The following is a 56,856-nucleotide window of genomic DNA, read 5'->3' as shown; positions in this document are numbered from 1 at the left end:
GGCTAAAAGGCGGGGCCACTGGAAAGCGTGGCCTTCCCCGCCTGCCGGCTTAGGCCACCGCTCCCCCCAAACAAAACAACTTCACCACAACGGGCGGTTGGTGTCGGCGGGTCCCGAGGCGCGTGGGGTGGGTTGGCGGCCTTCGTCGATTTAGGGCGGGTCCCGAGGCGCGCGAGGTGGGTTGGCGGGCTTCGTCGATGTGGGGCGGGTTTGAGGCGCGGGGTGCTGGTTGGTCGTGGTGCTTTGTCGATGGGGGGGTGGGGTTTGGCTGGTGGTTGGTTAGGTGAGTTCGGCGATCAAGGTTTCGACGAGGGTTTTGATGTGGTCGCGGAGTGGGCGGATGGATTCGATCCCCTGACCGGCGGGGTCGGGGAGGGGCCAGTCCAGGTGGCGTTTGCCGGGGAAGACCGGGCAGGTGTCGCCGCAGCCCATGGTGATGCAGACGTCTGAGGCTTCGATGGCTTCGGGGGTGAGTATTTTGGGGACCTGGGTTGAGATGTCGATGCCGACCTCTTGCATGGCCGCTGCCACTGCGGGGTTGACCTGGTTGGCGGGGGTGGATCCGGCTGAGCGGACCTCGATGCGGTCGCCTGCCAGGTGGGATAGCCATGCGGCGGCTATTTGGGAGCGTCCGGCGTTGTGTGTGCAGATGAACAGGACCGAAGGGGTGGGGGCGGTGGTCATGGGCTCTCCGGGGCCTGGGCTTGGGGTATCGAGGGGGTCGGGTAGAGGAGCCGTAGCAGTGGCAGGGCGATGGCGGGGGCGGCGAGTTGGGCCATTAGGTAGGGCGGGACTGAGGAAGGGGCGATACCTGCGAAGGTGTTGCTGAGCATTCGGGCGAGGGTGATGGCGGGGTTGGCGAAGCTGGTGGAGGAGGTGAACCAGTAGGCCGCGCCGATGTAGGCGCCTACTGCGGCGGCGGCTCTGTCGTCGCGTTTGGTGCGGGTCAGGGAGAAGATCACCAGGAGCAGGCCGAGGGTTGCCACCAGCTCGGACACGCTGTGTGGCCAGGTGGCGCGGTTGGTGGTGGAGATGCTGATCGGGGCGGTGTCGAACAGAACGTTCGCGATCACTGCTCCCGCTCCGCAGCCGAGGACCTGGGCGGGCAGGTAGCACGCGAGCCTTCGCCGTGACAGGCCGCCGAGTGCTGCGTCCACCAGTGACACCACGGGGTTGAAATGTGCGCCGCTCACTGGTCCGAAGACCAGGATCAAGGCGAAGAGGCCGGTGGCGGTGGCGGCGGCGTTTTCCAGCAACTGGATACCGACATCGCCGGGTGAGAGTCGTTGGGCGGCGATGCCTGAACCGATCACCACGGCGGCGAGGAACAGGCTGCCGAGGAACTCGGCGACCAAGGCCCGCTTCATCCGAGTGCGCGCACGGCGGGGACCAGGCGGTTGACGCGGTCGGCGAGGTCTTGGTAGGCGGTGGTGAAGGCCGCGTTGGTGCCGGTTGTGGCCGGGTCGGAGACTGACCAGTGCAGTCGGTCGCCTGGTGGAAGTTCCTCGTGGGCGTTGTCGCAGACGGCGACCACCAGGTCGTCGGGGTGGACGACCTCGTTGACGTGTCGGGTGCGGGCATGCGCCAGCGACAATCCGTGCGCCTTGGCCGTGGCCACTGCCAAGGGGTGGATCTCTTCGGCCGGACGGGTTCCCGCCGACGCGGATGGCACGCCACCGCGTTCGGTCCACAACGCTGCGGCCAACTGCGACCGAGCTGAGTTTCGTGAACACACGAACACCACTCGCTGTGCCTGTCGCGATCCTGACGGCACCAACCCGGTCAACGCGTCCGGCCGCAACCGCAGGTAGGTGCGCCGCGCGTCGCCCTCTGACCGTGATCGCTCGATCAAGCCTGCCTGGTTGAGCAGCTTGAGGTGGTGGGTCAGCAAGTTGCTGGACAATCCCAGCTCCCGCCCGACCTCTCCTGGTGAAACGTCTCCGAGCAGCAACCGATCGACGATCGCCAACCGCACAGGCTCACCCAACGCGGCGTGCAACCGCGCCCGAGCCAGCAACTCCGACGACCACTCAGTGTCCATTGAGTCAATTATTGTTGACTCAAGCCGTCGAGGTCAAGCGGCGAGGGGGGCGTCGGTGGCGCCGTAGAGGGTGGTGAGGCCGTGGTCGGTCAGGCGGACGAGGTCGTCGCCGGATTCGATGGTGACGAGGCCGTCGTGCAGGAGGGTGTTGAGGGCGTGGGACTGCCAGGGGGCCAGCGGGCCGCCTGGGGTGCCGTCGAGGGCGGCCCAGTGGAAGCCCGCCGGGGTGTCCCATTCGCCCGCGTGGAACAGGACCGCGTTGTCGTGCACGTCGAACAGGGTTGCCGCGAGGTCCTCGTCGATCATCGTGCTCGTCGTCATGGAGCCATCGTCGGACGTGGGGGCGGTGGTGTCTCGGCGTGCACCCGCACCGCACCTGGCTTGCTACTCCTTGCCACCGAAGCGGCGGCGGTAAGCGGAGGGGGTGAGCCCGGTGTGGCGGCGGAGTTGGGTGCGCAGGTTGGCGGCGGTGCCCAGGCCAGCGGTGGTGGCGATGCGGTCGAGGGTGAGGCTGCCGCGTTCGAGCAGGCGGCAGGCGAGGGTGACCCGTTCGGTGGTGAGCCAGGCCAGCGGGGTGGTGCCGAGCTCGGCCTGGAAGCGGCGGTGCAGGGTGGCGGGGCTGGTGGTGGCGGTGGCGGCCAGGTCGGCGATGGTCAGCGGGCGGTCCAGCCGGGTGCGGGCCCAGGCGAGGACCGGGGCCAGGGACGTGTCGACGGTGGCGGGCAGGGGGCGGTCGACGAACTGGCGTTGGCCGCCGTCGCGGTGCCCGGCGAAGATCAACCGGCGGCCGACGGCGTTGGCGGTCTCGGCGCCGTGGTCGCGGCGGATGATGTGCAGGCCGAGGTCGAGGGCGGCGGCGCTGCCCGCGGCGGTGAGGACGTCGCCGTCGTCGACGAACAGGACGTCGGGTTCGAGGTGGACGGTGGGGTGGCGGCGGGCGAACTCGGCGACCCAGCGCCAGTGCGTGGTGACCCGCCGCCCGTCGAGCACGCCCGCGTCGGCCAGGGTGAACGCGCCGGTGCAGAAGCTCACCAGCCGGGCGCCCCGGGCGGCGGCGCGGGCGATCGCGGCCAGCACCTCGGGTCGGGCGGGGCTGACCGGGTCGGGGCGGTTCGGCACGATGACCGTGTCCGCGGTGTCGACGGCCGCCAGCGGGGCGACGTCGGTGATGGTGAACATGCCCAGGTGCATCCGGACCTCGGGGGCGGCCGCGGCCAGGGCGAAGTCGTACCACGTGCGGTCCAGCTCCGGCCTGCGCAGGCCGAACAGCTCGGTGGCCACACCCAGCTCGAACGGGTTCGACCCGTCCTCGACCAACGCCACCACCCGGTGCGAGGATCCATTCGACATATGCGATTCCTAACACTCGCGAGCCGGTCCCGGGCCGTCCAGAGTGGTGGTGTGACGACCCCCATCGACCTGGCGCAGGCGTTCGCCTCCTTCACCCAGACCTGGAGCCCGCGGCTGGCCGCCCAGGTCAACGACTACGACATCCGGCTGGCCAAGTTCGCGGGCGAGCACGTCTGGCACGTGCACAACGACACCGACGAGCTGTTCCTGGTGATCGACGGCGACATGCACATCGAGCTGCGCGAGGACGGCACCGAGCGCACCGTCGCCCTCCGGCAGGGCTCGTTGTTCGTCGTCCCGCGCGGCACCTACCACAAACCGTCATCGCACGACGGCGCCCACGTACTGCTCGTCGAGCCCACCGGCACCCTGTCGGTCGGCGACGACCACGACGAGGTACCCGCCCACGTCGACATCACGACGGGACACGCGCTGTGAGCGACCTGGTGGCCCGGTTCGCCGACCTGACCACGGCGCACCTGACGGATGCCTGCGTCCGGGCCGGGGTGGAGGTGCGACCGGTGTCGTTGCGAGCCGTCTCGCCCGGTGCGCGAGTGGTCGGCCGGGTGCTGCCCGCGCGGCACGCCGGGAGCGTCGACGTGTTCCTGGAGGCGTTCGAGTCCGCACGCCCCGGCGACGTTTTGGTGGTCGACAACGGCGGCCGGGTGGACCAGGCTTGCGTGGGTGACCTGGTGGTGCTGGAGGCCGCGGGAGCGGGGGTGGCGGGCGTGGTGATCTGGGGACTGCACCGCGACACGGCCGACATCCGCGCCATCGGCCTACCGGTGTTCAGCCTCGGCGCGATCCCAACCGGACCGTTGCAAGTGGATGAACGCCCACCTGGTGCGCTCGACTCGGCCACCGTCGCACAGTGGACAGTCGACCGGAACGACCTCGTCCTGGCCGACGACGACGGCATCCTGTTCATCCCCGCCAACCGCGCCGACGAGCTGTTCGACATCGCCGAGGGCATCCGCGACACCGAACGCACCCAGGCCGACCAGATCAAGAACGGTCGACCCCTGCGCACCCAGGTCGCGTTCGAGCGCTTCATCGCAGCCCGGTTGGCGGACCCCGCCCTCACCTTCCGGGACCACCTGCGCACCGTCGGCGGGGCGATCGAGGAGTGAACACCACCGTGAGCAAGGAAGCGTTCCTGTCCGCCGCCACCACAGCCCTGACCCTCCTGCGCGACCCAGCCGTCGCCGCCGAATGGGAGAAACCCAGCGCCCTGGCCGAATTCCGGGTCGCGGGCCTCGCCGGTCACCTGGCGTACCAGGTCCTGGTCGTCCCGGAAGTGCTGGCCCTCCCACCCGCCACCGAGGAACGCATCCCGCTGTCCGAGCACTACGCCCGCGCCGCCTGGATCGACAGCGGCCTCGACAGCGAAATCAACTCCGGCATCCGCGCAGGCGGCGACCAAATCGCCGCCGACGGCCCTTCGGCTCTGGCAGATCAGGTGGAGGCCGCCATCGCCACCATCACACCCCAACTGGCCGACCCCACCCCCCGCAACGTCCGCATGCGACTGTGGGGCCCATGGTCACTGTCGATTGAGGACTTGCTGACAACCCGCACCATGGAACTCGTCGTCCACTCCGACGACCTCGCCGTCAGCGTCGGTGTCCCCACACCGGAGTTCACCCCGGAAACCACCCAGCTCGTCCTCAACCTCCTGATCCCCCTCGCCACCCGCCGCCACGGCCCCCTCCCCATCATCCGCGCCCTCACCCGCACCGAACGCACCCCCACCACCATCGCCGCGTTCTGACCCCAGCCAGGAAGCCTGGTTGGGCGATTCGCGGGGCGTGGGGAGTCTGCCAGGGTGGGGGGCGTACCGCGAACGGGAATGGAGCGTTGTTGTGGCTTATCTGCCGTCGTTGCCGGAGAATGCTGTTTTGCTGGACATTTTCCGGCGGTACCCGGAGACGTCGGCGCCGTTGTTGTCGTTGCATGAGGTGGTGATGCGGGGGGCGTCGCCGTTGACGGTGGGGGAGCGGGAGCTCATTGCCGCCTATGTCTCCGGGGTCAATGCTTGTGGGTACTGCCACGGTATCCACTCGGCGACGGCTGAGGCGTTCGGGATTTCGGCTGGGGAGGTGGATGTCCGGATGCGGCCTGTTCTCGCTTATGTCGAAAAGCTCACCCGTACGCCCGCCGCGATCACCCGTGTGGATGTCGACGCGGTTTATGCTGCGGGGTGGTCCGAACAAGCCCTGCACGACGCCATTATGGTGTGCGCGGTGTTCAACTTCATGAACCGCGTGGTCGACGGCCATGGGATCGCAGCGACCCCCGACACCTACGCCGAGTCCGGACAGCGGCTGCACGACATCGGTTACGCGGGACTGCTGCGGTTGATCCAGCAGGGGTAGCCGATCAGGTGGTGAGGCCCCGCGCCAGCACGCGCAGTGCGGCGGTGATCCGGTCGACGGGGAGGGCGCGTTCCTCGCGTTGGTGGCGGAACACCTCCGGGGCCAGTGGCGCGAGGGCGACGTCGACCAGGGCGTCCGGGTCGGGGGTTCCGGCGTCGACGAGCAGTGCTCGCACGTGGGCGCGCCAGAAGCCGTAGGCGCCGGTGGTGAAGCGGGAGTGGCCGACCTCGGCGGCGAGCGCGAGGTGGCTGTGCCGGTCGAGCAGGTCGACCATCGCGGTGTAGAAGGCGGCCAGGCGTTCGGCCGGTGGGGCGCCGGGGCCGAGTGGGGGGTCGCCGCCCATCAACTTCTCCTGCAGGACCCGTTCGTGGTCGTCGAGCAGGGCCAGGGCGATGGCGGCGCGGTCGGGGTAGCGGCGGTAGAGCGTGCCGCGGCCGACGCCCGCGGCCTTGGCGATGTCGTCCATGGTGACGTTGCGCGCGCCCCGTTCGGCGAACAGGTCCTCGGCGGCGGTCAGCACACGAGCCCGGTTGCGGGCGGCGTCGGCGCGTTCGGGCATGGGCCCAATCTAGTGGCTCGATCCGGGCCGCCCACGTCTCTACCTGCCACGACGTCCTGCCCTATGGCAACCGCGGCCGGAAACATGTGGACAACGCGTCCAGTTCGCAGCTATAAGTGGACGCAGTGTCCAGTTATTTCGGAGGCTCGCATGCCACACCTGCTCCACCTCGACGCCAGCGCCCGCAGTCGATCGTTCTCGCGCGACCTGACCGCCCGGTTCGCCCGCGCCTGGCGCACCGTCGACCCCGACGGCGACTACACCCACCGCGACCTCGCGGTCGATCCCCCGCCGCCGATCAACCAGGCGTGGACCGAGATCTGCGACGACCTGCTCAGACGCGGGATCACCGACCCCGCGCGCTACGTCGAGGCGGTCACCACCCCCGAGCGGGAGGCCGCGTGGGCGGTGGTCGAACCACTGCTCGACGAGGTCCTGACCGCCGACGTGATCCTGATCGGCAGCCCGATGTACAACTACTCGGTCCCCGGCGCCCTCAAGACCTGGATCGACCAGATCACCTTCCCCCGGATGTCGCTGGCGGGCCGGGTGTTCGTCGTGCTCAGCGCCCGCGGCGGCGCATACGGCCCCGGCACGCCGAAGGCCGCGTTCGACCACCAGGAGCGGTACCTGCGCGACTTCTTGGCCGGCCACTTCGCAGTCGACGACCCAGTCTTCCTGAGCGTCGAGCTGAGCAACACGCTGGTAGACCCGGTCCTCGGACACTTGACGGCCAAGCACCACGACTCGGTGGCGCGGGCCGAGGTGGCGGTGGACGAGTTGGTCGCGGACCTGTGGGCACGGCGATGGGCTGGCTGACGCTGGTCGCGGCCGGACTGGTCGAGATCGCGTGGGCGTTGAGCATCCGGCCCACCGAGAACTTCACCCGCCCCGTGCCAACACTTCTGTGCCTGGCGTTGTGCGTTGGCGCGGTATACCTGTTGTCCCGCGCGATGACGACAGTGCCGGTCGGGACGGCCTACGCGGTGTTCACCGGCATCGGTGCGATCGGGACGATCACCGTGGGCATGGCCATCGGCCGGGAACCGGTGACATGCGGTCGAATCGCCGCGCTGACCCTGATCGTCAGCGGTGTCGTGCTGGCCCGGGTGACGGCGTGACGGGCCCCGTGGACGACCGCGAGTGGTTCGCGACCTTCCGAGGTCAGACGCGGCTTGGCTGAGTGGCGGGTGGACGTGGGGCCGGCATGCGGGCGGTCCCACGTCCACCCTGTTCCCCCGCGGCATCGGAGGAGGGGGCCGCGAGGAGTCGTTGTTGGAAGGTGATGGGGCCGATTCCGTTGAGCCACAGCAGGATCTTGTTGATAATCGCATGAGAGTTCGCCGGTAGGGACGCTGATCGCCGTTGTTACCGGATGAGGCTAATCCGGGAGACCGGGACGGATCTCAACTCGGTAAACGGCGGCGGTCGGGTGAAATCGACTAACTCGTTCGATGGGCGGAAGCAAGGTCCACACTCTGCGTGATCAAAAAGCTGACCCGGAAATAGGCTGTGCGCGTTGATAACACACCGGTGCGACGATGGGTCGGGTGTGGACACATGCTTGCCGTCCACATGGGTCGCACTGGTTTCGTTGCGGACTACCGGCGCCGATCCTCGAACTCGGTCCAGTCCCGGAGGTAGGCGTCGGCGCCGCCGGGGTCGGCGGACAGGGAGACCCGGGCGAGGGCGAGGTAGTCGATCGGTTCGGCCGGGGTGTTCCGGAGTTCGCCGATGACCGTGTCCGCGTTGTCCCCGAACGCCCGCAGCAGCGCCGCCGCGTAGGTCAGGTACGACTGGAGTTGGGCGAGCACCGTGTTGAGCTCGTCCCCGGCGGTGCGCGGGTCGTTCGGCGCCTGGTGGTTGAGCAGCGCCAGGCTGGTGACGTCGAGCCTGCTGGCCTCGGCGATGTGCCGCCGCGTGGTCACCGCGAAGTGGTCGAACCGGTCGGCGACCCGGGCGGCGAGGCCGTCGGTCACGACGCGCAGGTCGGCGGCCACCAGTTCGCGCGACAACGTGGCCAGGTCGTCCACCCGCAGCTTCGTGTGGATGTAGTAGAGGTCCCGGACGATCCGGTTCAGGTCCCTGGGCAGCCCACTGGACAACGCGTGGCAAAGCCAGACGAACGGCTCCGGCAACCGCGATACCCGCTGCACCAACAACCGCCGCGTGTCGGACAGCTCGAACCGGCCGACCGTCACCACGTCGTCGAACGCCGAGTCGAACGCGGTCCGCACGGCCAGCGACCGCGCCGAGAACGACGCCAGCGCGTCACTGGAGACCGCCACCAGAAAGAAGCAGCCCTCGACGCCGAAGATGGCCTTGATGTCGTTGAGGAACCGCTCGGCCTCGGCCGCCGTGCCGATCTTGTCCAGTTCGTCCACGCACAACACGACCCGCGTGCCGGGCTTGTCCCTGGTCAACAACCGGAGAAAGTCCCGCAAATCGTCGACCAGTTCCGGCAGTGTCTTTACTTGCCCCGTCTTGGCTTTCGCTTGTGATCCACCGAACTCCGCGACCGCAGGCGGCTTCACCGTCACCGATGTCGTGACCGTCGTGGTCTCGACGAACCGCAGCCCGTCCAGTCGCTGTTTCGCTGCTGCCACAAGGGGGTCGCCGGTGCGGCGCCGCGCCCGACGCTGCTGCCACCACGCGAAGCCCAGCGCACCCGCCGTGACCGCCAGACCCGCCCCGACGGTCACCCGCTGCCAGTTGGGCGGAACCAACCGCGCCACCGTCGTCAACCAGTCCCACCGCCATGCGACCAGCGCCGTCACCACACCGCCGAGTGCCACGAACCACCACACCCGCACCCGCCGCGACGAAACCTCTTCCGAGCCAATCACCTTCCGACAAAGCGTGGCGTAAAGGTGAACGAGGAAATCCCGCGACCCGTAGTTGGTCGGCGCGGGCACAACCAGGGTGACGTCGTTTGGTCTCGCACCGAACCGGAGTTCGCCGAACATCTTCAGCAGCGTGCTTTTCCCGGCCCCGCGGGAACCGCTGATCCCGATGGCGCCCCCGGACCGCGTGTCGATGATCTGCCGCAGCCGTTCACTGGTCTCGGTCGGCACGTACTCGGTCACATCGGTGATGTCACCGAGCCGCCGGACATCCGCCGTGGGCAACACTTTCTCGTACGACCACACTGCGGCGTCCACCAGTCGCACCCGCACCAGCGGCATGATCCCGCGTTCCACAATCGCGTCGTACCAGTCCCGCAAAGCGTCCTGAGCCGCCTTGCGCGCGTCGTCCTCGGCTGTAGAGCGACCGCGAGGCGGCCACCGATCGGGATCGTCGAACTTCAACGCCCCGGTCCGAATCCGGAATCGTTTCGCGAGCCGCCATCCCGCGAAGCACAACAACGCGCCACAGGCACCGGCCAACAACCAGCCCCGGTTCAGGAAAGGGATCTGACGCGGTAGCAAGACGCCCGCGGCGGTCATCGCGATCACCAAGCCGAGCCCGGCCGAGGTCGACCGGATCGCACGGGTCTTGATGTACCAGGCCGCCCAACCTGCCACGATGACACTGGAGATGGTCAAGGACAGCCAGAGGACGCCGTGCCAGAGTGCGACAGCGATCAGGTAGCTGAACACCGACAACAGCGCGCCGGGCACGACAAGCGCGCGAGACAGGAAGGCCAGCCCCACCGCCTGGCTCAGGGAGCTGCCGAGCGCAGCGGCGACGTAGTTGGCCTTTGCGGTGAAGTAACGCTCGCGCGCGGCCGCCGTGGTGATCCGGATCGCCGGATTGGCTTTGTCCACATCGGACACGACGTCCGCCTTGAAGGCGGGCAGCGCGTCGGGCTCGATCATCCCGGCGACGTCAGCGCGCAGGCACGCTTGTTCGACTAACCGTCCGCGCAGCACGGCGAGGTGTCCACCGCGCGCGCCGACCTCGTCGAACTCGACCCAGTCGAGGCGCAGCCCGGCCAGCCGCTGCTGGATGGACTCGTCGCGGAAGTAGAGCCTCCCCCCGGTTCGGGTCAACAGTTCGGCGGGTGGTTCCTCGACGAACTCCCACGCGTACCTGCTCGCGCTCGACGACAGGTAGGCGATCCCAAGCCGGAAACTGGCCGATCCGGAGAACCCGGCGACGCCCACCGCGAGAGCCAGGACCTTCAGCGCGTCGCTGGCGATGGGTATCCGGAGAAAGAGCAGGAGGAACAGGGCCGGGATCCCCGCGAAGGCGAACCGCATGATTGCCACGACGAGGTCGCTGACAAGGACGTCCTTGGGATCGAGCATGGTGTTCTCGTCCTGCGCCGCCGTCCACCGGCCGAGTCGGAACTCGGTGCGGAGCATCCTGGGCGACCGCGGTCGCCGGGCTTGCCAGGTGAACGCGAACAGCGCCAGTCCGATGACGATCCCGACGACAACCCGCGCCAGCGTGGTCATGGTCCACGACAGGGCCGTGTGACCCGCGATGATCTCCGCCGCGACTCCGCCGAGCGCACCGGTGATCGCGGCGACGGTGGTGAATGCCGCCCGGGGTGCCTGGTTCGGCAGGGTCCACCAGGCGATCCCCTCGGTTCCACTCGTCTGCGCGAAGGCGCTGAGCGCACGAAGTCGGTCAAGCGGGCCGCGGCGTGCGTTGTCGGAGAGGTGCCGTTCGATCGCCGCCGCGTCCGGGAACACCGTGCGGTCGACCAGTTCGGCCGCTGCCCCGGGCTTTTCCGCGTAGTTCTTGGTGAGCAGGTATCGGTTGACCGGATCGGCCAACGCCAGTGCGGGCGGGCCGGTCGGATCGTCGTGCACGTCCTGGGCGATCTCGGGCCAGGCGCCGAGCGTGGCGTGCAGTGGCGGGGGCTGTGCCTGGATGATCGGGAACCGGTCGTCGATGTCCATCGGTCGACCGGTGAGCAGGACGGGGAACGGCAGGTCCCGCACCTGGTCGAGGAACCCGGCCCGCAGCCCGGGGGCGAGCCGATCCACCCCGTCGATGACGGGGTGGATCTTCCCCGCGTCGAGCAGTTCCGCTGTCCGTGGGCCGGTCTTGAGCCAGGTGCCGACTGCGCTGTGGCCATCCCACTTGTCCACGTCAAACCACTTGCCCGCGGTGCGCGAGGTCTGCGTTCGGAGCACGAACTGCGTGGCCAGCCAGGTCTTACCGGTGCCGTGGCCGCCCATGAGGAAGATCGACTCGTCGGAGCGGGCGAGTAGTTCGCGCAGTGCCGGGTTGGGCTCGACGCAAGTGTTCGGGTAGCTGATCGTCGTGTCCGGATCGTCGGGGGTCGGGGACCGCCATTGTGCCGGTGATCAAGCCGAGCCACCAGCGGCGACGGGCAGTGACACGACGATGGTCAACCCGCCGCCCGGGGTGTCCTCCGCGGTGATCGTTCCGCCCATGGCCTCGGTGAAGCCCTTGGCGACGCTCAGGCCAAGGCCGACACCGGGGATGTTGTCGCGGTCGCCGAGGCGTTGGAAGGGGGCGAACACGGCGTCGGCGGCGTCGCGGGGGAGGCCGGGGCCGTGGTCGACGACGCGCAGTTCGACGGCGTTGGCGTGGGCGCTGCCGCGCACGGCGACCTGGGGGCCGCCGTGGCGCAGGGCGTTGTCGATGACGTTGGCCACCACCCGTTCCAGCAGACCGACGTCGGCCAGGACCCCGGGGAGGTCTTCGGCGACCTCGACGACCACCGCGTCCCGGCTGTCGATCCCGGCGAGGGCGCGGGCCACCGCCTCGTCGTAGCCGACCGGGCGCAGTTGGGGGGCGACGGCGCCGGTGGCCAGCCGGGACGAGTCGAGCAGGTTGTCGACCAGGCCCGCCAGCCGGTCCACCGAGACCTCGGCGGTCTCCAGCAGCTCCGCCGTGTCCTCTTCGGACAGTTGGAGGTCGGTGGCGCGCAGGCTGCCCACGGCGGCCTTGATCGACGTCAACGGGGTGCGCAGGTCGTGGCCGACGGCCGAGAGCAGGGCGGTGCGCAGCTCGGTGGTCTCCGCGCGGCGTTGGGCGTCGGCCGTCTCGGCGGCCATCCGCTGCTGCCGCAACGCCAGCAGGGCCTGACCGGCGGCGGCCTCCAGTGCCCGCTGGTCACCGGCGGGCAGCGTCCGGCCGCGCAGGGCAAGGTGGACCTCGGCGGTGACCGGGACGTCCACATCGGCCTCGTCCGGCTCGGCGCACGGCCGGGGACCGGAGCAGGCGACCCGGTGCCAACCGCCGCCTTGCTGTTCGAGCAGGGCGACCGAGTCGAGGCCGAAGTTCTCCCGGACCTTCTCCAGCAGCCGCTCCAGCGGCCGGGGGCTGGTCAGCACGGTGCGTGCGTAGGACGCCAGCAGCGCCGCCTCCGTCCGCGCCTGCGCCGCCTGGATGGCCAGCCGGGCGGCGCGGTCGACGACGAGCGCGACGAGCACCGCCACCAGCACCATCGCGACGAGGCTGACCAGGTTGTCCGGGTTGTTCACCGACAGGCTGTAGAGCGGCTCGGTGAAGAAGTAGTTCAGCAGCCCGGCGCCGAACACGGCGGCCACCACCGCCGGACCCAGCCCGCCGACCAGGGCGACCACGACCGTGGCCAGGAAGAACCCGATCTCGTCGGTGGAGAACGTCAGGTTCGGCGCCGCCCGGCCCAGCCAGGTCACCGCGACCGGCAGGACCACTGCCAGCGCCCAGCCGACCACCATCCGCACCGGGCTCAGCGCGGTGCGGCTCAGCGACCACCGCTGCGCCCTGCGGGCCGCCTCGTGGGTGACCATGTGCACGTCGATCTGCCCGGACGACCGGGTCACGGCCGCGCCGATGCCCTCGTCGAACGCCCTGGCCAGCCGGGTCCGCCGGGACGTGCCGAGCACCAGTTGGGTCGCGTTGACCCCCCGGGCGAACTCCAGCAACGCGGTCGGCACATCGTCGCCCACGACACTGTGGAAACTCGCGCCGACGTCCTCGGTGAGCTTCCGCGACCTGGCCACCTGCTCCGGCGGCGCCCCGGCGAGCCCGTCGCCGCGCATGACGTGCACGACCATCAAGTCCGCCCCGGCCCGCGCGGCGATGCGTCGACCACGCCGGATCAGCGTCTCGCTCTCCGGGCCGCCGGTGATGGCGACCACGAGCCGTTCGCGGGTCTCCCAGGTGTCGGTGATCCGCTGCTCGGTCCGGTACCGCTGCAAGGCCACGTCGACCTGGTCGGCGACCCACAGCAGAGCCAGCTCGCGCAGGGCGGTCAGGTTGCCGATCCGGAAGTAGTTGCCGAGCGCGGCATCGATCTTGTGAGCGGCATAGACGTTCCCGTGGGCGAGCCGCCTGCGCAACGCCTCCGGCGTGATGTCGACCAACTCGACCTGCTCAGCACGCCGGACCACCTCGTCCGGCACGGTCTCCCGCTGCCGAGCCCCGGTGATCCGCCACACCACGTCGTTGAGCGACTCCAAGTGCTGCACGTTGACGGTGGACAGCACATCGATCCCCGCCGCGAGCAGTTCCTCCACATCTTCCCAGCGCTTGGCGTTCCGCGAACCGGGTGCGTTGGTGTGGGCGAGCTCGTCGACCACGGCGACCTCGGGGGAGCGGGCGAGCATCCCGGGAACGTCCAACTCGGTGAACTCGACGCCCCGGTGGACGAGCACCCGGCGGGGGAGTACTTCCAGCCCGTCGAGCAACTCCGCCGTCTTCGCCCGCCCGTGCGTCTCGACCAGGCCAACAACGACATCGGTATCGCGTTCGCGCCGACGGTGGGCCTCGCCGAGCATGGCGAATGTCTTGCCGACTCCGGGGGCCGCGCCGAGGTAGATCCGCAGTTCGCCGCGTTTGGGATCGCCGTTCACGTGGTCAGTGTGGTGGGTGGGTGCGGGATCGTCCTTTTGTGTGGGGGTGTTCGGTGCTGCGGTTGAGTTGTCCACATCGTTCTCGCGTGTCCACAGGCTGGGTCGCCGGCGCCTGTTGATCTTGCTGGTTGGGTAGGCTGGGTCCGGGGTCGCCCCCCGGGACGGGTGGGGGCTGGGTTGCGGCGGCGGGCGTGGTTCGTGGGTTTGTGTCCTTGAGCTTGCCTGTCGGGCTTGACTCCACGGCTTTCGTCCCGTGTGACTTCCGGCAGTTCCAGTCCAACCTGCGGGGGCGCTTGTCCCGCTCGGGTTGTCTTTCAGTGTGCCCACAGGCTGGCGGCTCGCTCCTGTTGACCTCACGGGTCTTCTGGCGTGCCCGCTGAGCCAACTCTTTTCGCCTTCGTTCGTGATCTCCCGCGACTTCGGCCCGCTCTACCGGGTACGCACTCCGCTGCCGGTTCCCGGTCGAGTTGTCCACATACTCGTCGCTCGTCCCCAGCCTGGTCCGCCGGCTCCTGTTGACCTTGCTGTGTCGGTAGACTGGCCTCGGGGACGCCCCCCGGGAGGGTGGGGGCCGGGCTGCGCCCGGGTGGGGTGCGGTAAGAGGTGGCGGTAGGGCTACCGCAGAGCGTCGAGACCTCGATTCACGCCTTACGGGCTGAGGCAATGCCACTGACTCGACGATTGTTGTCGCAGTTCAGAGCGCGTTGCGAGTGTCGACGGCAAGGCTGCCGTCACAGGGTGGGTGACCGGATGCGCCGACGTGATTAACGGCTGCTGGGCTAGCGTGCCTGATTGTCCTGTTTGGATGGTCGAGCAGTGGGCGATCTGGACTCAGCACCGGTCGCGACCAGGGAAAACGTTGAGTTGGTGGCATTGGGGCTTGGGTAGGTGCCTGACTCCTCGTTGGCTTTGGTTTTGTGTGATCTCGGGCAACTCCAGCCCTGCGCGGATGCTCATCCCGCCTGTCCGCCCGGGGCGAGTTGTCCACATCCCGTTCGCTCGTCCCCAGCTTGGTTCGCCGGCTCCTGTTGACCTTGCCGTGTCGGTAGACTGGCCTCGGGGACGCCCCCCGGGAAGGGTGGGGGCTGGGGTGCGCCCGGAGGGGGCAGGGCGAGAGGGGGTGGCTCATCGTGAGGTGGTTAGCAGGTGGTTGAGGTGGGTGGTGTTGACGAGGGGTTCGCCGATGAAGCCGAGGGGGCGGGGGGTGGTGGCTTCGGATACGAGGGACCGCACCTGGGCCAGGGGGAGTCCGGTTTCGCGGGCGACGCGGGGGATTTGGATGGCGGCGTAGGCGGGGGAGATGTCCGGGTCCAGGCCGGATGCCGAGGCTGTCACCGCGTCCTCCGGCACCTGGTCCTCCGCCACCCCCTCGCGGTGGGCGATTTCGGTGCGGCGTTGGGCGATTGTTGCCGTGTAGTCGGTGTTGACCTCGGACTTGTTTGATCCGCCGGATGCGGGGAGGGTTGCGGCCGAGGGGCGTGGGAAGAACCAGCCGGTGCCGTCGCGGGGGACGGCGACGAGGGTGGTGTTGGTGGCTTCGGCGTTGGGGTGGAGGCCGGGGAGGCGGGAGACCGCCCAGACGGCGGTGGGGTAGAGGATGCCGGTGATCACGGTCAGCACCAGCAGGATTCGCAGGCCGGCCAGGGTTTGTTTGAGCACGGTGTTCACCCGATTCCGGGGATGAGTCGGACTACCAGGTCGATCAGCCAGATGCCGGCGAACGGGGCCAGCACGCCGCCGAGGCCGTAGATCAGGAGGTTGCGGCGGAGCAGCGCGGAGGCGTTGGACGGTCGGTATCGCACGCCGCGCAGGGCGAGGGGGACCAGGGCGATGATCACCAGGGCGTTGAACACCACGGCCGACAGGATCGCGGAGTTCGACGAGTGCAGGTGCATGATGTTCAGCCCACCCAGTTGCGGGTAGATCGAGGCGAACATCGCGGGCAGGATCGCGAAGTACTTGGCCAGGTCGTTGGCCACGCTGAAGGTGGTCAGCGCGCCCCGGGTGATCAGCAGTTGCTTGCCGATCTCGACGATCTCGATCAGTTTGGTCGGGTCGGAGTCCAGGTCCACCATGTTCCCGGCCTCCTTGGCGGCCGAGGTGCCGGTGTTCATCGCGACGCCGACGTCGGACTGGGCCAGGGCGGGGGCGTCGTTGGTGCCGTCGCCGGTCATGGCGACGAGTTTGCCGCCCTCCTGCTCGGCCCGGATCAGCGCCATCTTGTCCTCGGGTTTGGCCTCGGCGAGGAAGTCGTCCACTCCGGACTCGGCCGCGATCGCCTTGGCGGTCAACGGGTTGTCGCCGGTGACCATGACCGTGCGGATGCCCATGGCGCGCAGTTCGGCGAACCGCGCCGCCATCCCCGGTTTGACCACATCGGACAGCCGGATCACACCGAGCACGGCGTCGTTGTCCGCCACGACAAGGGGTGTGCCGCCCTGGGCGCTGATCTCGTCGACGACCCGCCGGGTCTCCGCGGTCAGTACGAAGCCGCTCGCGGCGCCCTTGCGGACCCTGCGGCCGCCGAGGTCGATGCCGCTCATCCGGGTTTGCGCGGTGAACGGCACGAACTCGCCGGTCTTCTCGTGGTCGGTCGGCTCCGCCGAGCGGCCGTGCTCGGTGACGCACAGTTCGACGATGCTGCGGCCCTCGGGTGTGCCGTCGGCGAGGCTGGACAAGCGGGCCGCGTCGACGAGGGTGTCGAGCGGGGTACCGCCGACCGGGATGAACTCGGTGGCCCACCGGTTGCCGTAGGTGATCGTGCCGGTCTTGTCCAGCAGCAACGTGTCGATGTCGCCCGCCGCCTCGACGGCCTTGCCGGAGGTGGCGAGCACGTTGCGCTGCACGAGCCGGTCCATGCCCGCGATGCCGATGGCCGAGAGCAGCGCGCCGATCGTGGTCGGGATCAGGCACACGAGCAGCGCGGTCAACACGATCACCGACTGGGTGCCGCCCGAGTACGCCGCGAACGGCTGCAGCGCGACGACGGCGAGCAGGAAGATGATGGTCAATGTGGACAGCAGGATGGTCAGCGCGATCTCGTTCGGCGTCTTCTGCCGCCGCGCACCCTCGACCAACGCGATCATCCGGTCTACAAAGGATTCTCCGGGTTTGGTGGTGATCCGCACGGTGACCCGGTCGGACAGCACGGTCGTGCCGCCGGTCACCGCGGACCGATCGCCACCGGACTCCCGGATGACCGGGGCCGACTCGCCGGTGATGGCCGACTCGTCGACCGTGGCGATGCCCTCGACCACGTCGCCGTCGCCGGGGATCACCTCGCCCGCCTCGACCACGACCAGGTCGTCGATCCGCAGCTCGGTGCCGGGGACCAACTCTTCCCCGGCCTCGGTGACGCGACGGGCGATGGTGTCCTTTTTGGTCTTGCGCAGCGACTCCGCCTGCGCCTTGCCCCTGCCCTCGGCGACGGCCTCGGCCAGGTTGGCGAACAGCACGGTGAACCACAGCCAGATCGCCACGGCGATGGTGAACACGCTGGGCTCGCCGATCGCGAACACGGTGACCAGCAGCGACCCGATCCAGACGACGAACATGACCGGGTTGCGCGACTGGTGGCGCGGGTCGAGCTTGCGCAGTGCGTCCGGAATGGACGTGAGCAGTTGCCGCGGGTTGAACACGCCCGCCTTCACCGCGTGCTGTCGCAACGGTTTCGGCTCTTGAACGGGCGCTAACGGGGTCATGGTGGTCACTGGAGTGCCTCCGCGATGGGGCCGAGGGCGAGGGCGGGGACGAAGGTGAGCGCGGCGACCAGCACGACGCTGCCGCCGAGCATGCTCGCGAACACCGGCCCGGTGGTGGGTAGCGTGCCCGCCGACACCGGGACTTTCCGTTGCGCGGCAAGGGAACCGGCCAGAGCGAGCACCGCGATGATCGGGATGAACCGGCCGAGCGCCATGCACACGCCCAGCGACGCCTGGAACCAGTCGCTGGTGACGGTGATACCGCCGAACGCGCTGCCGTTGTTGTTCGACGCGGATGCGTAGGCGTAGAGGATTTCAGACAGGCCGTGCGCGCCCGGGTTGTTCAAGGCGCTGGTCGTGCCGGGCAGCACCGCCGCGACACCGGAGCCGATGAGCATGACCGTGGGCATGGCCAGGATGGCGATCGCGGCGGCGGTGACCTCCCGCTTCCCGAGCTTCTTGCCCAGGTACTCCGGGGTGCGGCCAACCATCAACCCGGCCAGGAACATCGCGATGACCGCCATCACCAGGATGCTGTACAGGCCCGTGCCGACCCCGCCCGGGGTCATCTCCCCGAACAACATGTTGAGCAGCGTCCCACCGCCACCGAGCCCGGTGAGGCTGTCGTGCTGGGCGTTGATCGCACCCGTCGACGTCGCCGTGGTCGTGTTGGCGAATAACGCCGAACCGGGGATGCCGAACCGGAGTTCCTTGCCCTCCAACGGTCGGAGCCCGTGCGCCTCCGCGGCCCAGATGACCGCGAGCACCGCCGCCCACAGCGCGCCCATCACGCCGAGCAGCACGTGCCCCTGCTTGCGGTTGCCGACCATGGTGCCGAACGTGCGGGTCAGGCACACCGGGATGACCAGGATCAGGAAGATCTCGACCAGGTTCGTCCAGGCGTTCGGGTTCTCGAACGGGTGCGCGGAGTTGGCGTTGAGCACGCCACCGCCGTTGGTGCCGAGTTCCTTGATGGCTTCCTGACTGGCCACCGGCGCCGTGGCGACCGTCTGCCCGTCCACGCTGACGCCGGACTTGAAGCTCATCACCACGCCGAGCGCGACCAGCACGATCGCGAACAGGAACGCCACCGGCAGCAGGATGCGGATCGTGCCGCGGGTCAGGTCCACCCAGAAGTTGCCCAGCCGGTCGGTGCGCTGCCGGACGAACCCGCGCACCAACGCCATCGCGACCGCCATGCCCACCGCGCCGGACAGGAAGTTCTGCACGGTGAGGCCCAGCAACTGGACGGAGTGGCCCATGGTGGTCTCGGGCACGTACGACTGCCAGTTCGTGTTGGTCACGAAGCTGATCGCCGTGTTGAACGCCACCCCCGGCGCGACCGCGCCCCTGCCGTAATTGAACGGGAGCAGTGTCTGCAGCCGCTGCAACAGATACAGCAACACCACGCCGACCACCGAGAACCCGAGCACCCCGAGCGCGTAGTTCCCCCACCGCTGCTCGGAATCCGGGTCGACCCTGGTGAAGCGGTAAACCGCCCGCTCGACCCGGGAATGCTTGCTCCCGGTGTAAACGCGGGCCATGTAGTCACCGAACGGCCGGTACACCACGGCCAAGGCGACAACGAGCAGGCCGACCTGTAACAGGCCCGCCATGGTGTCGGACATCAGAACTTCTCCGGCTTGATCAGCGCGATGAACAGGTAGACGATGAGCGCCAGCGCCAGCACCCCGCCGACGGTGTTGGCCACCACCCCGGTGCCGCTCACAGCCTGTCCAGCCCGCGCACACACAGCGCCAACACCGAGAACACCGCGATCACCAGCACCGCGTAGGCCAGGTCGGCCATGGCCGCGCCCCTTCTCTCCCAGCGGTCCGGAGTGGACCGCCCAGAGAGCGTTGCCCGCCTCACCGCGGCCTTGACCAGCCGCTAACGCGCCCTTGACGCCCCTGACCACCGTCTTTACGCCGCTCTGACACCCCGGAGACCCCGGTCACCCGCGCGGCCCGTAGGTGGGTCTGCCCGCGGGCAGACCCACCGCAGCCGGTCAGTAGGCGAAGGCCTGGATCTCGTTCACGCGGGCGATGGCGGGGGCGGTGGTGGTGCCCACCTTGACCAGCACGCGCACGCCCCGGGTGGTGTGCGGGGCGAACCAGGACTTGACCACGGTGTTCGTGTTGTTGTTGTAGGTGGCGACGGTGTCCCACCAGGCTCCGGTGTCGCTGAGCAGTTGGATGTCGAAGTCGCGGTTCTCCAGGCCGAGGCTGTGGTAGATGACGACGTGGCTGACGCCGCGGGCTTCCGGCCAGGTGACCGACACCCATTCCGGGTTGTCCACCGAGCGGTTGGCGCTGACCCAGGCGTACTGGCAGTTGGTGGCGGTGCCGATGTTGCCGTCGTTGACCTTCGCCGCGAGGTAGTAGGAGGTCAGCGTCGAAGACGCCCTGGCCACTCCGGAGAGGGCGAAGTTCTCGTCCGGGACCGACGGCCGCGTCGTGGTGGTGCTCGACGCGGGTGCGTTGAGGTAGGTCGTGCCGGGGGGCGGGCTGGACGGGGGCCCCTGGTAGCAGGGGTCCCACGTGGCCGTGGTGGGGGGCGAGCTGGGTGGGGTGGTGGTGGCCGTGACGGTCGGGGCGGCACTGGTGCCCGGACTGGCGTCGGCGACGGGGATGAGAATCCCCAGCACGGTGACACTCGCCAGCGCCGCGGCGGCTGGGAGGAGATGCGCCCTTGCAGGTAGACGCACGTGTTGCTCCTTTCGGATCACTGGCTGGTCCAGGCCCGCGATGACACCGGGGCGGTTCGGGTCCAACTCCACCAACTCGCCACCGGTCGCGCGTCCGGAAACCGCGACAGATCGGTCTTCGGGGCCGAATCGTAAACGCGCTGTTGATCACCGGCAATCAGGTTGCTCCGGATGCAGGCTGGTGATTTCGCCGTCCCGTTAATGGGAGCGGGTACTTCTCACTCCCCGACGAATCCCCGCGTTCGTCCGACCGCCCGTCCGGTGGCGGAGCGGGTGGCGGGGGTGGGCCACTCCCCGTGGTGGGTGGTCGGCGGGTCACCCGTTGGTGAGTTCGGTTGCGCCTCGATTGCGTGGTCGGTGCCCGTCAGGTGCGAAGCCCCCGGGTGAACCGGGTATGGGCGATGCTCGTGTCTGTCGGGAAACGCCGTGAGGAGTCGAGATGACCGAGAACGAGATGACCGCCCTGCGTGACGTGGCCGACCAGTCCGTCCTGTTCCACCGCGGCTGGTTCGGCGGGCCCGAGGGTTTCCGCTGGTCGTCCAACGGCGCGCCCGCGGGCTACGTGCCGGAGTGGGAGTGCGAGGCCATCGCCCGCCTGGTCCGCCGCGGCTACGTCGTCATCGAGCCCGCGCTGGGTGTGCGTGAGTCCCGGGTCCGCGTGTCCGACGCCGGTGCAGGCCTGATCGACCTCCCGACCGCCGCCTGAGCCACCCCTGAGCCACAGGCCGGGGGAGTGGTCACAAAGGCGACAGTGCCACGCCAGTAAGCGCGCGAGAACTGTTCCGCGGGGTAGTAGGCGTGGTGGGCTGACCGGGAACTCGATCAGCCCGATCGAAAGCACACGCGATGGTGGTCAGAACTCCTGCTTGTTCTCCCGCGCCTTTCGGCGCTGTTCTTCCGCGCGTTCCCGGCACCGGCGGAGGAATTCCTCGTCGGATTCCGCGTCGGTGGCGGCGAAACGGCCGGGACGGTCGTATTCGGGGAACCGGGGCGCGGAGCGCTCGTGGGCGCCGGGGCGGTAGCCGCCCGGTTGTTGTGGGCGCCCGGCGACCAGCCACAGCAGCGAGCCGATGTCGGCCAGCAGCAGCACGATCAGCAGCCAGCCGGACTTGGGCAGGTTGCGGGTCGCGCCCTCCGGCGTGGTGATCACGTCCACCAGGCAGAAGATCCACAGGCCGAGCAGCAGCAGGCCGAACGCGCCACCGAAGTACAAGATCACGACAAACCCCCAGGTCGATTGCGACGCGCACAGAGTAGAGCACCCCGCCGACCGCCCGCCGCCGCCCCCGCCCGCCGAAGGACTCGACCGAACCGAGCGGAAGACCGCCTCGGTGGCCGTCCATTCGGGCAGGACGGCGCCGGGTCGACGGGGTGATCCTTCTGGCGCGACGAGCAAGGGAGCGGAGCCCATGGCAGGAGACATCAACCTCAACGAGCAACTGGTCACGCGCGGACAGGCGCACCGCGTCGCGCACGAGTACGGGCCGCACGTGACGATCGCGGCGGTGCAGCCGGGAACCGTTGCGGCACAAGACATCAACACCGAGGACTTGGACGAGGTCGGCGCGCTGGGGCTGGCCGCGCTGCGCCTGCGGGAGTCCGCGGAGTACGCGGCGGCCAAGGCGGAGCGGCCGCTGGACGGGGCCAACTGGGGCGACGCGGACGCCCCCGCCGTGCCCGAGGCGGCCACCGGGGCCACTGAGTCCACTGAGGAGGGTGCGCCGCTGTCGGCGCGGCTGACCGGACGGGTCGCCGTCGGCATCGTGGTCGTGAACGGGCCGGACCTGGCGTTCACCGACGCCGAGCGGGTCAAGGTGGTCGCCGAGGTGCAGAACGGGTTGGGCTGGCTGGGCGCGCAGAGCAGCCCGGGTGGGGTCACCTGGGTCTACGACATCCACTCGGTCACCATCGACGTGCACCCGGACCCGGCGGCGACCGACGACCAGAAGGAACCGCTGTGGCGGGATCCCGCGCTGCACGCGCTCGGCCACGACACGGCCGCCGCGTACGCGAGTTCCTTACGGGCGAGCCTGAACACCGACTGGGCCTACGTCGCGTTCTTCACGAAGTACCCGGTGCGGCACTTCGCGTACGCCTCGATCGGCGGTCCGCGGCTGGTGCTGCAGTACAGCAACAACGGCTGGGGACCGGACAACATCGACCGCGTGTTCGCGCACGAGACCGGGCACATCTTCGGTGCCCCGGACGAGTACTCGGCCAGCGGCTGCGACTGCGGTGGGTCGTGGGGGCCGTGGGGCAAGCCGAACGCCAACTGCGAGACCTGTGCCCCCGGTGGCGGCGAGCCGTGTCTGATGAAGGCCAACACGTGGGCGCTGTGCCCGCACACCCCGTACCACCTCGGTTTCCCGCAGGGGCAACGGTATTCCGGTGTGTTCACCGCCGGATCGGGCGGCCACGGGTTGTGGGTCAACGCGGACTGGTCGCACTTCGTGGCGAAGTGGCAGGAGTGGAGCGCCGCCGGGCTGCGCCTGGACGAGCTGGAGGTCAGCGAGCCGGGTGGGCAGCTCCGCTACTCCGGCGTGTTCACCCAGGGCGCGGGCGGGTACGGCCTGTGGGCGTTGGCGGACTGGGACAGCTTTGTCGGCAAGTGGAAGGAGTGGAGCGGCCAGGGGCTGCGGCTGGTCGACCTGGACATCACCGAGGTCAACGGCCAGCCGCGGTACTCGGGCGTGTTCCGGGCCGGTAGCGGCGGATACGGGCTGTGGGTGAACGCCGAGTGGTCCAACTTCGTGGCCAAGTGGCAGGAGTGGAGCGCCGCCGGGCTGCGCCTGGACGACCTGACGGTGGCCTCGATCAACGGCCAGTTGCGGTACTCCGGTGTGTTCAACGCGGGCTCCGGCGGCTACGGCCTGTGGGCGTTGGCCGACTGGGACAGCTTCGTCGGCAAGTGGAAGGAGTGGAGCGGCCAGGGGCTGCGGCTGGTCGACCTGGACATCACCCAGGTCAACGGCTCCCCCCGGTACTCCGGCGTGTTCCGCGCGGGCGCGGGCGGTTACGGGCTGTGGGTCAACTCCGACTGGACCGGCTTCCTGGAGAAGTGGCAGGAGTGGAGCGGCAACGGCCTGCGGCTGGTCGACTTCGACATCACACTGACCGGGATCGAGAGCCTGGCCAGCGTCGGCGCCCTGGTCGAGGCCGAGGTGGAGCCGCACCAGCCCGTCCCGAGCGGGATCGGCTTCAACTCGGTGTCCCTGCAGTCGGTCCCCGGCGACCTCGTGCACAACGCCCTCGACGACGGCACCGACACCGACGCCCCCGGCACCGGCTACCTGATCACCCCGACCGGCGCCGGTCAGGGCGAGCGTTCGGTGGTGGACGACCTGGTCCTGCCCGTGTCGACCGGGTTCGGGTCGATGTCCGCGCAGTGACCGCCCTCCGCCGTGCCCGTCACCCCCGACGGGCACGGCGGAGGCCCGGGGTCAGCGGCTGACGAGCAGGTCGTAACCGGCGACGCCAGAGCGGTTGCGGTAAGAGGTCCACGCGCCGCCAGAGACCCCGTTGGTGCCCGCGGTGTCGGACTCGGCGAGCGTGAGGAAGGTGGCGATGTAGACGTCGGTGAAGTGGTTGGTGGTGGGGATGACGCTGAGGCTGTAGCCGGTCACGCCGTTCTGGCAGTGGAAGCTGGAGAACACGCTGCCCGCCGTACCGTTGTTCCCAGCCTGCGTACACGCGGTCAGCGTCGGGGCGGTGTACAGGTAGACGCTGGGCAGAGCCTGTGCGGGGAGGGCGAGCCCGAGCACCGCCGCGCCCGTCGCGACAGCCGCGATCGCGGTCCGAATAGACATGCAGACCTCCTTGACCTCGAAAACCGGAATACCGATTTCGACGCTACTCGCGGCGCACAGACCCAAATGGATTCTTTGGGTGTTGGTGATATCCACGCACGGTGAGAATGCGCGAACGGTCCGATTCCATCGCGCCACGTCGAACCCCGGATCGCTGGTTCGGCGTGGGACGAACAGCGGTATCGCGTTGATTACCGAACGTGGTCCGGGGTGTCTCCCGTCACGGCGTCCCGTGTTGCCGCGGCGGTGGCCGGGTGTCCGCCCGAATGGACGATGACACCACATGGTCCGGTCCGGACCATGTGGGTGTGGATCACGAGGACTTCGTTGTCTCGACCGCGCGCGCCGTGGTCACCGCGGTCGCGCCCGATGAGCTCGCCCTGTTCGGGCCGATCAGCGCCGCCTATTCGCGCGCTCCGGAGAAGGTGGCCGCCCGTCGCGGCAGGCCGGGTGAGGTGCTCGGATCGGGAATCGACGTGGTGGTGGCGCTCGTGTCACCGGTGGCGCTCGCCGTCGCGACCGCCACCTACAACCGGCTGGTCGACCGGGCGGGCGACGCCGTTGTCGACGCGGGCGGGAAGCTGTGGAAACGGGCCCGCGACCGCGCCCGACCGGCGGTCGAGATCACCGACGGGCAACTGGCGGAATTGCACCGGATGGCCCACGAAAAGGCGCTGGAACTCGGTTTGTCCGAGGAACAGGCGACCCGGGTGGCGGACGCGCTGAAAGACGAACTCAGACGTGTCGAGTAACCCGGCGGCCCCGCCGTCGGGCACCACGCTGCGATTCGTCTCGCTGATCGCGGTCGCGGTCACCCTGCAGGTCTTCGGCCTTTACGCCTCGGCGTGGCCCGCCGCAACGGTGCTCGACGACGCCACCTGCCAGGTCCGTTCGGGGCTCTACTTCACCCCCGCCCACGTCATCGACCCCGACGAGCACCGGTGGAGCGCCTACCGCGACTGCATGTCGGGATTCCTGTGGACCCGGGCGATCTGGTTGGCGGTCGGGCTGGTCCTGCTGTTCGGCGTGGCCGTGGTGATCTACCTGGTCCGCCCCGGCTGGCGGGTCCGCCGGTCCCGGCTCGTCCCGCTGGACGGTCCGCTCGCCGCCGAACTGCGCGACCGCTCGACGAGCTGGTTCGCCGCGCCGGACTGCGCAAGGCCCCCGAGTTCGTCATCGACGCCACCAGCACGCGCGCGGGCGGTGTCGCGTTCGGACACCACCGACGCAAGATCGTCTGCCTCGACGCGGGCTTGGTCGCGTTGCACCGGCGCGACCCGCGCTCGTTCGAGGCCATCGTCCTGCATGAACTCGCGCACGTGCGGTCAGACGTGACCACCACGTACGCGACGTTGGCGGTGTGGCGGTCGTTCGTGTTCGTGGTCCTGTTGCCGTACCTGCTCAACCTCGTCGACCCGATGCTGCTCAGCCGCACACCGTGGGTGTTCCGGTGGGCGAACCCGGGCAACATCCAGTGGGAGGTCATCTGGCGGCTCGTGGCCATGGCGGCGCTGGTGTACCTGGCCCGGGTGGCCGTGCTGCGCTCCCGCGAGCGCTACGCGGACGCGCAAGTGGTGCGCTGGACCGGCGAACCGGACCCGTACGACGGTCTCACCCCCACCCGGACCATTCGGCGCTGGCTGGCGATCCACCCCACCCACGCGGCCCGCCACGCTGCCATGCGCGATCCGGATTCGTTGTCGCGGCCTGGTTTCTGGGAGGTCCTGGCCTGCGCGCTGGCGCTGCAACTGGCCTGGCGCAACACTGTCGCCGGTCTCGGCGACCTGACCTGGTACCACGCGGACAACATCTCCTACCCGGTCATGCGGATCGTGTGGGCCGTCGTGATCGCGGTGTTGGTGTTCACCACCGCTCGTCGCGGCGCGGCCTACTTGCGCACGTCCGGGCCGAAGCGGGGCGTGTTCGCGCGGGCGGGTCTGGCGGTCGGCCTCGGCGTTGTCCTCGGTGACGTGCTCGATCCGCGCGGCGGCCTCCTGATCACGTGGTGGGAGCCGGTGATCTGGGTCGGGTTCGTGGCGGCGGCGGTGCTGTTGTGCTGCTGGGCCGGGTACTGCGTTGGCCGGATGACGACGCGGTGGCACCCGTACTTCGTCGCCGCCTGCGTGGCGGTGGTCACCTACTCGGTGGTGAGCTGGTATGTCCAGACCCCGGAGGCCGAGTCGTTGTGGGCGGTCGACATGCGCCCCACGGTGGACATCCTGCGCGGCTACGCGTCGTCCACTGTGGACCACATGGTGCTTGAGGTGGTGACGTGGTCGTTCTTGCTCAACTCGACCCGAGTGGTGACGGCGCTGGCGTTGCTGCTCCTGTGGCTGGTGCCGGTCGTGGCGCTGAGGTTGCGCAGCGCGTCGACGTCCGGCCTGCTCTGGTGCGTCATGAACGACTGGACGAACGCGGTGTGCGTCTCGTTGCTCACCCGGCGCGTCTCCCGCTTCGCCATGGTGGTGGGTGGTGTGGGTGGCGTCGCCGCGGTGGTCGTGTTGGTGCTGTCGGGTACGGCGGCCTCGCCCGAGGCGGCGTTGGTGCGCACCGCGTGGGGCATCTTCGCGGTGTTCTCGGTGCAGGTCGTCGTGGCCGTTGTCACGGCGCGTCGAGCCGGGTGGACGGGTGCCCTGTCAGCGGTGTGGCTGGTCGGCCTGGTCGCCACCGTGGGCATCTGGTGGACCCACGGGCAGGACGGCGAGGTCGACAGCGTGCTCGCCGCCCGTCCGCTGCAGGTACTGCCGTTCCTGGGCACGGTGGCCGCCCTGCTCGGCGGCGCGCTCGCCCTCCGGCGCGGTGATCAAGCAAGAGCCGCGGGCAAGCGGTCCGCCGTGTTCTTGGCGCTCGTCGCGCTCGTGTCCGGTGTCCTGGTGTGGCGCTGGCCGCACGCCTCCCGTGCCGTCTCGATCGCCGCCCCGCCCTCGGCTGACGCGGGCACCAACCACGACCACGCGGTCTCCGTCTGGATATACGGCGGGGGCTGGGACGTGGTCGCCTCCGTCATCAAGGCGGATGGCGCGGTGTTCCAGAACGTCCTCGCCACCAACACGCCCCTGCGGGACCAGGACTGCGCCCCGCTCTTGCCGGTGCTGCGTGCGGCCAAGGACTTCCCGCCCCCACCCGACGCCCGAGTCAGTGCCACCTTCACCGACGCGTTGACCGCCCTGGAAGCGGGCGCGACCGAGTGCACCACCCCCGGCAGCGACGTGACCTCGATGAACAACCACCTCAACCACGGCATCCACCAGCTCGGCGCGACCCGGGTCATGCTCTCCGACGCGCTGGAACGGATATTGCGCTGATCAGGCTGGCCCGTGCCGCGACCACTCGATCGCCGGGCAGTGGTCCTGCACGAACCGGAGCCCCGCCGCCCGCGCACGCGCCCCCGCCGCGTTGTCGATCACCCCCAACTGGAACCACACGGCTTTCACCCCCAACGCGATCGCCTCGTCCGCGACCCCACCCGCGTCTTCCGACCGCCGGAACACGTCGACGCAGTCGACCTCGAACGGGATGTCCGCCAGGCTCGCGTACCCCGGCTCCCCCCATACCGCCTCGGCTTTGGGGTGCACCGGCACGATCCGCTTGCCGTGCTGCTGCAGGAACCGCGCCACCCCGTGCGCGGCTCGGGCCGGGTTGTCCGCCAAGCCGACAACCGCCCACGTGTCGCAGTTGGCCAGCACCCACCGGATGTCGTCGCTCATACCCCCACCATCTCACGACCGGCCGCCTGCGTCGGTAGGTCGGGCCACCCGTCCGCGACCCCAGTGGGCCATCCGAGTGGCGCCGGTCACGCTGGCTTGGACCCGGTCGGTCCACCCACCCGGAGCGGTGAAACACGGTCGAGTGGTTGCTGTGTGAATGGCGACGCAGTGTAGAACCAGCGGGTTGCCGTTTCCTGGGTGGACGGTTGTACCCGGGGTGCGGGTCGGCGGCGGAGTTGGTGTTTTCCGCCCGCGGCAAGGGCTTCGGGGGTCACGATGGTTCCACTGACCGCGACCGACCGATGGTGGGAGACAGCGATGACCGAGAACGAGACGATCGCCCTGCACGACGTCGCCGAGGGCGCGATCCTCTTCCACAACGGCCTGTGGGGCGGCCCGATGGGCTTCCGCTGGGCGGACTACACCGGCACCGCCGCGGGCGAGCTGTCCCAGTGGGAAACCGACGCCGTCATGTCCCTCCAGCGCCGCGGCCTGATCGTCATCGAGTCGAACCCGGGCCAGGGCCGCGACGCCCGCGTCCAGGTCACCGCCGCAGGCGCCGCCCAGGTCGACTACTCCCTGCTCGCCCTCGCCGCCGCCTGAGCCAGGTCCCCGTCCACCGACAGCTTCCGGACCGGCGCCCATTGTGTCCACAGTAGACACAATGGGCGCCGGTCCGTTCGTGGTCAGCGGATTGCGGCGAGGACGCGGCTGTCGCCGTGTTGCCAGAGGGTGTCGATCTCGGTGAAGCCCGCGGCGGTCAGGGCGGCGTGGTGGGTGGCGAGGGCTTGGCTTTCGTCGTGAGAGTTGTGGCCGGTGCGCGGGGTGACGAGGGGGCCGAAGTCGGGGTCCTGCGCGATGGCGTCCCACCACTGTTCCCAGTCGTCGCGGGGGGTTTGGGTGGGGCGGGCGAGGTGGCGTTGGACGCGGGCGAGGGTGGGGGCGGTGTCCGTGACGAGGAGGTGGTCGCCGTCGAGGAGGATGCCGCCGGGCGTGAGCAGCGCGTGGACTGTGGCATAGGTGGCGCGGAGTTTGGGCTCGGTGAGCCAGTGCAGCGCGGTCGTGCTGATGGCGGCGTCCACCGGGGTGTCGAGGTCGAGGCGGTCGGACCAGTTGGGGGAGCCGAGGTCGGCGGAGACGAACCGGAGTCCGGGGGTGTCGGCGTGCGCGGTCTGGGCGAGGGCGAGCAGCAGCGAGTTGGAGTCGACCCCGACGACGCGGGCGCCCGGGATGCGCTCGCGGAGGCGCACGGACAGTGAGCCGGGTCCACACCCCAGGTCCAGCACGAGCGGGTCGGGTTTGCCGGTGACCTCGGCCACCGCGTCGGCGATGACGCCGAACAGGGTTTCCCGGTGCGGGACGTAGAACTCCTGCTGGGCGTCCCAGCGGGCGATCCAGGACAGGGCGTGTGCGCGCACGAGCACCTCCGTGACTGTTGTCGGCTCTGCTGCCGGTGACCATTTTCCGGATCGCGTCGCATTTGCTCGACGGCCTCTCACATCCCTGCCCAGGATCGCCGGATGACGGCGACGTTGTCGCACAGGAAGTCGTCGAAGGTACGCGCGGGGCGGCCGGTCAGCGTGGGCACCGCGCCGGGGTGTGGATCACCGGTGAGCAGGGCGGCCGCGCAGGCGGCGATGTCCGCGCAGTCCACGTATTACACCCGGCCGGTGCCGTAGGAACCCAGGACGTGATCGAAGGCGCGCGTCCGGAAGTTCTGCATGAACGCGTTGGGCCGCAGCACGCTCCACCCGAGCCCGGTGAGGCGGCACCTGGGCGGCGCACCCCCAGTCGGATCACGGACCAGTGCCGTGACCGCGGTGTCGCCCAGGTGCCGCAGCAGGTGGCCGCCGACCTGTCCGGTCGCGCCGGTCACCAGGATCATCCCCGCCCCCACTAACCTGAGGTAGCCTCGAGCTACTAAATCGAGGCTACCTCGAATTGATCGTGGAGGTCCAGTGCCCACCACCACACGGCGACCCCGGGCGGACGCGCGCCGCAACCGCGACCGCCTGTTGACCGCCGCCGACGAACTGTTCCGCGAGCGCGGCGCAGACGCGTCGCTGGAGGCGGTCGCCAAACTGGCTGGTGTCGCGATCGGCACCCTCTACGGCCACTTCCCCACCCGCCGCGCGCTGATCGGCGCCGTCCTGCAGGACCGCAACGACGCGCTCATCGAGGCCGGGCACGCGCTGGCGGGTCTACCGCCCGAGGAGGCGCTGCGCCGGTGGGTCGCCCTGTCCGTCGCGCACGCGACGACCTACCGCGGGCTGACCGTTCACCTGCTCGAAGGCGCCGAGGACGGCGAGACAGATGAGACATCGGGGCTGTACCGGGACTGCGGCCGGATGTCCACCGTCAACGAACGGGTGACCCACGCCGCGGTCGAGTCCGGCGCGATCCGACCCGGTACCACCGGCGCCGACGTCCAGACCCTGGTCTCGGCCTGCGCGATGGTGGGCGAGCGGGTCACCCCGGAGCAGGCCGACCGGTTCCTGGCCATCGCGCTGCGGGGGTTGCTCAGCCGCTAGCGACACCGTCCACTCGCGTCACTCGAACGTGCGCTTCATCAAGCGGGACAAGCGTTCCCGGGCAACCCTGGAGGCGCGGCCACCCGGTGTGCGTCCGACGGGTCGGTCAAGCGCGACCGGTGAGGGTGTGCGATGGCTGTTCTGCTGTACCGGCTCGGGATGGCCGCCGCGCGGCACCGGGTAGCGGTGGCACTGGTGTGGCTGGTCGTCTTCGTGGCGACCGGCGTGGGCGCGGCGACGCTGTCCGGGAAGACGGTGTCGACGTTCCGGATACCGGGGCAGGAGTCCACCGTCGCGCTGGACCTGATGCGCGACCGGTTCGGGGCGGCGTCCGGGGGTGGTTCGGCGCAGGTGGTGCTGCGGGCGCCGGAGGGGCACACGCTGACCGAGACGAAGATCGCCGAACAGGTCGGCGGGATCGTCACCACGCTCAAGTCGCTACCGGGGGTGGCGGCGGCGAGCAATCCGGTGAACCCGGCCAACCCGACCGTGTCGGAAGACCGGCGGATCGGCTACAGCACGGTGTCCTACGCGGTCCCCGCCCCGGAGATCACCGCCGACCAGCGGGACGCGCTCACCGCCGCCGTCGAGCAGGCCCGTGCGTCCGGGCTCACCGTCGAGGTGCGCGGTGACGTGTTGCAGCCGCCGTCCACGGTGGGCGGCCCGGCCGAGATCATCGGTGTGCTGGTGGCGCTGGTGGTGCTGGCCGTCACCTACGGATCGCTGGTCAGCGCCGGGATGAACCTGCTGACCGCCATCGTCGGGGTCGGCATCGGCGCGCTCGGCATCACCACGCTGACCGGGTTCGTGCAACTGCAGGCCACGACCCCGATCCTGGCGATCATGCTCGGCCTCGCGGTGGGCATCGACTACGCCCTGTTCATCGTCACCCGCTTCCGCCAGGAACTGCTCTCCGGTCGCCCGGTCCAGGAGTCCGCCGCGATGGCGGTCGGCACCGCCGGGTCCGCCGTGGTCACCGCGGGACTGACCGTGGTCATCGCCCTCGCCGGTCTGTCCGTGGCGGGCATTCCGTTCCTCACCGAGATGGGCCTGGCCGCCGCCGCGACGATCGTCATCGCGGTGCTGATCGCGATCACCCTGGTGCCCGCGATGCTCGCCTTCGTCGGCCGCCGCGCCCTGCCGCGCAAGTCCCGCGACGAGGGCGCCCCCGTGCACGTCGACCACGGCTTCCACCGCAAGTGGGCCGAGGAGGTCACCCGGCACCCGTGGATCACGCTGTCGGCCGCCGTGCTGGCACTGCTGGTGATCGCCATCCCGGTCCTGTGGCTGCGGACCTCGCTGGTGCAGCACCCGGCGAGCGACACGACGCAGGCCCGCGCGGAGAAGCTGGTCGACGCCGGGTTCGGCCCCGGGTACACCGCGCCGCTGCTCGTCCTCGTCGACGGGAACAAGTCGCTGACCAGGGGAGCGGTGCTGCGCGACCAGGCCGCCGCGCTGCCGGACGTCGCCGTGGTCACCGCGCCGCGACCCAACCAGGACCGCACCGCCGCGCTGATCACCGTGATCCCGTCGTCGGCGGCGGACGCGACCGAGACCACGAACCTGGTGCACGCCCTGCGCGATCAACTGGCCGACGTGGACGGCGCGGCGGTCTACGTCACCGGCACCACCGCGGTCAGCATCGACGTCTCGGCCAAGCTGGACTCCGCGCTGCCGGTGTACCTCGCGCTGGTGGTCGGGTTGGCGTTCGTGCTGCTGATCCTGGTGTTCCGCTCGATCCTGGTCCCGGTCGTCGGCGTGCTCGGCTTCCTGCTGACCATCGGCGCGGTGCTCGGCGCGACGACGGCGGTGTTCCAGTGGGGCTGGCTGAGCGCCGTGGTCAACGCGAAGGCCACCGGCCCGCTGATGAGCCTGTCGCCGATCATCATCGTCGGCATCCTGTTCGGGCTGGCGATGGACTACCAGGTGTTCCTCGTGTCCCGCATGCACGAGGCGCACGCGCACGGCGCCGAACCCGAGGAAGCCATCACCACCGGGTTCGGGCAGGCGGCCACCGTCGTGGTCGCCGCCGCCACGATCATGTTCGCCGTGTTCGCCGGTTTCGTGCCCGAGGGCGACGACACGATCAAGCCGATCGGCTTCGCCCTGGCCACGGGCATCGTGTTCGACGCGATCGTGGTCCGCATGATCGCCGTCCCCGCCGCGCTCGCCCTGCTCGGCAAGTCCGCCTGGGCCCTGCCGAAGTGGCTGCGTTGGCTCCCGGAACTGGACGTCGAGGGCGCCGCCCTCGAACGCACCGTCCCCGCCCAGGCCACCACCTCGCCGGTGTCGCCGGTCCAGCCGCGCAGGCACGAGGACGTCCACCACTAGCCGGGAGATCATCCACAGTGGAATGGAGATCAACTCCACGGCGCGCGCAATGCCTGGGTGATGGTGGGGTCGATCTGGGCCAGGTCCCACAGCCGCGTGTCGCGCAGGACCCGGAACACCGCGGGGCGCCGGGTCACGATCCGGAACGTGGCACGGGTCCGCCTGCAGGCGGACTCGACTTCGGTGGCCTCGCGCGCTTCCACCACGGCCACGTCGAACAGGTTGACGACGATCAGGCGGGGTGCCATGGCCACCGCGTGGGCTAACGCGGCGCGCAGTTCGTGCAGTGCCGGGCCGATCCGGGGGCCGCGCACGCCCACCACGACGGCGCCGGAGACCGGGGTGTCGATCCAGACGCGGTGATCGTCTTCGGCAGTGGTGTTCCTCGGCCAGGGGAGGTGTTCGGTGCTGGTTGTGGTCGTTGGCGCCGGTCTCGGCGGGTCGGTGATGGTCAACGTCACCGCGCGCGGTGGAGCGGGTGGGCCGCGAGCGACGGCGGGTGGTCCATGGCGCACAGCTTCCGGTTGATCGACGCGAATGGACAGACGAGGGCCGCGTTTCGGGTCGATGACCACACCTTGGTGTGGATGTGCTGTCTGACGGGCATGACACGCAGGCTAAGCGGGAACGCGTGACGTTTCCACACAGCGTCGCCGGATCACCCGACCTGAGTAGGTCTCCGCTCGTTGCCGTTCGGCGTTTGGTCACTCGACGTGGGATTTGCTGCCCTGGTGCGGTTTCGGATCGCGCATGGTGGAGTGGTCGTGCATTGTGGAGCGATCGGAGGCTCGGACGGGGGGCGTGCGCCGAGTCCGAACCGGACGGTGCGACAGGCGGGGAGGTGCGGTGGCACGGGTTCTGGTGGTCGACGACGACGCCGACGTCCGCGACCTCGTCGTGCGGTGGCTGCGCGAGGACGGCCACGAGGTGTTGCCCGTCGACAGCGGCCCGCTGGCCCTGGCCGCGGTCGACAGCGCCGGGCTGCCCGACCTGGTCGTGCTGGACGTGGCGATGCCGGGCATGGACGGGGTCGACCTGCTGCGGCAGTTGCGCGAGATCGACCAGCGGCTGCCCGCGATCTTCCTGACCGTGCTGTGGTCCGGGCCCGACGTCGAGCGGATGGCCGCGATGGCCGCGGTGTACGTGGTGAAGCCGTCCAGCGGTGACGCGCTGCGGGCGGCCGTGCGGGACCTGCTGGCCGACCGCGGGAGAGTGGGGCCGAGGTGACGGCGTCGGCTGCCTCGCTGGTGCGGACCGCGGTGTTCGCCGGGCTCTACCTGGTCGCTTCGGTCGCCGGGCGGATGACCGTGCTCGACCAATCCAGCCTGAGCCTGGTCTGGCCCGCGGCCGGGGTGGCCGCGGCGTGGTTCTGCGCCCCGGGCCGCGCGGTGAGCAAGGCCGTCGACGTGGCGCTGCTCGCCGCGATCACCGTGGCGGTGAACACCGCGACCGGGGCGAGCCCGGCGCAGGCGGCGGTCTTCGTGGTGGCGAACCTGCTGCAGGTCGAGGTGTTCGCGGCGTTGCTCCGGCGGTGGCGGCCCGCGTTGTGGACCTGGCGGGCGGACGGGGGCCTGCGCACCCCGGCTGACCTGTGGGTCCTGCTGGGGGTGGCGTACCTGGCGTCCTCGGTGGGCGCGGTGGTCGGCTCGGCCGGGATGTGGCTGGCGACGAGCCGGTTCTCCTGGGTGATGACGGCGGTGTGGATGGCGCGCAACTTCGCGGGCCTGCTGGTCGTCGGCGCGGTCGCGTTGTGCGTCGGTCGGGTCGTGGCGGCTCGGCGGGGCGGGGAGGTCGCCCGACCGGCGGGACTGCGCTGGACCAGGGTGGCCGAGTACGTGGGCGTGTCAGTGTGCACGGCGGCGGCGTACACGCTCGGGTTCGGCAGCCACGGTGTGCCGGTCACGGCGATTCTGGTCGCACCCACGGTGTGGGCGGCGGCCCGGTTGCCCACACCGTTCGTGGCCGCGCACAACGCGGCGGTCGCGACGTTCGCCGTGGTGTTCACCCTCAACGGCTCCGGGCCGTTCACCGCGGTGAACTCCCACGCGGGCCGCGCGCTGTTCGTGCAACTGTTCGTGATCGTGGTCGCCGTGGTCGGGCTGGCCCTGGCGCTGGGTCGGGACGAGCGGGAGACCCTGTTGCGGGAGCTGGGGCGGCAACGGGAGGACGCGGCGCGGCGCGCGGAACTCAAGCGCGCCATCATCGACTCGATGGCCGACGGGCTGTCCGTGATCGATCCGTACGGGCGGATCACCCTGCGCAACCCCGCCGCGACGACCCTGCTCGGCGGCAGGCTCAGCCCGGCCGACACCGTCGCCGACACCGGTCACTACGGCTTCTTCCACCTCGACGGCACCCCGTTGACCCCGGCCGAGATGCCGCACGTGCGCCTGGCCGCGGGCGAGGTCATCGAACCGATGGACGTCCTGGTCCGCCACGAAGGACTACCGGACGGGCGCATCCTCAACGTGCGCACCACCGCCCTGCCCGACGGCCGAGGTGGGCACAACGCCGTGGTCCTCTACCACGACGTCACCGCCGAGCGGCGCCACCGCGACGAACTCGCCGCGTTCGCGGGCGTCGTCGCGCACGACCTGCTCAACCCGCTCACCGCCGTCGAGGGCTGGACCGACGACGCCGACGACGCGCTGCAGGACGCCCCCACCCACCCGATGGTCGACCGCGCCCGCCAGGGCCTCGTCCGGGTCAAACGGTCCTCTGCCCGGATGCGGAACCTGATCAACGACCTGCTCGCGTACACGACCGCCCGGGACGCGACCATCGCCGCCACCACCATCGACCTCACCGCCCTGGCCACCGAGATCGCGACCGTACGCGGCGACACGGCCGCGGCCGCCGGGTTCACCCAGCCCCGCTTCCGGATCGGTGCCCTGCCGCCCGTCCGCGCCGACCTCGTGCTCGCCCGGCAACTGCTGGACAACCTCATCGGCAACGCGGTCAAGTACACCGCGCCGGGGACCACCCCCGAGGTCGAGATCACCGCCACCCGCCGGGGCGACCAGGTCCAGGTGACGGTCGCCGACAACGGCATCGGCATCCCACCCGGCCAACACGAGGTGATCTTCGACAACTTCCACCGCGCCCACCGCGACCCCGGCTACCCCGGGACCGGCCTCGGCCTCACCATCTGCAAACGCATCGTCGAACGCCACGGCGGCCGCATCACCGCCACCGACAACCCCACCGGCGGCTCCCGCTTCACCTTCACCCTCCCCGCCGTCACCGGAACGCCCGGCCCGCAGGACACCAACCCGTCCCACCGCGTCGCGGTCTGAGAGCACCAGGCAGGTGCCGCGGGCCGGCGTAAGGTGAGCCGGTGAACCCGGGTGCGGAGTCGAACCACCTGCCCGCGACCGACGGTCGCGGGCACCTGTGTTGGGCGTTCACCGACCGGGACGAGTTCGCCGCTCGGGCCAGGGAGTTCATGGCCGAGGGGCTGGGGGAGGGCAAGCGGGTCTGCCTGATCGCTCCCGGCACGGTCGAGGAGTTGGTCGGCGACCTGCGGGACTTGCCGGACTTCGACGAACAGTGGGATCGCGGCGCCGTGCAGGTCCGGTCACTCGACGGTGTCTACGGTGCCGGTGTGGTCGTCGATCCCGACGAGCAGGTCCGGGTCTACCACGCGGAGACCCAGGCGGCTGTGGCGGCGGGATTCACCGGTCTGCGGGTGGCCGCGAACACCACCGAACTGGTCCGCACCCCCGCCCAACTGGCGGCGTTCGCGACCTACGAGCACGCCGTCGACCGCTACATGGCGGCGTACCGGTTCGAGGCGATGTGCGCCTACAGCCGCCCCGACCTGGGGTCCGACGTGATCAACCGGCTCGCCGCCCTGCACCCGCGGGGCAACGCGGACACGGTGCCGTTCCGCCTGCACGGGTGGGGCGGTGGCGGCGCGGTGGCGCTGGAAGGGGAGTTGGACTTGCGGTCGCACGACGTGTTCCCCTGGGCGCTCGGCCACGTGGCCGGGCAGTGGGAGCCCGGTGAGGTGGTCGTGGACGCGCGGGAGCTGACCTTCATCGACCACCACGGCCTGCTGCGGCTGGCGGCGCAGGCCGAACGCCGGGGAACGACGGTGGTGCTGCGCACGCGGCGGTTCAGCCCGGCCAGGATGGTCGACATCCTGGGCCTGTCCACCGTGCGCGTTGAGCAGGTGGCATGACCTACGACCACGTCGCGCTGTACTACGGCGACGACGACGAACTGAGCGCCGCGGGAGCCTCGTTCCTCGCCGACGGGCTCGACCGGGGCGAGGCCGTGGTCGTCGCCCTTGACCCGTCGCGGGTGGACCTCGTGCTGGCCGGGGTCGACTCCTCGGCGGTCACGATCTTGCCGGGCGACGCGCACTACACGCGCCCGGCGGTCGCGATCCGGTCCTACTGCGACCTGTTCACCAGGTTGGTCGCGGGCGGTTCGACGGCCGTGCGGGTCCTCGGTGAGGTCCCGGCCTCGCCGATCGGCTGGGATGTCTGGTCGCGGTACGAGTCGGCGGTCAACTACGCGTATGACCGGTTCCCGGTGCGGTGCATGTGCGTCTACGACACCCGGACCACCTCGGCGGGCGTCCTGGAGGACGTGGCCAGGACCCATTCCGTCGTCGCCGCCACCGGTGGCACCTTCGTCGCCAACCCCGACTACGTCGAGCCGCTGTCCTTCCTCGCCCACACGCGCCCGATGACGCCGCACGCCATCCAGCACGAGCCGCCCGTCGTCGACCTGGTCGACCCCTCGCCCGCCGCCGCGCGCAACGCGGTCGTGGCGGCCAATGGGAACGCCCTGTCGCCGGGCGAGCTTGAGGACTTGGTGGTCTCGGTCAGCGAGGTCGTCACCAACGCGGTGCGCTACGGCGTCGGACCGGTCCGGCTGCGGGTGTGGTCGCGGGACCACCACATGGTCGTCACCGTCCACGACCGCGGCCGCGGTCCGGCCGACCCTTTTGCCGGGCTCGTCGCCGACCCTGCCCCCGGCGGCGGGGGCTACGGCCTCTGGCTCGTCCACCAGCTCTGCCACCACGTCACCCTCGCCACCGACGACACGGGTTTCACGGTTCGGCTGTCCATGTGGGAACCGCGTGCCACCTAGCGAACTTGGGGCTAGTGACGGAGCACTGTCCGCTGTGGCAGGCCACGGCGGACAGTGCTCACTGCAGCGGCTTCAGCGCCGCGGCCGTTGGAACACCACGGCGACGCCCCGCTTCGTGTCACGGCTCGCTCGGGCGGGCACGACCATCGCGAACTTCCCACGGCAATCCGCGGACGGGTACAACGTCGCCTGCCGGTCGGTCTTGTTCTCCACCCGGCGGACCGTCGAACCGAGCGGGTAGCAGGTGTTGTCGTCCGGATCGATGATCCCCGCGCCGCCGTCCGCGTCGTAGAACGTGAACGTCCCCCGGGCGGCGGCGGCCGGGCTCACGAACTGGACAGCGGCCAGGCAGGCGAAAACCAACCCGAGCGCGAGTCGCCGTGTCGTTCTCATGGTTCCCTTTCGTCGAGCAACGTGTGCTGTGGACGATGCGTCATGCCTGCGGAACCCGACAGTCGAGGTTCGCCGTTTCGCCGGAGATGACCACATCGAGTGATCTTCGGTAATGACGGCAACCGACACCGGCGATCCTCATGGCCGGATGCCGCAGGCCACACGGACGAGTGAACCGCGCTCGGCCCGGAAACGCCGGGTTCGGGCGGTTTGCCCGACAGTCCGGTTTGTCGTCTACACCGGTCGTTTTTCCGGACCGCGGGTCCAGGATGGCCAATACCCGCGAAAACTGTTGTGCGGCAATCGTTGTGCCCGACTTCCGCGGCTTGCTAGCGTCGGGGGTCGCAGATTCGATCTGTTCGGAGGGGCTGTGAAATCAGGACGCTTCATTGTTTCGGCGATTCTGTTATCCGTCGGCTGTCTGCTCGCGAACACCCTTTTTGCCGCCGCCACCGGCACTGTGAGCGCGAATGCCGTCAAATGGCATCCGGGCCACTACATCACCAGCGACTGGTGGCACAGCGCGTCGACACCGGCGAGCATGGCCAGCGGTGAACTGAACGTCGTCAACACCTCGCCCACGCTCGCGGGCTGGAAGGGCAACTACTACTGGGGGGCGCTGGAGACCGGTCGCGGGGTGTACAACTTCGGCGTCATCGACGCGGAGTTGGCCCGGCTCAACCAGGGGAACCCCACCCCGCGCAAGAAACTGATCATCGAGATCTCGTCGAGCGGCTTCCAGGGCTCGCCCAACCAGGACCCGCGCGGCTTCCTCAACGCCGTGCTGCCGAGCTACCTGACGACCGACACCGCCACCTACGGCGCGGGGGCCACGACGGGAACCAGCGGCTGGTGGTACGGCGGTGGCGGCTACTCGATCACCGCGGCCGTCTGGCGGCAGGCCGTCACCGACCGGCTCATCGCGCTGCTGCAGGCGTTGGGCGCCCGCTACAACAGCAACCCCGACGTCGAGGGCGTCGTGCTGACCGAGACCGCCTCCCAGGTCGCCACCGGTGGCGGCTACAACGACAACACGCTGTTGAGCCAGTTGGAGCGCACCCTCACCGCCGGGACGGCCGCGTTCCCCAACACCAACATCGTCATCGAGAACAACTTCATGGGCAACCAGCCCAACACCAGCGCGCTGGTGTTGTTCGAGAACTCGCACCGGGTCGCGGAGAGCGGACCGGACCTGCTGGGCAAGACCGCCACCGACAAGACGACGCCGCCCAAGGAGCTGACCTGGGGGCAGCAGTGCGTGACCGGGTACCCCGGCACCGGGTGCGGCAACCTCACCGGCAGCATCGCAGTCATCCAGAACATCGACGAGCCGGAGCTGCTCGGCACCCAGTTCCAGGGCTACGGAGCGCCGTTCACCCCGCTCGACATCTACAACAACGGTGAGGACTACCTGCACGCCAGCCATCTCATGTGGACCTACCTGATCGGCAGGCCAACCAACAACTGGCCCACCATCGCCTCGATGATCAGCACCCACCCCATCCGCTACACCGCGTGCCCCACCAGCTACCCGGCCTGCGACACCCGCTGACGAAGGGGAGTGGTTCAACCCAGGTGGTTGGCTAGGTGCATCGACCTGTCCACGGCGTTCTTGGCAAGACGCGGGAACGACCTCGTACTATGGACGTACTTGGTTGTGTCGACAACGCGGCCAAGGACGTCGCGGACAGGTCGAGGCCCGGTCAACGTATCTGGGTCGAGCCGCTAGACCCACACGACGACGTTGTCGGCGGCGAGGTTGCCCATCACGCTGACGATGCCCGCGGTGCCGTCGCCGTAGAAGCGGGCGAAGATGCCCGCCGGCCTGCCGCCGAACAGCAGGGGGCCGAGGACCGGGGCGATGTCGACCTCGTAGGCCTCGTCGACCCCGTCGGCGGTCATCCAGGCTCGGGTGGTGTGCGGGGTGATGAACTCCTGCACGATGCTGGTCCCGGTCACCAGCGCCGACCGGACCGCTGACTCCCAGTCGGCGGGTGAGGTGCGTTCGCCGATGAGGACCTGCTTGCCGCTCATGCCCAGGCCTTCCTTGAGCACCAGGCGCTCCCGGTTGTCCACAGTGTACTGGGGCAGGTCCACCCCGCGGTCGCCCCTTGTCGAGCGCCGGTCGGCCAGGATGCGGGTCCACGGCAGGTACCGCTCGACCAGGGCGCGTTCGGCCGAGCTCATCCACGGTCGGCCCTCCGACAGCAGGCCCATGGTGAGCTTGCTGGCCAGGAACGTCGAGGTCTGGGTGCCGACCAGCAGCACGCCGTTGTCGAGGGCGTCCTGGACCGGGTCCAGGTCGATGTCCAGGTCGAGCCAGTCGGGGATGGTGAAGTTGCGCAGGCCCAACGGGTAGCGCAACGGCTCGGGGCAGTCCCATGCGGTGTGCAGGTCTTCCGGTTCGAAGAAGGTGGCCGTCAGACCGCGGCTGTTGTAGTAGTCGGCCTCGATGTCGAAGTAGCGGGTCGACTCGACGCCCTGGTCGCGGGCGCTGCCGACCAGGGCCAAACGGGGCGCGACGCCCAGTTCGGTGCTCAGGTCGCGGAACATGCGCTCGCGCACGGCGAACGGTTCGTGGAAACCGAAGGGCACCCGGCCTTCGGCGTCGGCGAACAGCTTGCGCCAGGCCTGGAGTCGGCAGTGGGTCTCCACCGGGCCGCCGAGGGCGCCGGAAACGTTGAACTCCAGGAACTTCGGGCCGTCCGGTCCGATGACGACGTCGGGCCGGGCGACGCAGTCGGCGTAGCGCTCCTCGGTGAACTGGTCGGCGACGAACAGTTTCCGTTCGCTGTCGGGCATCCCGTAGGCGGCGAGCCTGCCCTCGGTGGTTTCGGCGGTCTCCAGGGCGACCCGGCGCACGAGGTCGAGCAGGGCCCTGGTGGCCCGGTAGAGCTCGGCGTAGCCCGCGCGGGGGATGGCGAGCGGGGCGGCGGGCAGCAGCGGCTGGTGCGGCCAGCCGGTGTCGCGGATCTCGTGGCGCAGCAGGTCGCGGGTGGTCGACGGGGCCGCCGCCGGGGCGATCCGGTGGCCGCCGAACCACGAGTCCACTGTGGATCGAATCATTGTCTGCTCAGGACTTTCCAGGAGCTGGTACGGTCGCCGCCGACGACCAGGGAGGGCGGAAGATGACGCTGCGCAAGGTGGGGGACAACGAGTTCGTCGAGGAACACGGCGGCGACTACGAGGACTTCGAGCCGGGCATGGTGATCCGGCACTGGCCCGGCCGCACCATCACCGAGGCGGACAACACGTGGCTGACCCTGCTCACCATGAACCAGCACCCGCTGCACTTCGACCGGGCCTACGGCGCGGCCGCCGAGTACGGGCAGGTCCTGGTCAACAGCGGCATCACCCTGTGCCTGGTCGGCGGGATGACCGTGCAGGCGCTGTCCGCGCGGGCGGTGGCCAACCTGGGCTGGGACCGGGTTCGGCTCAAGGACCCGGTGTTCGTCGGCGACACCCTCTACGCCACCAGCCGGGTCCTGGCCAAGCGGCTGTCGAACTCGCGGCCGGGCAACGGGATCATCACGGTGGAGACCACCGGCACCAAGTCCACCGGCGAGACGGTGATCACCTTCGAGCGGTCCTTCCTGGTGCGCTGCCGCGATCACTGATCGACCAGGGCTGCCGCGGCCGCGGTGTCCTCGATGGCCATGCCGACGCCGCGGAACACCGTGGTGCGGCCGTCCGGCTCGAACCCGCCGACCAGGGCGCCGAGCTCGGTGAGGTCGGCCACCTTGATCCGGCCGTCGGCCAGCGCGATCCGTATCTCGCCCGCGTCCTCCACGGCGACCTCGCGGTCCTCCACGACCACGAACGCCGCCGCCAGCAGTGTCGGGTCGAGCTCCACGGCCTGCTCGTTGGTCCCACCGATGACGTTGACGTGCGCGCCCGGGGTGACCCAGTCGGCCTCCACCAACGGCATCCGGCCGTTCGTCGAGGTCGCGGTGCACACGATCGCCGCGTCGGCGACAGCGGCCTTGGCGGTGGGGCAGACGGTGACCTCGTGGCCGAACTCGTCGCGCACCCACTCGCCGAAGGCGGCGGCGCTCGCGGCGGTCCGCGAGTAGACCCGGACGGACCGGATCGGCCGCACCGCCGACACCGCGCGCACCAGCGCCCGCGCCTGCACACCCGCCCCGATCAGGGCCAGTTCGGACGCGTCTTCCGGCGCGCACAACCGGGTCGCGAGCCCGGCGACGGCCCCGGTGCGCACGGCGGTCAGCTCGGCGCCGTCGAGCAACGCGGTGATCTCCCCGGTCTGCAGATCCGTCAGCACGACCACCCCGTGGATCAGCGGCAGCCCGCGCCCGGGGTTGTCCGGCGTCAAGGTGGTGATCTTGACGCTGCCCACCCCGCGCCGCTCCCACACCGCCGTCCCGGCCAGCAACTGGCACTCCTCGCCGTGCTCGACGACGGTGCGCGACGGCGACCGGGTGCGCCCGGCGGCCAGGTCGGCGAACACCTCGGCCAGCGCGTCGACCACCCGCACCAACCGCTCCGGCCCCGCCATCTCAGCCGCGCCGATGAACCGCGTGGTCGTCACCCTGTCGCCCTTTCCGCGGTCATGTCCGCGATCACGTCCACGATGAGGTCTTCCTGGCCCGCGATCGCCTGGCGCCTGCCGAGCTCGAAGAACACGTCGCGCGGGTCGACGTCGGCGCGGGTGGCGGCGTCGAGCACCTGGTGCTTGAAACCGGAGAAGACACCCGCGAGGCCGCTGACGATGCTGACCGTGCCGGTGGTCGGTGGCGCGGGCATCAATTCGCGTTCGGCGAACTCGGCGGCGTCGAGCAACGCGTAGAGGTCGATGCCGGTGCCGAACCCGGTCCGTTCCAACACCGGCACCAGCACCTCCAGTTGCGTGTTGCCCGCCCCGGCGCCGAAGCCGCGGGCGCAGCCGTCGATGACGGTGGCCCCGGCCTCGGCGGCGGCCACCGAGTTCGCCACGGCCATGCCCAGGTTGTTGTGCCCGTGGAAGATCACCGGGACGTCCACGGCCGCGTGGATCGCCCCGATCCGCGCGGTGACGTCGCGGGGCAGGAAGTGCCCGGCGGAGTCCATGATCCCCACGGCCCTCGCACCGTAGCCGACGGCGGTGGCCGCGTGTTCGGCCAACTGGGTGGGGGTGGCCATGTGGCTCATCATCAGCACGCAGTGCCCGTCGGCGCCTTCCTCGGCGAGGAACCCGAGGTGCCGCTCGGCCAGCGAGGGCTCTGTGCAGTGCACACCGACGCGGATCACGTCGGCGCCGTGCGCGACGGCTTTGCGCAGGTCGGCGGACGTTCCCCAACCGGGGAGCAGGAACACGCCCATCCGACTGTGCCGCAACGCTTCCCGCACGGTCGAGAGCATCAGGTCGTCGCTGACCGCGGCCCGCCCGACCTGCAACGACGACGCGCCAAGGCCGTTGCCGTGGCCGACCTCGACGACCGGGATGCCGGCCGCGTCGGCCGCCTCGGCATAACCGCGCAGGGCGGTCACACCGAGTTGGTGGCGGACGGCGTGCTGGCCGTCGCGCAGGGTCGGGTCGTGGATGACGATCTCGGTCATGGCTTGCTCCGGTGCGCGGCGAGCCGGGCGGCGTGCTGTTCGGCGACCAGCACGGCGGCCGAGTTGATGATGTCCAGGTTGCCCGCGTAGTGCGGCAGGACGTCGCTGTCGGCGGTGACCTCGATGGACACCACGACCCGGTCGGCGGTCACCGCGCAGGCGGTGATCCGGTAGCCGGGGGCGAACCCGCGCATCCGCTCGGCGGCGGCGTCCACCACGGCCCGCACCCGGGTCGGGTCGGCGTCGGCGATGACGGCGTGCACGGCCGAGCGGAACGTCGCGGGCGGCACCGCGGGGCTGATGTTGAGGATGGCCTTGGTGTCGGCAACCCCGGTGAACGTGGTGAGCGCGTGCTGCGTGGTGGCCACGTACTCGTCGAGGTTGAGCCGGGTCGCCCGCCCGGCGATGGTGCTGGCCACGGTCGAGACGACCTCGAGGTAGTCCACGGTGAACGCCCCGGCCAGCGCGTGCGCGACCGGGGTCGCGGCTTGGCCACCGCAACTGATCATGCTGACGTCGCGGTCGGTGGGCGCGTGCGTGCCGGTGATGGTCGGCACCACCATCTGCCCGGTCTTGGCCGGGGTCAGGTCGACCAGCAGCGTCGGGGTGTGCGCCAACAGCCGCCAGTGCTCGCGGTGCGCGGCGGCGCTGGTGGCGTCGAACAGCACGTCGAACGGGCGCGGCTCGGCGAGCACGGCGTCGATCCCGGCGGCGCTGGTGCGGTAGCCCAGGGCGCGGGCGTGCGCGAGACCGGCGGAGTCGGGGTTGCGGCCGACGACCAGGCCGCAGCGCAGCGCGGGGGAGCGGTGGACCTTGCTGACCAGGTCCTGCCCGATCGCCCCGGTCCCGATCACGGCGACGGTCACCCCGGCGCCGGTGTGCTGGTGCACGGCGGGTTCCTCGATGATGGTCATGCGGTGGCTCCGTTCCCGACCCGCCCGAACCGGGCGGTCCACGCGTCGCCCAGGGCGACGGTGGTGCGGGCCATCCGCGCGAACGGCGGCCCGACCATGTTCCCGTCCAGCACGGCGATACCGCCGTCAGCGGCGGCGACGGCGTCGGTGACCCGGCGGGCCTGCCGCACGTGTTCGGGGTTGGGGCGCAGCGCGGCGTTGATCGTGTCCAGCTCGCTCGGGTGGACGGCGGCCTTGCCGTGGAACCCCAACTCGCGCACCCGCTCGATCTCCTCGGCCAGCACCCCGGGCTCGCCCAGCCGGAAGTTCGCGGTGTCGACGCAGGCGGTGCCGTGGTGCGCGCACGCGAGGGCCATCGCCTGCCGGGCGGCGAGCATCCCGGCCCAGGTGATCTCCACGCCGAGGGTGGCGGCCAGGTCCGCCGAGCCGAGGACGAGCCCGTCGGCGGCCGCTGCGACCGCGTCCAGCTCGGCGATCGCGGCGACGGTCTCCACGGTTACGTAGACCTGCGGGTGCGCGCCCGCCTCGGCCAGCGTCGCGCGCAGCAGCCGCACTTCGACCGCCGACTCGACCATCGTCATCACCACGAACCCGGGCTTGACCGGCGAGTCGGCCAGCAGCGCCAGGTCGTGCACGGCGGCCAGCGTGCCGAGCTGGTTGACCCGCACCCCGGTGTTCTCCGGGTGCGGCGCCTTCTCCAGGGCCGCCCGGCACACCGCCCGTGCCGCGGGTTTGTCCGGCGGCGGGACGCCGTCCTCCAGGTCGATCAGGTGCACGTCGGCGTCGTAGGACCACGCCTTGACCACCCGGTCCAGCGAGAGGGCCGGGGTGTAGAGGATGCTGCGCGGGATCGCTCTGGCCGTCATCACGCCACCTGGGGTCGCGCGGCGCCGACCTCGGCCAGGACCGCGCCGAGCCGTCGGATCTGGTCCTCGGTCTGCCCTGCGCGCAGCATGACCCGCAGGCCCGCGGTGCCGCGCGCGACGATGGGGAAGAAGACGGGGGAGACGTAGAACCCGGCCTCGTAGACCCGGCGGCCGGCGTCGATGACGGTGTCGTCGGCCATCGGCACGATCCGGATCGGGTAGCTGGTGGCCGACTGCTCGGTGTCGACCAGCGAGTCGAACAGCGCGACGTTGGCGTTGAGCTTGCCCTGCAGGGTCGCGAGTTCGGCGCTGCGGTGGATTTCGGCGGACGCCAGCGAGGCGCCGACGGCGGCGGTGTTCATCGGCTGCGAGTAGCACAGGGCACCGGCGAACCGCTCGATCACCCGGTGCGCGTGCTTGTCGTAGCCGTTGAGCAGGACCGCCGCGCCACTGGTGCCGAACGCCTTGTTCAGCGTGGCGACGGTGATGGTGCGCTCGTCGAGGATGGGGGCGTTGGCGCGGATGTAGCCCATGCCGCGCTCGCCGTAGGCCGACACCGAGTGCGAGTCGTCGTAGTAGACCAGCAGGTTGTACTTGTCCTGCAGCACCGCCAGTTCCTTGACCGGCGCGTACCCGCCGAGGCTGTCGGCGCCATCGACGACATAACAGACACGTTCGTAGGCGCGGCACTGGTCTTCGAGCCAGTCGATGTCGTGGTGCGGGGCGGTGACGACCTCGGTCTCGTCCGCGCACGCCGGCTTGGCCCCGGCCATGGAGACGTGGCAGTTCTTGTCGAACGCCATCAGCGGGCGGGTTCCGTCGCCGAGGTGACCGGAGGCGATCAGCGGCAGCAGCCCGGCGCTGGCCACCCCGGCGGAGATCGCGGTGATCACGTCGGCCGACCACAGCTCACCCAGCGACGCCTCCAACTCCAGCAGCGCCGGGATCTGCACGCGGCTGCGCGGGATGCAGTGGTCGAGCACCCCGAACCGGCGCAATGCGGTCACCGCGCCCTCGATGACGTCCGGGTGGGAGTCCAGGTCGAGGTAGGAGCAGCAGGTGAAGTTGACGAACTCGTGCCCGTCGGCGGTTCGCAGTACACCGCCGGCCAACTCGGCCACGATCCCGGCGACACCCTCGCGTTCGGACCTGTCCCAGAACGCGTTGCCGACCCCGACCGCCTTGTCGTTGTCGCGGTAGCGGTGGGTAGGGGTGATCGTCTTGCGCCCGCTCATGAGTTGGCCTCGGCCGGTTGGTAGTTGTAGACGCCCTTGAGCTTGCGGAACGCCGCGGTGTAAAGGGCGACGCCCAGGACGTACGGCCTGCGGAAAATCTTGGGGTCCTTGAGCCAGAAGTTCATGTTGATGTTCATCTCCGCCAGCGACTCCGCCTGGTGCCACCAGCCCAGCGGCAGGTACAGCATCTGCCCCGGCTCCAGGACCAGCTCGCGGCGTTCCGCGAGCTTGGCGACCAGCCTCGGGAACCGCTTGGCATCGACGTTGTCGAAGTCGAACGCCTGGGACTTGTCGCCGAACCCGTGCCGCACCGACCGCGGGTAGTACTCCCGGAACCCGGGCGGGGCGAGCACGAACCGCTTGCGGCCCTCCAACGCGATGTTGAAGTTCTCCAACTCGTCGAAGTGGCTCTGGGTGAACACGCCCCGGTGGCTGATCCACAGGTTCGCCGCGTTGAGCGAGCGCCGGTAGTCGAACAACGACTCGGCGTCGAACCCGAGGATCGCGTTCACGTCACCGGGGTTGTCGCGGATGTTGGACACGATCCGGTTCCAGGTGCCCGGGTCGGTCAGGTACCGCTCGTCGGCGAAGAACTCGCTGAGCGGGATGTCCCTGGTCGTCCACCGCTGGGAGTTCTGCTTGTCGCTCGGCTCGGTGAACAGCGTGACCCGCATGTCGCCCAGCCGCTCGGCCACCCCGGCCCGGCCGAGGCCCCGCACGCTCTCCGGCAGGGTGATGACGACCGGCACGTCGGCGCGGATCAGCGCCTCCCGCCCGAACGCCACGAACTCGTCGAACTCCATCCGGGGGACCGGCAGGCCCCCGAGCCCTGTGCTCACTGCATCCCTCACTGTTCAGCCACCACTTCCGGTTCGAGAGCGGACTGCCCCGCCACCGCCAACACGAGTGCGACCAGACCGCCGCCCACCGCCGCCACCGCCGCGGCCGCGAACCCACCCGTGTCGGCGAGCCGTCCCCCCACCCCCGTGCCCAGCGCGATGCCCAGCGCCCCCGCGCTCGACAACCAGGAGAACCCCTCCGACAGCGAACCCTTGGGCGCCAACGCCTCCAGCAGGGTGCTGCCCGCGATCAACCCCGGTGCGATCGCCACCCCGGCGACCACCGCCAAACCGGCCATGACGGGGGAGGAACCCGCGAACGCCAGCGGCAGCGCGCCCGCCGTCAGCACGGCGGTGGTCAGCGCCAGCAGCCGACGGGGGGTGAGTGTCCAGTCGACCGCGCCGAACACCGCCCCGGCGACCAGGCTGCCGACCGCGGTGAGCGACAGGAACACCCCCGCCAGCGCCGGGTTGCCGTGCTCGCGGGCGAAGCCGATCATCGTCACGTCCACCGCGCCCAGCAGGAACCCCATGCCCGCGTAGGCCACCACCAGCACCCGTACGCCGGTCACCGCGATCGCCTTTCGCGGCGCGGCCTCGGGTCTTTTCGCCGCGGGCTCCGAGCGGCCGTGCAGGGCCACCGCGACCGAGCCCGTCGCCGTCAACACCGCGCAGACGATGAGCCCGGCCGCCGGGTGCACGCCGGTGACCAGCACCGTCACCAGCAACGGGCCCACCAGGAAGATCGTCTCGTCCAGGACCGACTCCAGCGCGTACGCCGTGCGCACCAGCCCCGGCTCCACGAACGCCGCCCACCGCGCCCGCATGAACGACGTGAACGACACCGACGCGCACCCCGTCGCCACCGCCGCGACCACCTGCACGAGGATCGGCGCCCGCCCCACGATCGCCACCAACAGGCCGGTCAACGCCACCACGTGCGCCGCGCCCGCGCTGAGCAGCACCCGCCGCTGCGACACCCGGTCGGCCCAGCGCCCCAGCACCGGGCTGGCCACCCCCTGCGCCACCAGCATCGCCGCCGCCACCGCGCCCGCCCCACCCAGCGACCCGCTCACCGCCGCCACCAGCAGCAGGCACCCCACCGACCGCATCGCGATCGGGAACCGCCCCACCATCCCCCAAAAGCCCAACGCCGCCGCCCCCGGCACCCGCAACAACCGCGGATACGCCGCGAACCCGGATTTAGCCCCGGCAGCCCCTGTCGACACAATGCTCCCGTCGCAAGAAAATCGACTGTTGGCGAAAAACCCCGGTGATCAGAAAACCCAACCCGGGCCCGGTCAACCGAACCCCAGGTCAAGGCGGCGACTGGCCATGTTAGGTCCGCCATCCCCGAGTGTCAATTCCCCCGAACGCGGCCAGAATTACCCCCAAACGGCCCATTGGGTGTCAACTTTCCCAGTGTTCCCACTCGCGGATTTCCCGCCGCCATTTCGGTGTCCCATGCTCATTCCCTTTCCCGCTCGCCCGGAGTTCATCGCACCGAGCGTGACCCCCGTTAGGGGGATGGCCCACATCACACCCCTGGTGACCTGGGTGGGTCGCGGCACGAACGACCCGGCTCGCACCTGGGTAACCTGGCCGCGTGGCCGACTTCGAGAGCCCAACGCCCGGCGCGCCCGTGCGGGTCGGGGCGCTGGCTCCGCTGACCAGGCCCGGTTGGGCTGCCGCGGGTAGGCACCTGCTCGGCGGGCTTGAGCTGGCCGTGGACGAAGTCAACGAGGCAGGCGGGATCGCTGGGCGGCCGCTGGAGCTCGTGGTTCGGGACACCGCCGCCGACCCGCGCCGGGCCGAGGCGGCGGTGGACGAGCTTGCCGGTATGGGGGTGGCCGCGGTGGTGGGGGAGTACCACAGCGTCGTCGCTCGCGCGGCCGCTCGCACGGCTGACGCGCTGAGTTTGCCGTTCTTGTGTTCGTCAGCCGTTCTTGACGCGCTCACAGAACGGCCGACGGAATGGGTCGCGCGGTTGTCTCCACCGCAGTCTCGCGGTTGGCGGTTCTACGCGGATTTCTTGCTCGACGCCGGGCACCGGCGTATCGCGGTGGCGGCTCAGTCGAGCGTGTATTGGGCTTCTGGGACTCACATCCTGAAAGACCATTTCACCGCACGCGGCGGCAACACCATCGAACTCGACGACCTCGACCCGGACGCCGTGTGTGACGCGCTGCTCGACAGTCGCGCGACCGCTCTCCTGCTGTTGGTCGGATACCCGGATCCGGCGGTGGCGATCGTCCAGCGGGTTCGCGGCGACCTCCGGTTGTCCGAGGTCCTCATCGGTGCCCCGGCCGGGCAACCGGAGTTCGCCGCGTGGGCGTCCGCGTTGGGTGATGCCGGCGCCGGAATCCCTTTCCTGCGTTACCTTCCCGAGCGCCTTGGTCCACTCGGGACACAAGTGGGGCTGACCCTCCGAGCGCGGCTGGGCGAGGCGCCGTCATTTGTCGCGTTTGAGGGGTATGACACGATCGCGACTCTCGCCGAGATGCTGCGTTCACAGTGGACGGACTGGTCGCGTGTCTCGGTGGAAGGTACCCGCGGCCAGATCCGGTTCTCCCGCGTCCCAGGGATCAGTGTATGGCAGTGGACCCAGCCGCCAATCCAGGTCGTTGATCGCGATCCGGCCGACCCCGGTCGATTCCGGGTCCTCCGCGACGGCTGAAGCCCACTACACCGCAGGAAGTTCGGCGACGGCCTCGATCTCGACGCGGAAGCGGGGATCCACCAGGGCCACGACCTGCACGAGCGAACTCGCAGGCGGCGCCGAGGTGTCCACGAACTCGTCGCGCACCGTGCGGATCACCGGGACATCAGCGGTGTCGATCACGAAGTAGGTCAACTTCGCGACGTCCCGCATGGCCGCCCCCAGCGCGGCGAGGGCGGTCTCGATGTTGCGGAACACCTGCCGGGTCTGGGTTTCTGTGTCGTTCCCCACTAGGGCGCCCGCGTCGTCCAACGGAACCTGCCCGGAGACGAACGCAAGGCGCCCGCTCACCTCGACGACGTGACTGTAGCCATTGGGCCGGGGGAGACCGCTCGGGTTGCTGTGCTGCACGGTCACCATTGTGCCCGCTAGAACACCGAGTACCCAGTCAACGCGCTGAAGATCTCCAACGCGGCAACTGCGGCGACCGAGTTGCCGCACCGGTCCAGCCCAGGACTCCACACGCACACCACGCAGCGATTCGGCACCACAGCGAGAACCCCGCCACCGATCCCGCTCTTGGCGGGCAACCCCACCCGATACGCGAACTCGCCCGCACCGTCATACATCCCGCAGACCAACATCGTCGCATTGAGCCGACGCGCGTCAGACGCCGACAACACCTGCGTCGCCCGCCCCCGCCCCGTGCGCGCCAGGAACAACCCCGCGAGGGCCAAGTCGCGACAGGACATCGCGATGGCGCAACTGTGCACGTAGTTCCGCAACACGTCGGTCACCGGGTTGTGCAGGTTGCCATAACCCGCGATCAGATGCGCCAACGCCGCGTTGCGGTGCCCAGTCTCCAATTCGGACTCCGCCACGCTCAGGTCGACCGCGACCTCGGCCCCCGACTCAGCCGCCAGAAACCCCCGCAACGCCGCCGCCGCGTCCCCAGTCGTGCTGAGCAGTTGGTCGGTCGTCACCAACGCCCCCGCGTTGAGAAACGGATTGCGCGGCCGCCCCTCGTCCAACTCCAACTGGCTCAACGAGTTGAACGCCAACGTCGACGGCTCACGCCCAACCCGGTCCCGCATGTCCCCGGCCAACGCCAACGTGAACAACTTCGACAGGCTCTGCACCGAGAACGGCTCATCCCAGTCACCCACCCCCACCACATCCCCATCGGCGGTCGCGACCGCCATACCGAACCGGTTCAGCGGAACCCTGGCCAGCGCCGGAATCGACACCGCCTGCTTCCCCTGCCCCACCACCGACCGCACACCCGCGGCAACCTGCTCCAAGACTCCCTGCACGGCGCCCAAGCATCCCCGACCGCGCCCACCGGGCAAAGGACCGCTTTTTGACAGAATTGAGCCGGACCATGGTCCTGAAAGGCGCCCGACCGGTCCGGTCGCCGCCCTGCCTGCGGGTGTGCGGACACTGTGGTGGCCAAGATGCCGTACGGGCTGAGAGTGAAATCCCGTCGGGAGAGATCGGGGTGGTGGACCGAGCGTTGATCCATGACCTTCCACTCAGAGACTCCGAGTGGCCCGGTGTCGGAGTTGAGATTCTGGCGGTATGCGGCGGATATACCAGCGGCGGGCACCTTCGGCTGAGCACTCGCGAGTCGGATGTCGACCTTGCGATGGCCAAGGCGAGAATGTCGAAGCCCCACCTGCCACCGAGGGCACGCCGGGGCCCGCGTCGAACGCGACGCGCTGATTGGTCCCGTCCACTGAGGAACTCACGCCTGCGCGGGTGACCGCCCCCGGGGACCAGAAGTGATCGATGCGGTGAGTTGGGCCGGTGAGTTGGGCCACGGTGACCGCGCCTGGTGCGTGGTCGACGCAGGCGGAGTTGTTGGCAGCGCGGACCAGCACGCTGGCTTTTGGACACGCCGACCCCGAAATGCGCCCGACTACGGGTTGGATCTGGTGGCCATGGTGGTCAGCAGGGTGGCGGTGGGGGCGTCGGCGGGGAGGAAGGCTTCGAGGCGGAGTTCGGCGACGGTGACGTCGTGGGGGGTGGCGAAGTGGGTGAGGGTGGTGAGCAGGTGGAGTTCGCCTGCGGGGGTGCGCAGGCATAGTGGGGTGGCGAAGCCGAGGTGGGTTGGGGGGACGTGCGGGGTGGGGGTGTAGGTGGTGAGTTCGGCGATGAGGGCATCCAGTGCCGGGTCGGGGGTGCGGGCCGCCTGGGTGCGGAGGGCGTCGAGGACGTGGTGGGCCCATTCGTCGAGGTTGGTGATGTGGGGGGCCAGGCCGGTGGGGTGGAGGAGGAGGCGGGGAATGTTGACGGGGGGTGTAACGAGGGTGGGGGAGACGTCGGCGGTGAGGGTGTGGAAGGCGGTGTTGGCGGAGACCAGGGTGCCGTGGCGGTCGACGACGATGGCCGGGTACGGGTTGTGGGCCTGGAGCACCTGTTCGACGGCGGCGCGGATGGGGGTCAGAAGGGTGTCGTCCCAGGGGGTTTCCGGGTAGGCAGGGGCGTAGCCCGAGGCCAGCAGCAAGGCGTTGCGCTCGCGCAGGGGAACGTCGAGGGACTCGGCGAGACGGATGATCATGGCGCGGCCGGGGCTGGAGCGGCCGCTCTCGATGAAGCTGATGTGGCGTTGGGTCGTTCCGGCGCGCAGGGCCAGGTCGATCTGGCTCACCTTGCGCCGCAGCCGCCAGGTGCGCAGGTCGTCGGACACGGGTCCTGTGTAGCCGATGCGGCGCGGCTCGCTATTCCCCGTCGGGAATTGCCGAGCGGCACCGGAGGTGGGGCACTTCGCGACGCGGTGCGAGCCGAGGTGGAGTCCGCCCGACGGTAGACACATCCTGCAACCGCCCGCCCCGGATCCCCGAACGCCGGTTCACCGCCGCCGGGATCCGTTTCGCGGCCACAGCGGCAGGCTCACCGAGACCACCCCCGACGGCCACCGGGAGCACGGCTCCGGTCAGCAGGGCCGGCGAGAGCAACCCAGACGCTTCGCCGCCAAGGATGGTTCATTGATGGCGCACCGTTCCGTGCGGCACGGGACCGTGCTCTGGGTCGCGGTGGACCGAATACCCGGCCGGGCTATTTCAGCCTGGCCTTCGTGGTCAACGAGCAGGCCGCGGGCACCATCACCGAGGCGGCGTACATCGGCACGTCCGACACCTCGACCCTTCGATGAAGGGCCGCGCGGCCTGCTGAAAACAAAGATCAAGAACGGCGACCACGAAATAGTCCTGTTCGACCTGCACGCGGCCGCCGACCCGGCCGGGTTCAACGTGCCCCTCCTGTTCACCAAGGCCCGCGCGGCGGTGACGGGCGGGCAGGCCTGGTTCATCTGCCACGGCGTGACCAAACACTGTCCACTGTGGAGTGGTGGTCGTGCGCACCGCGTGGCTATTCCCTGGCGGGAATTGCCGAGTGGCGTGGAGTCCCGGCACGGTTGCGGCGCACAACGAGCCGAGGAGGAGTCGTGCCTGACCTGATCGAGTTGGCCGATCGCTACGTTGCGGTGTGGAACGAGCCGGACGCGGATGCCCGCCGGACCGCTGTCGTCCGATTGTGGGCAACGGACGGCAGGCACATCCTGCAGCCTCCGCGTGAGGTGGTGAAGGCCGCTGACGACCTGGGCCTGACAGCCGCTTTCGAGGCCCGCGGCCACGTGGAGTTGGAGCGCCGGGTGCGGCTGGCCTATGACGAGTTCGTCGCGCCGGGCCAGTTCTCCTTCCGCCGTCGCGACGATGTGGCGGGGTTGCGGGACGCGGTGAAGTTCACCTGGGAAATGGTCGCCACCGACGGCGAGATCGCCGGGGTCGGCACCGAGTTCCTGATCATCGACGCCGAGGGGCGGATCGTGGCGGACTACCAGTTCATCGAGGGCTGAGCCGGTGTCCTCCGGCTACCTTCCGCCGCCGAACATCCGGGAGGACCTAGTGGGTCTTGGCAAACACGCCGAGCAGCTCGTGGCGAGTTATCCACAACCACCACGGTCGTCCACAGCTCCATCAGGCTCCTATACCCTGCCGGGCGGTGCCGGTAGACTGGACCAGGGACGCCCCCCGGGACTGGGTGGGGGCTGGGCTGGGTGGGGGCTGGACGGTAGGAGTCAGGAGTCCGGATGGGCGCGGTTCGTGGACCGGACAGTCTGCTGGTCTAGGGCTTACCCGGCTCGCTGGCCGTTCTGTCTGTCCTGGCTGCGACCATCCGCCGGGTCAGTCTCGGCGCCCTCCGCCGCCCCGGTACTCCTCGCGCACGGTTTCGCCGCCCTTGACCGTCTGGCGCGCAGCCGGTTGATCGTCGGGTCTCGGCTCCGCCGCTGGAAACGGGACGACAACCCGCCGTCGTGGGCGTCTCGCCAGGCTGACCGAGGCCATCACCCACGAAGGTTGCCACGGCGCACACCCGGTCTGGCTCGCGGGCACCGGCATCTGCCCACATCGTCCTCCGCGTCGCCGACGCCGATCCCGGCGGGGCTTGGCTGCGATCGGCGAACGTTACGGGGGTGATGGGTTTTCGCACCGCGAAGGCGGTTCTCCCGGTTGATGGGTAACTGATCACCCGCGTTCGACGATCAGGGGGTGAACGTTGGACGAGGAGGACGCCGGGTGGGGTTGTCGAGGGCGCCGGGGGATCGGGTGCGGGTGGTGCGGGCCGTCGCCGTGGTGGTGGTGGGGGTCGGCGTCACGGTGTTGGGGTTTTTCATGGCGCGGCAGAGCCTGGAGCAGTCCGACCGGTGGGCGAGTGTGCTCGGCTTGTTCGTCAACGTGGCCGGGTTGGTGGTGGCCGGGGTCGGCGTGTGGGCAGGCTGGCCGCGGCCGGGGCCGAAGGTGGGCGACCTGGCCGGTCGGCTCGGGGTCGCTCCGCTGTTGGCCGACGACCCGCGGCAGATCGGGCGGTTCGCGCTGGTCGGGCGGTTGGGGGAGGGGACGACCGGGATCGTCTACCTCGGGGTCGGCAACGACGGCGCGTTCGCCGCGGTGAAGGTGATGCGACCGGAGGTGGCGCGCGAGTCGTCGTTCCGCGAGCGGTTCAAACGCGAGATCCGGGACATCCAGCGGGTCGAGTCCGAGCAGGACGAGCACTTCCCCAGCCTGCTCGGTTCGGGTGCCGACGCGCAGAAGCCGTGGTTGGCCACGACCTACCTGCCCGCGTCGCCGCTCAACGAGGTGATCGGGGTCGGTGGTCCGTGGCGGCTGCCCGCGGTGGGGTGGTTCGCGCACGGCATGGCTCGCGCGGTGGCGGCGATGGCGCGCAGCGGGATCACCCACCGCGACCTCAAACCGTCCAACGTGCTGCTCGACGACGGCGGACCCCGGTTGATCGACTTCGGCATCGCCAAGTCGCCGGACGACAGCAGCCTGACCAGGGCCGGTGACCTGCTCGGCACGATGGCGTTCATGGCGCCCGAGCAGTTCCGCGGCGAGTCGTCGGCGGCGACCGACGTGTTCGGGCTTGGCGCGCTGCTGGTGTACACCGCGACCGGGAAGCCGCCGTTCGGCACCGGTCAGCTCCAGGAGGTCATGCACCGCATCATCTACGAGGAGCCCGACCTCGGCCCGCTCGCCGACACCGACGACCCCCTCGTCGACCTGATCCGGCGTTGCCTGGCCAAGGAACCGGCCGAGCGGCCGACCCCGGACGAGATCGTGCGGGACTGCGCCCGGTACGCGGGGGACGCGCCCACCCCGGTGCTCCCGGCCGAGCTCCGCGCCCAGGTCTCCCGCCGCCGCGACGTCATCGCCTCGACGAAGCAATCGGTGGAGAACACGGGTCGGTCGCTGCGCGGACTGGCTGCCCGGCGCAAGCTGCTCGCCGGGATGACCGCCGTCGCCGTGCTGGTCGTCGTGGGTGTCGTGTGGCTGCCGAACTCGTCCTCCGACCGCCGGTCACCCGCGTTGGCGACGTGCTCGGGCCCGGCGGACACGACCCTGCTGGTGGCTTCGTCCCAGGAGAAGATCGTGACGATGCGGCAGGTGGCGCAGGACTACGGCGTGCGGTCCGCCGCGGGCCACTGCGTGCGCGTCGCGGTGGTCGAGGGGAACTCGGGGACGATCACCGACCGGCTCGGCGAGGGGTGGACCGACGAGGACGGTCCGCGGCCCGACGTGTGGAGCCCGGCGTCGTCGGTGTGGTTGACCATGGCGCTCGACCGGGCCAAGGACACCCCGGCCGCCGCCGTGCTGCCCGCGACCGGTCGGGGCGCCATCGTGACCTCACCGCTGGTCATCGCGGTGCCGCGGCCGATGGCCGAGCGCCTGGACCAGTCCGGCCAGGCCGACATCGGGTGGCACAAGATCGCCGAGTTGGCCGCGGGTCCCGGGTGGAGCGCCTACGGCCACCCGGAGTGGGGGCCGTTCCTGCTCGGCAAGACGAACCCGGCCTACTCCAGTTCCGGGCTGACCGCCACGTTCGCGACGTTCTCCGCGTTCGGTCGCCACGACGGCAACG

Annotated in this window: 56 protein-coding genes (1 of these 56 running past the window's edge); 23 read left to right on the top strand and 33 right to left on the bottom strand. The window is 70.0% G+C overall.

Annotated features, from left to right (window positions below; genetic code table 11):
* Positions 1–279: 279 nt before the first annotated feature.
* The 5 genes from H504_RS0100860 to H504_RS0100840 all read right to left on the bottom strand — a co-directional run bounded on the left by H504_RS0100860 (position 280) and on the right by H504_RS0100840 (position 3,391).
* A complete protein-coding gene (locus H504_RS0100860; RefSeq protein WP_026421214.1) occupies positions 280–684 on the bottom strand; it encodes an arsenate reductase ArsC in 405 nt (134 codons plus the stop codon).
* Complete coding sequence (locus H504_RS32655; RefSeq protein ID WP_035302897.1) at positions 681–1,367, bottom strand: aquaporin; 687 nt, start codon at positions 1,365–1,367, stop codon at positions 681–683. Before H504_RS32655 ends, H504_RS0100860 begins: the two co-directional genes overlap by 4 nt.
* Positions 1,364–2,041 carry an arsenate reductase/protein-tyrosine-phosphatase family protein gene (locus H504_RS0100850; protein WP_026421213.1) on the bottom strand — a complete coding sequence of 226 codons (678 nt, stop codon included), beginning with the start codon at positions 2,039–2,041 and terminating at the stop codon, positions 1,364–1,366. The genes H504_RS32655 and H504_RS0100850 overlap by 4 nt, the downstream gene beginning before the upstream one ends.
* Positions 2,042–2,074: 33 nt before the next feature.
* On the bottom strand, positions 2,075–2,362 hold the full coding sequence (locus H504_RS0100845) for a hypothetical protein (RefSeq protein ID WP_035302895.1): 288 nt from the start codon (positions 2,360–2,362) through the stop codon (positions 2,075–2,077).
* A gap of 63 nt (positions 2,363–2,425) precedes the next feature.
* A complete protein-coding gene (locus H504_RS0100840) occupies positions 2,426–3,391 on the bottom strand; it encodes a helix-turn-helix domain-containing protein (RefSeq protein WP_026421211.1) in 966 nt (321 codons plus the stop codon).
* A gap of 51 nt (positions 3,392–3,442) precedes the next feature.
* Between H504_RS0100840 and H504_RS0100835 the strand changes: the two genes are divergently transcribed.
* The 4 genes from H504_RS0100835 to H504_RS0100820 all read left to right on the top strand — a co-directional run bounded on the left by H504_RS0100835 (position 3,443) and on the right by H504_RS0100820 (position 5,766).
* The gene (locus tag H504_RS0100835) at positions 3,443–3,829 is read left to right on the top strand and encodes a cupin domain-containing protein (RefSeq protein ID WP_026421210.1); all 387 of its coding nucleotides are present in this window, start codon (positions 3,443–3,445) and stop codon (positions 3,827–3,829) included.
* Complete coding sequence (locus H504_RS0100830; protein WP_026421209.1) at positions 3,826–4,521, top strand: RraA family protein; 696 nt, start codon at positions 3,826–3,828, stop codon at positions 4,519–4,521. Before H504_RS0100835 ends, H504_RS0100830 begins: the two co-directional genes overlap by 4 nt.
* Positions 4,522–4,529: 8 nt before the next feature.
* On the top strand, positions 4,530–5,162 hold the full coding sequence (locus tag H504_RS0100825) for a maleylpyruvate isomerase N-terminal domain-containing protein (protein WP_051385368.1): 633 nt from the start codon (positions 4,530–4,532) through the stop codon (positions 5,160–5,162).
* Positions 5,163–5,253: 91 nt separating this feature from the next.
* Entirely contained in the window at positions 5,254–5,766 is a 513-nt protein-coding gene (locus H504_RS0100820; protein WP_026421207.1) for a carboxymuconolactone decarboxylase family protein, read from the top strand.
* A gap of 4 nt (positions 5,767–5,770) precedes the next feature.
* Here H504_RS0100820 and H504_RS0100815 read toward each other — a convergent pair whose 3' ends face one another.
* Positions 5,771–6,325 (bottom strand): TetR/AcrR family transcriptional regulator, encoded by a 555-nt coding sequence (locus H504_RS0100815; RefSeq protein ID WP_026421206.1) that lies wholly within the window; start codon positions 6,323–6,325, stop codon positions 5,771–5,773.
* Between the two features lie 150 nt (positions 6,326–6,475).
* On the opposite strand from H504_RS0100815, the gene H504_RS0100810 reads away from it, so the two are divergent.
* Positions 6,476–7,144: an FMN-dependent NADH-azoreductase gene (locus H504_RS0100810; protein ID WP_026421205.1), complete on the top strand. Its 669-nt coding sequence runs from the start codon at positions 6,476–6,478 to the stop codon at positions 7,142–7,144.
* Positions 7,132–7,446, top strand: a complete 315-nt coding sequence (locus H504_RS0100805) for a DMT family transporter (RefSeq protein ID WP_026421204.1) — start codon at positions 7,132–7,134, stop codon at positions 7,444–7,446. Before H504_RS0100810 ends, H504_RS0100805 begins: the two co-directional genes overlap by 13 nt.
* A 480-nt stretch (positions 7,447–7,926) precedes the next feature.
* Here the strand turns inward: H504_RS0100805 and H504_RS0100800 are convergent, their stop codons facing one another.
* The 8 genes from H504_RS0100800 to H504_RS0100765 form a co-directional block, all read right to left on the bottom strand.
* Positions 7,927–11,457 (bottom strand): P-loop NTPase fold protein, encoded by a 3,531-nt coding sequence (locus H504_RS0100800; protein ID WP_026421203.1) that lies wholly within the window; start codon positions 11,455–11,457, stop codon positions 7,927–7,929.
* A gap of 129 nt (positions 11,458–11,586) precedes the next feature.
* The gene (locus H504_RS0100795) at positions 11,587–14,088 is read right to left on the bottom strand and encodes a DUF4118 domain-containing protein (protein ID WP_026421202.1); all 2,502 of its coding nucleotides are present in this window, start codon (positions 14,086–14,088) and stop codon (positions 11,587–11,589) included.
* 1,125 nt (positions 14,089–15,213) lie between these two features.
* The gene (locus tag H504_RS0100790; protein ID WP_026421201.1) at positions 15,214–15,756 is read right to left on the bottom strand and encodes a potassium-transporting ATPase subunit C; all 543 of its coding nucleotides are present in this window, start codon (positions 15,754–15,756) and stop codon (positions 15,214–15,216) included.
* On the bottom strand, positions 15,753–17,789 hold the full coding sequence (gene kdpB, locus H504_RS0100785) for a potassium-transporting ATPase subunit KdpB (protein WP_026421200.1): 2,037 nt from the start codon (positions 17,787–17,789) through the stop codon (positions 15,753–15,755). The genes H504_RS0100790 and kdpB overlap by 4 nt, the downstream gene beginning before the upstream one ends.
* Positions 17,790–17,794: 5 nt before the next feature.
* Complete coding sequence (gene kdpA / locus H504_RS0100780; protein ID WP_026421199.1) at positions 17,795–19,417, bottom strand: potassium-transporting ATPase subunit KdpA; 1,623 nt, start codon at positions 19,415–19,417, stop codon at positions 17,795–17,797.
* Complete coding sequence (kdpF, locus tag H504_RS0100775; RefSeq protein WP_026421198.1) at positions 19,417–19,518, bottom strand: K(+)-transporting ATPase subunit F; 102 nt, start codon at positions 19,516–19,518, stop codon at positions 19,417–19,419. Before kdpF ends, kdpA begins: the two co-directional genes overlap by 1 nt.
* The gene (locus H504_RS40730) at positions 19,515–19,661 is read right to left on the bottom strand and encodes a hypothetical protein (RefSeq protein WP_157440133.1); all 147 of its coding nucleotides are present in this window, start codon (positions 19,659–19,661) and stop codon (positions 19,515–19,517) included. The genes kdpF and H504_RS40730 overlap by 4 nt, the downstream gene beginning before the upstream one ends.
* A 136-nt stretch (positions 19,662–19,797) precedes the next feature.
* Complete coding sequence (locus H504_RS0100765; RefSeq protein ID WP_157440132.1) at positions 19,798–20,496, bottom strand: discoidin domain-containing protein; 699 nt, start codon at positions 20,494–20,496, stop codon at positions 19,798–19,800.
* A gap of 439 nt (positions 20,497–20,935) precedes the next feature.
* Between H504_RS0100765 and H504_RS0100755 the strand changes: the two genes are divergently transcribed.
* Positions 20,936–21,202, top strand: a complete 267-nt coding sequence (locus H504_RS0100755) for a hypothetical protein (protein ID WP_026421196.1) — start codon at positions 20,936–20,938, stop codon at positions 21,200–21,202.
* Positions 21,203–21,349: 147 nt separating this feature from the next.
* Here the strand turns inward: H504_RS0100755 and H504_RS0100750 are convergent, their stop codons facing one another.
* Entirely contained in the window at positions 21,350–21,712 is a 363-nt protein-coding gene (locus tag H504_RS0100750; protein ID WP_026421195.1) for a PLD nuclease N-terminal domain-containing protein, read from the bottom strand.
* 193 nt (positions 21,713–21,905) lie between these two features.
* On the opposite strand from H504_RS0100750, the gene H504_RS41780 reads away from it, so the two are divergent.
* A complete protein-coding gene (locus tag H504_RS41780) occupies positions 21,906–23,885 on the top strand; it encodes a hypothetical protein (RefSeq protein ID WP_169735301.1) in 1,980 nt (659 codons plus the stop codon).
* Positions 23,886–23,936: 51 nt separating this feature from the next.
* On the opposite strand, the gene H504_RS0100740 is transcribed toward H504_RS41780, so the two are convergent.
* Entirely contained in the window at positions 23,937–24,302 is a 366-nt protein-coding gene (locus H504_RS0100740) for a hypothetical protein (protein ID WP_026421194.1), read from the bottom strand.
* Positions 24,303–24,610: 308 nt separating this feature from the next.
* Here H504_RS0100740 and H504_RS32645 point away from each other — a divergent pair, with 308 nt between their 5' ends.
* Both H504_RS32645 and H504_RS43940 read left to right on the top strand, forming a co-directional pair.
* Complete coding sequence (locus tag H504_RS32645) at positions 24,611–25,054, top strand: hypothetical protein (protein WP_157440131.1); 444 nt, start codon at positions 24,611–24,613, stop codon at positions 25,052–25,054.
* A gap of 93 nt (positions 25,055–25,147) precedes the next feature.
* Positions 25,148–27,607, top strand: coding sequence for a M48 family metalloprotease (locus H504_RS43940; RefSeq protein WP_425394023.1), 2,460 nt, complete (start codon positions 25,148–25,150; stop codon positions 27,605–27,607).
* Here the strand turns inward: H504_RS43940 and H504_RS0100720 are convergent, their stop codons facing one another.
* Positions 27,608–28,009, bottom strand: a complete 402-nt coding sequence (locus H504_RS0100720; protein WP_026421191.1) for a CoA-binding protein — start codon at positions 28,007–28,009, stop codon at positions 27,608–27,610.
* A 318-nt stretch (positions 28,010–28,327) separates the two neighbouring features.
* Here H504_RS0100720 and H504_RS38225 point away from each other — a divergent pair, with 318 nt between their 5' ends.
* A complete protein-coding gene (locus H504_RS38225; protein ID WP_084467270.1) occupies positions 28,328–28,612 on the top strand; it encodes a hypothetical protein in 285 nt (94 codons plus the stop codon).
* Positions 28,613–28,695: 83 nt separating this feature from the next.
* On the opposite strand, the gene H504_RS0100710 is transcribed toward H504_RS38225, so the two are convergent.
* The 3 genes from H504_RS0100710 to H504_RS0100700 all read right to left on the bottom strand — a co-directional run bounded on the left by H504_RS0100710 (position 28,696) and on the right by H504_RS0100700 (position 29,894).
* The gene (locus H504_RS0100710; protein WP_026421190.1) at positions 28,696–29,433 is read right to left on the bottom strand and encodes a class I SAM-dependent methyltransferase; all 738 of its coding nucleotides are present in this window, start codon (positions 29,431–29,433) and stop codon (positions 28,696–28,698) included.
* A 71-nt stretch (positions 29,434–29,504) separates the two neighbouring features.
* On the bottom strand, positions 29,505–29,663 hold the full coding sequence (locus tag H504_RS42260) for a hypothetical protein (protein ID WP_211239223.1): 159 nt from the start codon (positions 29,661–29,663) through the stop codon (positions 29,505–29,507).
* A 3-nt stretch (positions 29,664–29,666) separates the two neighbouring features.
* Positions 29,667–29,894 (bottom strand): NAD-dependent epimerase/dehydratase family protein, encoded by a 228-nt coding sequence (locus tag H504_RS0100700; RefSeq protein WP_026421189.1) that lies wholly within the window; start codon positions 29,892–29,894, stop codon positions 29,667–29,669.
* Between the two features lie 73 nt (positions 29,895–29,967).
* Between H504_RS0100700 and H504_RS0100695 the strand changes: the two genes are divergently transcribed.
* Together H504_RS0100695 and H504_RS32630 are read left to right on the top strand one after the other, a co-directional pair.
* A complete protein-coding gene (locus tag H504_RS0100695; protein ID WP_026421188.1) occupies positions 29,968–30,540 on the top strand; it encodes a TetR/AcrR family transcriptional regulator in 573 nt (190 codons plus the stop codon).
* Between the two features lie 132 nt (positions 30,541–30,672).
* Entirely contained in the window at positions 30,673–32,871 is a 2,199-nt protein-coding gene (locus tag H504_RS32630) for an MMPL family transporter (RefSeq protein WP_051385350.1), read from the top strand.
* Between the two features lie 29 nt (positions 32,872–32,900).
* On the opposite strand, the gene H504_RS0100685 is transcribed toward H504_RS32630, so the two are convergent.
* On the bottom strand, positions 32,901–33,332 hold the full coding sequence (locus H504_RS0100685) for a hypothetical protein (protein ID WP_026421187.1): 432 nt from the start codon (positions 33,330–33,332) through the stop codon (positions 32,901–32,903).
* A gap of 385 nt (positions 33,333–33,717) precedes the next feature.
* Here H504_RS0100685 and H504_RS32625 point away from each other — a divergent pair, with 385 nt between their 5' ends.
* From H504_RS32625 to H504_RS0100660, 4 genes are read left to right on the top strand one after another with little or no spacing between them, the layout of a single operon-like run.
* A complete protein-coding gene (locus tag H504_RS32625; protein WP_035302886.1) occupies positions 33,718–34,098 on the top strand; it encodes a response regulator in 381 nt (126 codons plus the stop codon).
* Positions 34,095–36,167: an ATP-binding protein gene (locus tag H504_RS32620; protein ID WP_051385349.1), complete on the top strand. Its 2,073-nt coding sequence runs from the start codon at positions 34,095–34,097 to the stop codon at positions 36,165–36,167. The genes H504_RS32625 and H504_RS32620 overlap by 4 nt, the downstream gene beginning before the upstream one ends.
* A gap of 41 nt (positions 36,168–36,208) precedes the next feature.
* On the top strand, positions 36,209–37,054 hold the full coding sequence (locus tag H504_RS32615) for an MEDS domain-containing protein (RefSeq protein WP_051385348.1): 846 nt from the start codon (positions 36,209–36,211) through the stop codon (positions 37,052–37,054).
* On the top strand, positions 37,051–37,974 hold the full coding sequence (locus H504_RS0100660) for a sensor histidine kinase (RefSeq protein ID WP_026421186.1): 924 nt from the start codon (positions 37,051–37,053) through the stop codon (positions 37,972–37,974). Before H504_RS32615 ends, H504_RS0100660 begins: the two co-directional genes overlap by 4 nt.
* 72 nt (positions 37,975–38,046) lie before the next feature.
* Here H504_RS0100660 and H504_RS0100655 read toward each other — a convergent pair whose 3' ends face one another.
* Complete coding sequence (locus tag H504_RS0100655) at positions 38,047–38,367, bottom strand: hypothetical protein (RefSeq protein ID WP_157440129.1); 321 nt, start codon at positions 38,365–38,367, stop codon at positions 38,047–38,049.
* A 541-nt stretch (positions 38,368–38,908) separates the two neighbouring features.
* On the opposite strand from H504_RS0100655, the gene H504_RS0100650 reads away from it, so the two are divergent.
* Positions 38,909–39,919, top strand: a complete 1,011-nt coding sequence (locus H504_RS0100650) for a hypothetical protein (RefSeq protein ID WP_026421184.1) — start codon at positions 38,909–38,911, stop codon at positions 39,917–39,919.
* A gap of 173 nt (positions 39,920–40,092) precedes the next feature.
* Here the strand turns inward: H504_RS0100650 and H504_RS0100645 are convergent, their stop codons facing one another.
* The gene (locus H504_RS0100645) at positions 40,093–41,433 is read right to left on the bottom strand and encodes a hypothetical protein (protein WP_026421183.1); all 1,341 of its coding nucleotides are present in this window, start codon (positions 41,431–41,433) and stop codon (positions 40,093–40,095) included.
* Positions 41,434–41,495: 62 nt separating this feature from the next.
* On the opposite strand from H504_RS0100645, the gene H504_RS0100640 reads away from it, so the two are divergent.
* Complete coding sequence (locus H504_RS0100640; protein ID WP_026421182.1) at positions 41,496–41,984, top strand: MaoC family dehydratase; 489 nt, start codon at positions 41,496–41,498, stop codon at positions 41,982–41,984.
* On the opposite strand, the gene H504_RS0100635 is transcribed toward H504_RS0100640, so the two are convergent.
* From H504_RS0100635 to H504_RS43515, 7 genes are read right to left on the bottom strand one after another with little or no spacing between them, the layout of a single operon-like run.
* Positions 41,978–42,916: an ornithine cyclodeaminase family protein gene (locus H504_RS0100635; RefSeq protein WP_026421181.1), complete on the bottom strand. Its 939-nt coding sequence runs from the start codon at positions 42,914–42,916 to the stop codon at positions 41,978–41,980. The genes H504_RS0100640 and H504_RS0100635 overlap by 7 nt on opposite strands.
* The gene (gene dmpG, locus H504_RS0100630; RefSeq protein WP_026421180.1) at positions 42,913–43,923 is read right to left on the bottom strand and encodes a 4-hydroxy-2-oxovalerate aldolase; all 1,011 of its coding nucleotides are present in this window, start codon (positions 43,921–43,923) and stop codon (positions 42,913–42,915) included. Before dmpG ends, H504_RS0100635 begins: the two co-directional genes overlap by 4 nt.
* Positions 43,920–44,837: an acetaldehyde dehydrogenase (acetylating) gene (locus H504_RS0100625; protein WP_051385367.1), complete on the bottom strand. Its 918-nt coding sequence runs from the start codon at positions 44,835–44,837 to the stop codon at positions 43,920–43,922. Before H504_RS0100625 ends, dmpG begins: the two co-directional genes overlap by 4 nt.
* Positions 44,834–45,703, bottom strand: a complete 870-nt coding sequence (locus H504_RS0100620; RefSeq protein WP_026421178.1) for an HpcH/HpaI aldolase/citrate lyase family protein — start codon at positions 45,701–45,703, stop codon at positions 44,834–44,836. The genes H504_RS0100625 and H504_RS0100620 overlap by 4 nt, the downstream gene beginning before the upstream one ends.
* Positions 45,703–46,938 carry an 8-amino-7-oxononanoate synthase family protein gene (locus H504_RS0100615; protein WP_026421177.1) on the bottom strand — a complete coding sequence of 412 codons (1,236 nt, stop codon included), beginning with the start codon at positions 46,936–46,938 and terminating at the stop codon, positions 45,703–45,705. Before H504_RS0100615 ends, H504_RS0100620 begins: the two co-directional genes overlap by 1 nt.
* Complete coding sequence (locus H504_RS0100610) at positions 46,935–47,777, bottom strand: cupin-like domain-containing protein (protein ID WP_211239222.1); 843 nt, start codon at positions 47,775–47,777, stop codon at positions 46,935–46,937. The genes H504_RS0100615 and H504_RS0100610 overlap by 4 nt, the downstream gene beginning before the upstream one ends.
* A gap of 8 nt (positions 47,778–47,785) precedes the next feature.
* Positions 47,786–48,913, bottom strand: coding sequence for an MFS transporter (locus H504_RS43515; protein WP_211239221.1), 1,128 nt, complete (start codon positions 48,911–48,913; stop codon positions 47,786–47,788).
* A 470-nt stretch (positions 48,914–49,383) separates the two neighbouring features.
* On the opposite strand from H504_RS43515, the gene H504_RS0100600 reads away from it, so the two are divergent.
* Entirely contained in the window at positions 49,384–50,454 is a 1,071-nt protein-coding gene (locus H504_RS0100600; RefSeq protein WP_026421174.1) for an ABC transporter substrate-binding protein, read from the top strand.
* Positions 50,455–50,460: 6 nt separating this feature from the next.
* Here the strand turns inward: H504_RS0100600 and H504_RS0100595 are convergent, their stop codons facing one another.
* From H504_RS0100595 to H504_RS0100585, 3 genes are all read right to left on the bottom strand, one after another.
* The gene (locus H504_RS0100595; RefSeq protein WP_026421173.1) at positions 50,461–50,856 is read right to left on the bottom strand and encodes a RidA family protein; all 396 of its coding nucleotides are present in this window, start codon (positions 50,854–50,856) and stop codon (positions 50,461–50,463) included.
* A gap of 8 nt (positions 50,857–50,864) precedes the next feature.
* Positions 50,865–51,749 (bottom strand): glutaminase, encoded by an 885-nt coding sequence (locus H504_RS0100590; RefSeq protein WP_035302883.1) that lies wholly within the window; start codon positions 51,747–51,749, stop codon positions 50,865–50,867.
* A 605-nt stretch (positions 51,750–52,354) separates the two neighbouring features.
* Positions 52,355–53,125: a helix-turn-helix domain-containing protein gene (locus H504_RS0100585; RefSeq protein WP_035302881.1), complete on the bottom strand. Its 771-nt coding sequence runs from the start codon at positions 53,123–53,125 to the stop codon at positions 52,355–52,357.
* Positions 53,126–53,426: 301 nt separating this feature from the next.
* Between H504_RS0100585 and H504_RS40720 the strand changes: the two genes are divergently transcribed.
* The 3 genes from H504_RS40720 to H504_RS38220 all read left to right on the top strand — a co-directional run.
* Positions 53,427–53,894, top strand: a complete 468-nt coding sequence (locus H504_RS40720; protein WP_157440128.1) for a hypothetical protein — start codon at positions 53,427–53,429, stop codon at positions 53,892–53,894.
* Positions 53,882–54,292, top strand: coding sequence for a hypothetical protein (locus H504_RS0100575; protein WP_026421170.1), 411 nt, complete (start codon positions 53,882–53,884; stop codon positions 54,290–54,292). Before H504_RS40720 ends, H504_RS0100575 begins: the two co-directional genes overlap by 13 nt.
* A gap of 721 nt (positions 54,293–55,013) precedes the next feature.
* Positions 55,014–56,856, top strand: the 5' portion of a protein-coding gene (locus H504_RS38220; RefSeq protein ID WP_157440127.1) for a protein kinase domain-containing protein. The gene runs 1,199 nt beyond the window's last position; the window shows 1,843 of its 3,042 coding nt (coding positions 1–1,843); its start codon is at positions 55,014–55,016; its stop codon lies off the right edge, out of view.

Source organism: Actinokineospora inagensis DSM 44258 (assembly GCF_000482865.1).
In the GTDB taxonomy this organism is placed as follows: domain Bacteria; phylum Actinomycetota; class Actinomycetes; order Mycobacteriales; family Pseudonocardiaceae; genus Actinokineospora; species Actinokineospora inagensis.
This window is presented reverse-complemented; position numbering and strand designations above follow the sequence as displayed.

Coding starts and splice junctions, on each gene's coding strand:
- H504_RS0100860 (WP_026421214.1), bottom strand. CDS start 684: ATGACCACCGCCCCCACCCCTTCGGTCCTGTTCATCTGCACACACAAC.
- H504_RS32655 (WP_035302897.1), bottom strand. CDS start 1,367: ATGAAGCGGGCCTTGGTCGCCGAGTTCCTCGGCAGCCTGTTCCTCGCC.
- H504_RS0100850 (WP_026421213.1), bottom strand. CDS start 2,041: ATGGACACTGAGTGGTCGTCGGAGTTGCTGGCTCGGGCGCGGTTGCAC.
- H504_RS0100845 (WP_035302895.1), bottom strand. CDS start 2,362: ATGACGACGAGCACGATGATCGACGAGGACCTCGCGGCAACCCTGTTC.
- H504_RS0100840 (WP_026421211.1), bottom strand. CDS start 3,391: ATGTCGAATGGATCCTCGCACCGGGTGGTGGCGTTGGTCGAGGACGGG.
- H504_RS0100815 (WP_026421206.1), bottom strand. CDS start 6,325: ATGCCCGAACGCGCCGACGCCGCCCGCAACCGGGCTCGTGTGCTGACC.
- H504_RS0100810 (WP_026421205.1), top strand. CDS start 6,476: ATGCCACACCTGCTCCACCTCGACGCCAGCGCCCGCAGTCGATCGTTC.
- H504_RS0100805 (WP_026421204.1), top strand. CDS start 7,132: ATGGGCTGGCTGACGCTGGTCGCGGCCGGACTGGTCGAGATCGCGTGG.
- H504_RS0100800 (WP_026421203.1), bottom strand. CDS start 11,457: ATGGGCGGCCACGGCACCGGTAAGACCTGGCTGGCCACGCAGTTCGTG.
- kdpB (WP_026421200.1), bottom strand. CDS start 17,789: ATGACCCCGTTAGCGCCCGTTCAAGAGCCGAAACCGTTGCGACAGCAC.
- kdpA (WP_026421199.1), bottom strand. CDS start 19,417: ATGTCCGACACCATGGCGGGCCTGTTACAGGTCGGCCTGCTCGTTGTC.
- H504_RS0100755 (WP_026421196.1), top strand. CDS start 20,936: ATGACCGAGAACGAGATGACCGCCCTGCGTGACGTGGCCGACCAGTCC.
- H504_RS41780 (WP_169735301.1), top strand. CDS start 21,906: ATGGCAGGAGACATCAACCTCAACGAGCAACTGGTCACGCGCGGACAG.
- H504_RS0100740 (WP_026421194.1), bottom strand. CDS start 24,302: ATGTCTATTCGGACCGCGATCGCGGCTGTCGCGACGGGCGCGGCGGTG.
- H504_RS0100720 (WP_026421191.1), bottom strand. CDS start 28,009: ATGAGCGACGACATCCGGTGGGTGCTGGCCAACTGCGACACGTGGGCG.
- H504_RS38225 (WP_084467270.1), top strand. CDS start 28,328: ATGACCGAGAACGAGACGATCGCCCTGCACGACGTCGCCGAGGGCGCG.
- H504_RS0100700 (WP_026421189.1), bottom strand. CDS start 29,894: ATGATCCTGGTGACCGGCGCGACCGGACAGGTCGGCGGCCACCTGCTG.
- H504_RS32630 (WP_051385350.1), top strand. CDS start 30,673: ATGGCTGTTCTGCTGTACCGGCTCGGGATGGCCGCCGCGCGGCACCGG.
- H504_RS0100660 (WP_026421186.1), top strand. CDS start 37,051: ATGACCTACGACCACGTCGCGCTGTACTACGGCGACGACGACGAACTG.
- H504_RS0100655 (WP_157440129.1), bottom strand. CDS start 38,367: ATGAGAACGACACGGCGACTCGCGCTCGGGTTGGTTTTCGCCTGCCTG.
- H504_RS0100650 (WP_026421184.1), top strand. CDS start 38,909: ATGGCCAGCGGTGAACTGAACGTCGTCAACACCTCGCCCACGCTCGCG.
- H504_RS0100645 (WP_026421183.1), bottom strand. CDS start 41,433: ATGATTCGATCCACAGTGGACTCGTGGTTCGGCGGCCACCGGATCGCC.
- H504_RS0100640 (WP_026421182.1), top strand. CDS start 41,496: ATGACGCTGCGCAAGGTGGGGGACAACGAGTTCGTCGAGGAACACGGC.
- dmpG (WP_026421180.1), bottom strand. CDS start 43,923: ATGACCGAGATCGTCATCCACGACCCGACCCTGCGCGACGGCCAGCAC.
- H504_RS0100625 (WP_051385367.1), bottom strand. CDS start 44,837: ATGACCATCATCGAGGAACCCGCCGTGCACCAGCACACCGGCGCCGGG.
- H504_RS0100620 (WP_026421178.1), bottom strand. CDS start 45,703: ATGACGGCCAGAGCGATCCCGCGCAGCATCCTCTACACCCCGGCCCTC.
- H504_RS0100615 (WP_026421177.1), bottom strand. CDS start 46,938: ATGAGCGGGCGCAAGACGATCACCCCTACCCACCGCTACCGCGACAAC.
- H504_RS43515 (WP_211239221.1), bottom strand. CDS start 48,913: ATGGTGGGGCGGTTCCCGATCGCGATGCGGTCGGTGGGGTGCCTGCTG.
- H504_RS0100595 (WP_026421173.1), bottom strand. CDS start 50,856: ATGGTGACCGTGCAGCACAGCAACCCGAGCGGTCTCCCCCGGCCCAAT.
- H504_RS40720 (WP_157440128.1), top strand. CDS start 53,427: ATGGCGCACCGTTCCGTGCGGCACGGGACCGTGCTCTGGGTCGCGGTG.